Origin of the sequence: Ornithinibacter aureus, assembly GCF_009858245.1 — a bacterium.
GTDB lineage: Bacteria > Actinomycetota > Actinomycetes > Actinomycetales > Dermatophilaceae > Fodinibacter > Fodinibacter aureus.
This window is the reverse complement of the sequence record NZ_VMSB01000001.1, coordinates 1,600,406-1,658,076: the sequence shown is the minus strand read 5'-3', so window position 1 is coordinate 1,658,076 and position 57,671 is coordinate 1,600,406. Positions and strand designations below refer to the sequence as shown.

Here is a 57,671-nt window from a genome sequence, read left to right as displayed (position 1 = left end):
ACGACCTCGGCCCGGCATCCGAGCGTCCCTACCTCGACCACGAGGTGCTCGAGCGGGCGCTGCGGGAGTCAGGTGCCGACGCGGCCTGGGTGGGCTGGGGCTTCGTCGCCGAGGACCCGGCCTTCGCCGAGGTCTGCGCCGCCGCCGGCGTGACGTTCATCGGCCCGAGCCCCGAGGCGATGCGCCGCCTCGGCGACAAGATCGGCTCCAAGCTCATCGCGGAGGAGGTCGGGGTCCCGGTCGCTCCGTGGAGCCGGGGCGGGGTCGACACCCTCGAGGACGCCATCGCCGCGGCCGGCCGGATCGGCTACCCGCTCATGCTCAAGGCGACCGCGGGCGGTGGGGGACGCGGCATCCGCATGGTGGCGACCGACGCCGACCTCGCCGACGCCTACGAGCGCACCCGCGACGAGGCGCAGCGCGCCTTCGGCTCGGGTGTGGTGTTCCTGGAGAAGCTCGTCACCGGCGCACGCCACGTCGAGGTGCAGGTCATCGCCGACGGCCAGGGCACGGCCTGGGCGATCGGGGTGCGCGACTGCTCGGTGCAGCGCCGCAACCAGAAGGTCATCGAGGAGTCCGCCTCGCCCGTGCTTGACGCCGAGCAGGCGCGCGAACTCAAGGATGCCGCGGAGCGGCTCGCGATCGCCGTGGACTACGCGGGCGCTGGCACCGTGGAGTTCCTCTACCACCCGGGTGAGCGCTTCTTCGCGTTCCTCGAGGTCAACACCCGCCTGCAGGTCGAGCACCCGATCACCGAGGTCGTGACGAGCACCGACCTCGTGCGGCTCCAGATCCACGTGGCGTCGGGCGGCCGCCTCGAGGGTGAGCGCCCGAGCGAGGTCGGGCACGCCGTCGAGGCCCGGCTCAACGCCGAGGACCCCGACCGCGACTTCGCCCCCGCGCCGGGGCGCATCGCCCACCTCGAACTGCCCGCCGGCCCCGGCATCCGGGTCGACACCGGTGTGGCCGAGGGCGATTCGATCCCCGCGGACTTCGACTCGATGATCGCGAAGATCATCGCCCACGGTCGTGACCGTGACGAGGCGCTGGCCCGGCTGCGTCGGGCGATGCGCGAGACGACCGTCGTCATCGAGGGTGGGGCGACGAACAAGTCGTTCATCCTCGACCTGCTCGACCAGCCCGAGGTCATCGACGGTTCGGCCGACACCGGGTGGATCGACCGGGTCCGCTCGCAGGGTCGGCTGGTCGCGAGCGAGCACTCGGGCGTGGCCCTCGTGGTCGCCGGCATCGAGGCCTACGAGGAGGCCGAGTCGGTCGAGCGCACCCGGCTGCTCGCCACCTCGCGCGGCGGGCGCCCCCAGGTGCAGCACGACGTCGGGCGAGCCGTCGACCTGAAGCTGCGTGGCACCGCCTACAAGGTCACCGTGTTCCGCACCGGCCCTTCCCGGTTCCGGGTCGCCGTGGCCGACCCGACGGGGAACACGGTCATCGTGGACGCCGATCTCGAGCGAGGCGGCCCGTACGCGAGCCGCATCGTCGTGGGTGGCCGTTCCCACCGACTCGTCACCGCCGCCCACGGCGCGGTGCAGCTCGTCGAGGTCGACGGTGTCACCCACCGGGTCAGCCGTGACGAAGGTGGCGTGATGCGTTCTCCCGCACCGGCCCTCGTCGTCGCCACCCCGGTCGCCGTCGGCGACGAGGTGGCTGCGGGTGCCCCCGTGCTCGTCCTCGAGTCGATGAAGATGGAGACCGTGCTGCCGGCGCCGTTCGCGGGCCGGGTCAAGGAACTGCTCGTCGCCGCGGGCAGTCAGGTCGAGACCGGCGCCGCCCTGGTGCGGCTCGAGCCGACGGGTGACCCCGCCGACGCGGGTGCAGCCGCCGAGGTCGACGCCCCCGACCTCGACCTGCCCGACCAGGTCACCGACCGCGAGCCCACCGAGCGGGCTGCCCGGGGCCGTGCCGACCTCGCGGCCATGCTCCTGGGCTACGACCTCGACCCCAGCCAGGAGCAGCGCACCCTCGCCGGCTACCTCGAGGCCCGCGACGAGATCGAGGCGTCGGGTGAGTCGCCGATCAACGACGAGGTCGCCCTGCTCGGGGTCTTCGCCGACTTCGCCGAGCTGAGCCGCAACCGACCCGTCGGGGAGGAGGCGCACCTGGAGAACCGGGTGCACAGCCCGCGCGAGCACTTCCACACCTACCTGCAGACACTGGATCCCGAGCGTGGCGCCTTGCCTGCTGACTTCGTCGGCCGACTCGAGCGGGTGCTCAGCCACTACGGGGTCGACTCCGCCTCGCGGGACGACGCCGCTGACCCCGCGGCCGCCGACGCCCTCGAGGGTGCGGTGTTCCGGGTGTTCCTGGCCCAGCAGCGCTCGGCACCCGAGGTCGCGATGGCCACCGCGATCCTCCAGCGCTGGCTGGGTGAGCCGGCGCCCGAGCCGCCCGCCGACGTCGCCGCCCGTGAGCTGCTCGACCGACTCGTGAGCGCCACCCAGCTGCGCTTCCCGATCGTCGGTGACCTCGCCCGCAGCGTCCGCTTCCGCTGGTTCGACCAGCCGCTCGTGGATGCCGACCGGGCCTCCGTGCTCGGCTCGGTCGGCGACGAGCTCGCCGAGATCGACGCCCTGCCCGACGGGCCCGAGCGCACCGCCCGCATCGACACCCTCGCCGCGATCCCCGAGCGGATCGTGCGGTTCCTCGCCGAGCGGCTGCGCACCGGCATCCAGTCTCGTGAGCCGATGCTCGCCGTCCTCGTCAAGCGGCACTACCGCGAGTACGACCTCGTCGACCTGCGCGAGGAGACCATCGACGGTCGCGGCGTCGCCAGCGCGAACTACGTTCTCGACAACCGCGTCTCGCACCTCATCACGACGACCGGCACCGTCGACGAGCTCACCGACGGCAGTCCCCTGTCGACCCTGCTGAGTGGCCTGGTCGCCCAGCGCCCGGTCGGCCACCAGGGCGTCGTCGACCTCTACGTGCACTGGGGCGACCTGCCCGCCGACAAGGAGGCCGCCTCGGCAGCCCTGGCGGAGAAGATCGCCCGGATGCCGTTCGCGGCCCAGGTGCGGCGCGTCGCCGTGGGCGTGGTCCCCGACGACGAGCGCGAGGTCGGTTACTTCACGTTCCGGCCCCAGAGTGACGGCACCTTGGTCGAGGACCGGCCGGTGCGTGACGTGCACCCCATGGTGGGTCGTCGACTCAACCTGTGGCGGCTGCGCGACTTCGACCTCACCCGCCTGGACGCCCCCGAGGACGTCCTGCTCCTACACGCGGTCGCGACGGGCAACCCGCAGGACCAGCGGCTCGTGGCCCTGGCCCAGGTGCGCCAGCTCGTGGTCGTGCGCGACGCCGACGGCAAGGTCACCGGCCTGCCGCACATCGAGCGGGCGCTCGCGAACTGCCTCGAGGCGATCCGCCGGGCCCGGGCCACCCTGGGCGCCGGGGCGCGGCTGGACACCAACCACGTGTGGCTGCACGTCTGGCCCCCCGTCGAGGCCGACCTCGACCAGCTGACGGCGCTCCAGGGCAAGGTCGCGCCGATGACCGCAGGTGCGGGCATCGAGGAGGTGCGCGTCGAGGGCGCCATCCCCGCCGACGACGGCACCACCGTGCCGATCTGTGCCCGCTTCGCGTACCAGCCCGGGTCAGGGGTGACCTTCACCGTCGACCAGCCCCCGACCACGCGCGTCGCACCGCTGGACGAGTACGCCGAGAAGGTCGTGCGGGCCCGGCGCCGCGGGCTGGTCTACCCCTACGAGCTCGTCTCGATGGTGGCCGGCTCCGGTGGGTCGGTGCAGGAGCTCGACCTCGACGAGAGCGGTCGGCTCGTGCCGGTCGAGCGGCCCTACGGCGAGAACACCGCGGGAATCATCTGCGGCCTCGTGACCACCCCGACGCCCCTGCACCCCGAGGGCGTGAGCCGGGTGCTGCTCTGCGGCGACCCGCTGCGGGCTCTCGGTGCCGTCGCGGAGCCCGAGTGCGCCCGGGTTATCGCGGCGCTGGACCTCGCGCAGGAACGCGGCCTGCCGGTCGAGTGGTTCGCCCTCTCGGCCGGGGCACGCATCTCGATGGACTCGGGCACCGAGAACATGGACTGGGTCGCCAAGGCCCTCAAGCGGATCATCGAGTTCACCCAGGCCGGGCACGAGATCAACGTCGTGGTCGCCGGGATCAACGTGGGCGCCCAGCCGTACTGGAACGCCGAGGCCACGATGCTCATGCACACCAAGGGCATCCTCGTCATGACTCCCGACTCGGCGATGGTCCTCACCGGAAAGCAGTCGCTCGACTTCTCCGGTGGTGTCTCGGCCGAGGACAACTTCGGCATCGGCGGCTACGACCGTGTCATGGGGCCCAACGGCCAGGCTCAGTACTGGGCCAAGGACCTCGTCGACGCCTACGGCATCCTGCTCGCGCACTACGAGAACACCTGGGTCGCACCCGGTGAGCGGGGACCAAGGCGTGCGCCGACGAGCGACCCGCACGACCGCGACGTCACGACCCACCCGCACACGCTCGCCGGCAGTGACTTCACGACGGTGGGCGACATCTTCTCGTCGGCGACCAACCCCGACCGCAAGAAGCCGTTCGACATCCGCACGCTGATGAGGGCCGTCGCCGACCAGGACCACGGGACGCTCGAGCGCTGGGCCGGGATGGCCGATGCCGAGACCGCGGTGGTGCTCGACGCGCGCATCGGCGGCATTCCGGTGCTGCTGCTCGGGATCGAGTCCAAGGCGGTGGCCCGGCGTGGGGTTCCGCCGACTGACGGGCCGGACGTCTACACGGCCGGCACGCTCTTCCCGCGCTCGTCGAAGAAGGCGGCCCGGGCGATCAACGCGGCGAGCGGCAACCGGCCCCTCGTCGTGCTGGCCAACCTGTCGGGCTTCGACGGCTCACCCGACTCGATGCGCGCCCTGCAGCTCGAGTACGGCGCCGAGATCGGCCGGGCGGTCGTGAACTTCGACGGCCCGATCGTCTTCGTCGTGGTGTCGCGCTACCACGGTGGTGCGTTCGTCGTCTTCTCCAAGGCGCTCAACCCGCGGATGACGGTGCTCGCGGTCGAGGGCTCGTTCGCGTCGGTGATCGGTGGGGCGCCGGCCGCAGCGGTGGTCTTCGCGCGCGACGTCGACAAGCGCACGGCATCCGACCCTCGGGTGGCTGACCTCGAGGCCCGGGTCGGCGCCGCCAGCGGGGCCGAACGGGCTGCGCTCGCGACCGAGCTGATCGCGGTGCGCACCGCGGTTCGCGCCGAGAAGCTCGGGCAGGTGGCGTCGGAGTTCGACCGGGTGCACGACATCCACCGGGCCGTGCAGGTCGGGTCGGTCGACGCGGTCATCTCGGCGTCGGAGATCCGCCCGAGGATCATCGCCGCCATCGAGGCCACCACCATCGCCTGACCTGCCACCGCCTGACCCCTGCACCTCCGGGCGGCCGGCGAACTTTTTCGCCCGATGCCACAAGGTTCACCTTCGCCCCACTTCCTAACCCCTGCGAAGGTGAACCTTCTGGTGCTGAGCTGTCGGGCAGCGGCCCGTGGCAGGCTGGGCGGGTGACCACCGTGGGGCTGCTGCTCGCCGCTGGGGCCGGCCGCCGGATGGGTGGCCCCAAGGCACTGCTGCGCCTGACCCCAGCGGGCCCGACCCTCATCGAGATCGCCGTCGAGCGGCTGTGGCAGGCCGGCTGCGACCGGGTCGTCGCCGTTGTGGGTGCCGGGGCATCACAGGCCTCGGATGCCGTGGCGCGCCTTCGCGTCGACGTCGTCACCGCGCCCGACTGGGACGAGGGCATGGGCGCATCGCTGCGGGCGGGGCTCGAGCACCTGCTTCAGGGCGGCGCCCGGCGGCCTGCCGTCGCGATGCCTCATGCAGCCCCGGCCGAGGCACTTGCAGCCCTCGCCGAGGCAGCTCCGACTCCGGCCGGTGCAGCGCCAGCCACTGCTGTTGCACCGGACCTTGCCCTGGTGACCCTCGTCGACCTGCCGGACGTCACCGCGCAGGTCATGGCCCGGGTCCTCGCCGCTGCGCAACCGCAGGGAGCAGCGGCACTGGTGCGGGCGGCATACGGCGGCGTGCCAGGCCACCCGGTGGCGATCGGGCGTGATCACTGGGATGCCGTGCGCGCCACCGCTCGTGGTGACCGGGGCGCCCGAGAGCACCTGCGCACCACCGCGCACGACCTCGTCGAGTGCGGCGACCTCGCCACCGGGGGCGACGTCGACACCGTCGCCGATCTGACAGGTCACCCGAACCACGGCAGCGAACCCAGCACTTCGGATCGCACGCAGCAATAGGTGCGCACGTCCTGAACTTCCGCGCACGTCCTGAGCTTCTGCGTGCAACCTGAACTTCTGCGTGCCGAGCGAACTGTCGCGAGCCGACCTCACCGGACCCCGACCGCGGGCGCGACATGATGGCACCGTGAGCGCACCAGAGCACCGCTGGCCCGGCAGCGTCTACGACCACGGCAGCGACCCCGATCCACGGTTCTCGCTGGCGAACGAGCGCACCTTCCTGGCCTGGATCCGCACGGCGCTCGCGCTCGTCGCCGGGGCCGCGGCGGTCGACGCACTCCCCCTCCCCATGCCGGATGCCGTGCAGCGCACCCTCGCTGCCGGCCTGGCCCTCGCCGCCCTGCTCACCTCCGTCGCCGCCTGGCGTGGGTGGGCAGGCACCGAGCGGGCCATGCGGCAGGGCAAACCACTGCCGTCGAACCCCGCGATGGCCGTCGTGCTCGTGGCCGTGGCGGTCACCGCCGTGATCCTCGGCGTCACGAGCGTGACCGGTGCCTGAGACCGATCGGACCACGTGGTCGGATCTGTCCCGGTGGTGGGCTCAGGGTGGTGTGGCCGCCCGTGGGTGACCCGGCCGCCCCGCTGGAGCGCACCACCCTGGCGTGGCGCCGCACCGGGCTGGCGCTGCTCATCGGAGCCCTGACGATCGGCCGCCTGACCCTTGACGCCCTGGGCCCGGCCGTCGTGGTTCCCACCGCGCTGGCAGCTGCCCTCGCCGGCTGGGTGATCATCGCGGCCCTGCGCACCCGTCGACTGGCCCGAGCCCACCCGGGCGAGCCGAGCTTCTCGGTGCTCACCGACGGCCGCCTGCCCGCTGTCGTCGCGGCCCTCGTCGGAGCACTGGCCCTCGGCGAGGTGCTCGCCGCCGTGGCCCACCTGCTCTGATGAGTTGCTCGCACTCCTCCCGCGAATGTGGGTGAAGATCGTCGTCCAGCCGACGATCTTCACCCACATTCGCAGCGGGGGAATGCTTCCGATCGGGCAGCGCGTCAGGGATGCTGACGCCATGGACCCCCGCACGACGTTCGACTCGGCAGCCGACCTCGACGGCGCGCTCGCGGCAACCGGCTACCTCAGCGACGAGGCCCTGGCCACGGTCACCTGGCTGGCGCTGCGCCTGGGCCGGCCGCTGCTCATGGAGGGCGAGCCCGGCACCGGCAAGACCGCCCTGGCCGAGGCCCTGGCCGACGCCATGGACCTGCCCCTCATCCGCCTCCAGTGCTACGAGGGCATCGACGCCACGCAGGCCCTCTACGACTGGGACTTCCCCCGCCAGATCCTCCACGTGCGCGCGCTCGAAGCTGTCGAGGACGGCCCCAGAGACGTCCGTGACGTCGAGGAAGGGCTGTTCGACGAGCGCTTCCTGCTCGCCCGCCCGGTCCTGCGAGCCCTGCGCGAGTCCCCGGCGGTGCTGCTCATCGACGAGATCGACCGGGCCGACGACGAGTTCGAGGCCTTCCTCCTCGAGGTGCTCTCGACGTGGCAGGTGACCATCCCCGAGCTCGGCACGGTCACGGCATCCGTACCGCCGGTCGTCATCCTCACTTCCAACCGCACCCGCGAGCTGCACGACGCCCTCAAGCGCCGCTGCCTGTACCACTGGCTCGAGCACCCCGGTATCGAGCGTGAGCTCGCGATCGTGCGCAGCCGCGCCCCAGAGGTGCCCGAGGCGCTCGCCGACCAGGTCGTGCGACTCGTCCACGGCATCCGCACCGACCGCGAGCTGCTGAAGCCCCCCGGCGTCGCCGAGACCCTCGACTGGGCGCGCGCGCTGAACGAGCTCGGCACGCGCGAACTCGACACGGCGACGGCGGCCGCCACCCTGGGCGTCGCGGTGAAGTACCGCGAGGACGCCGAACGCGTCCGTCGAGCCCTCGACATCATGCTCACCACATGACGTCGGATGCCGTCCGCGCCAGCTCGGATGCCGTCCGCCCGAGTTCGGATGCCGCCCGCCCCAGCGAGGGGGCCACCGCACCTTCCGAGGTGCCCAGCGCTGTCCCCAGATCGACCAATAGGTCACTGGAGGTACGCCCGCCCGAGGAGATCCTGCTCGGCTTCGCCCGGGCCTTGCGCGCGGCCGGCGTCGCAGTGACGGCCGACCGGGAACGCACCTTCCTCGAGGCGGTTGCCGCGCTCGGCCTCGAGCACCAGGTCGGCGTCTACCACGCCGGGCGGGCGACCCTGTGCGGGTCACCGGCCGACCTCGAGCGCTACGACCTCGTCTTCCACGCGTGGTTCAGCGGGCAACGTGCGGGCATGAAGAACCGGCCGCCGCTGCAGCAGGTGACCAGCCAGGCGGGGCTGAACGACTCCTCCGGCGCAGCCAACTCCGCCCAGGACGACCCCGACACCGCTGCCGCGCAGGCCAGTTCGACCGAGATCCTGCGCCACCGCGACGTCGCCACGCTCGACCGCCGGGACCGCGAAGAGCTCGTGCGGATGTTCGCCGCCCTGCGCCCCCGAGCCCCCCGGCGCCGCGCCCACCGCCACACGCAGGCCCGCCGCGGCCAGGTCGACGCCCGCCGCACGCTGCGCTCCACCCTGCGCCGGATGGGCGAGCCCGGCGAGATCAGCTGGCGCCGCCGTGCCGACCGGCCCCGGCGCGTCGTGCTGCTCATCGACGTCTCGGGCTCGATGAGCGCCTACGCCGACGCCCTCATCCGCCTCGCGCACACCTACTGCGCGGCTGGTGTGCCCACGGAGGTCTTCACCCTCGGCACCCGGCTCACCCACGTCACCCGCCCGCTGCACGAGCGGGACCCCGATCGAGCGATCGTCGCGGCCGGTCGGGCCGTCCCCGACTGGTCGGGCGGAACCCGCCTGGCCGAGGGGGTCAAGGTCTTCCTCGACCGGTGGGGGCGGCGCGGCATGGCGCGCGGCGCAGTCGTCGTCGTCTTCAGCGACGGCTGGGAGCGCGACCAGCCCGAGGCCCTCGGCGAGCAGGTGCGTCGGCTGCGGGCGGTGGCGCACCGGGTCGTCTGGGTCAACCCGCACCGGGGGCGGGCCGGGTATGAGCCGGTGCAGGGCGGCATCATTGCGGTCCTGCCCCACGTCGACGACTTCGTCGCGGGGCACTCGATGGCGGCGTTCCAGGAGCTGACGGAGGTGGTGGCGCGTGCGTGACGTGCTGAACGAGCTGATGGCGTGGTGGCACGCCGGGGATGCCGTGGGCGTCGGTACCGTCGTCGCGACCTTCCGCTCCGCGCCCCGCCCGGCGGGTGCGTCGATGCTCGTCGGGCCCGGTGGCGAGGCCGTGGGGTCGGTGTCCGGCGGGTGCGTCGAGGGTGCCGTCTACGAGCTCGGCCAGGAGGTCATGGCCTCGGGCGCGCCGGTGCTCCAGCGGTACGGGGTCTCCGACGACGACGCCTTCGCGGTCGGGCTGACCTGCGGCGGCATCCTCGACGTGTTCGTGGAGACGGTGTCGCAGGAGACCTTTCCCGAGCTCGGCTCCGTCGCCGCCGACGTCGAGGCCGGCCGCCCGGTGGCCGTCGCGACCGTCATCGACCACCCGGACCCTGCCTTCGTGGGCCGCCGCCTCGTCGTGCGCCCGGAGGGTGCCGCTGGCGAGGTGGCGGGTGAGGGGCACGAAGGTGAGGCTGGTTCGGATGCCGGTGGCACGGCATCCGCGGTCGTCGCCGGGTCGCTGGGCAGCGAGCGGGCCGACGCCGCCGTCACCGACGACGTGCGAGGGCTGCTCGCGGCGGGGCGCACGGAGACGCTGACGTACGGGCCCGACGGCGAGCGTCGGGGCGAGGGCATGCGGGTGTTCGTCGCGTCGTACGCACCGCGGCCGCGGATGCTCGTGTTCGGGGCCATCGACTTCGCCGCGGCCGTGGCGCACGTGGGGTCGTTCCTCGGGTACCGGGTGACGGTCTGCGACGCGCGGCCGGTGTTCGCCACGGCGTCGAGGTTCCCGGCCGCCGACGAGGTGGTCGTCGACTGGCCGCACCGCTACCTCGCCGCCGAGGTCGAGGCGGGGCGGATCGACCAGCGCACGGTGATCTGCGTGCTCACCCACGACCCCAAGTTCGACGTGCCGGTGCTCGAGGTGGCGCTGCGGCTGCCCGAGGTCGCGTACGTCGGGGCAATGGGGTCGCGACGTACCCACGAGGACCGGCTCGACCGGCTCCGCGAGGCGGGGCTCACGGAGGGTGAGCTGGCGCGGCTGAGCTCGCCCATCGGGCTCGACCTCGGGGCGCGCACCCCGGAGGAGACGGCCGTGTCGATCGCCGCCGAGATCGTGGCGCTCCAGTGGGGCGGGGGCGGCCAACGGCTTCAGGACATCGGGGGCTCGATCCACCACCACCTTTGACGGTCTGCAGCATCAATTCGTGCGGATATCGTCGAAGCCCTTGTGGTGGGGGCCACTTCAGGTGAGGATCACGAACACGTCACGATCGCCTGCCGAAGGAGAGTCAACGATGACTCGGATCACCGTCACCGTCGATGGAGTCCAGTGCTCCGACGATGTCGAACCGCGCACCCTGCTCGTCCACTACCTGCGAGAAGTGGTGGGAAAGGTCGGAACCGTCGTCGGGTGCGACACGAGCAACTGCGGCGCGTGCACCGTGCACCTCGACGGCCGCAGCGTGAAGTCGTGCAACGTCCTGGCCGTGCAGGCCGACGGGCACGAGGTGACGACCATCGAGGGCATCGCGCCCCACGGTGAGCTGCACCCCATGCAGCAGGCGTTCCACGAGAACCACGCGCTCCAGTGCGGGTACTGCACCCCGGGCATGATCATGCAGGCCATCGACGTGCTCACCGAGACGCCGAACCCGACCGAGGAGCAGATCCGCGTCGGCCTCGAGGGCAACCTGTGTCGCTGCACCGGCTACCACAACATCGTCAAGGCGGTGGCGGCCTGCGCGAGCAGCATGAACGAGCCGGCCGGCGCAGCCGTCGGAGCCGCCGCAGCCTCCGGAGCCAGCCAGGGGAGTGAGGCCTGATGACCGCTGTCGACGACCGCCCGGCATCCGAGGTCGGCACCGCCCGCAAGCGCAAGGAGGACGCGCGCCTCATCACCGGTCGCACGAAGTGGACCGACAACATCCAGCTGCCCGGGATGCTGCATCTCGCGATGGTGCGCAGCCCGTTCGCCCACGCGACGATCGACGGCATCGACACCAGCGCCGCCAAGGCCAGCCCGGGCGTCGTCGGGGTGTTCACCGGCGCCGACCTCGCCGACAGCCAGGGCGTGAACATCAACGCCTGGCCGATCGCCCCCGACCAAGTCACCCCGACCCACCTGCCGGTGGCCGTCGAGCGTGTCGCCTGCGCCGGTGAGATCGTCGCCGTCGTCGCAGCCCGCTCGGCCGCGGCCGCGCGCGACGCCGTCGAACTGGTCGACGTCGAGTGGGGGGAGCTGCCGGCGGTGCTCGACCTCAAGGAGGCCGCCGCCGACACCGTGCTCGCCCACCCCGACCTCGGCACGAACACGTCGGCCTTCTGGAAGCTGGACTCCGCCGAGCAGGGCACCGGCGGCGACGTCGACGATGCGATCGCCAAGGCACGCGTCGACGGCATCGTCATCGAGCGCGAGTACCGCCAGCAGCGCCTCGTGCCGGCCTTCATGGAGCCCCGCTCCACCGTCGTCGACCCCACCGGCGACCAGATGATCGTGTGGTCGGCGACCCAGGTGCCGCACATCCTGCGCTTCGCGATCGCCGCGACGACCGGCATCCCCGAGTCCAAGGTGCGCGTCATCGCACCCGACGTCGGCGGTGGCTTCGGCGGCAAGCTGCAGACCACGCCCGAGGAGTTCGCGACGATCGCCGTCGCCCGCAAGCTCGGCAAGCCGTGCAAGTTCACCGAGACCCGCTCCGAGACGATGGTCTCGGCGCACCACGGCCGCGACCAGTGGCAGAAGTTGACCCTGTCGGCCGAGAAGGACGGCACCGTCACCGGGCTCAAGGTCGAGCTGCTCGCCGACCTCGGCGCCTACGTCGCCATCGTCGGCGGTGGCGTGCCCGTGCTCGGCGCGTGGATGTTCAACGGCATCTACAAGTTCCCCGCCTACCAGTTCAACTGCCAGACGGTGCTGACGAACAAGACCTGGGTCGATGCCTACCGCGGCGCCGGGCGGCCCGAGGCCACCTACGCCATCGAGCGGCTCATGGACGAGCTCGCCGTCGAGGTCGGGGTCGACCCGATCGCCATCCGCGAGAAGAACTGGATCACCCACGACGAGTTCCCGTTCACCACTGTCGCGGGCATGACCTACGACTCGGGCAACTACGAGGCCGCCACCGCCAAGGCGCTCGAGCTCTTCGGCTACGACGAGCTGCGCGCCGAGCAGAAGGCGCGCCGCGAGTCCGGGGACCCCGTGCAGCTCGGCATCGGCGTCTCGACGTTCACCGAGATGTGCGGTCTGGCGCCCTCCCGGGTGCTCGGCTCGCTCAGCTACGGCGCCGGCGGCTGGGAGAGCGCCAGCATCCGGATGCTCGCCACCGGCACCGTCGAGGTCGTCTCCGGGGCCACCCCGCACGGTCAGGGCCACGAGACGGCGTGGAGCCAGATCGTCGCCGACCGGCTCGGCATCCCCTTCGAGAACGTCGAGGTGCTGCACGGCGACACCCAGATCGCGCCCAAGGGCCTGGACACCTACGGGTCGCGCTCGCTCGTCGTCGGTGGCGAGGCCATCGTGCGGGCCGCGGACAAGGTCATCGACAAGGCCCAGCCCATCGCGGCCCACCTGCTCGAGGCCAGCGTCGACGACCTCGAGTTCGCAGGTGGCCGGTTCACGGTGCGGGGAACCGACAAGGGCATCGGCATCACCGACGTGGCGCTTGCTACCTTCGCGGCGCACAACCTGCCCGACGGGGTCGAGCCCAGCCTCGACGCCGACGCCACCTACGACCCGATCGACTTCTCGTTCCCGCACGGTACCCACCTGTGCGCCATGGAGGTCGACACCGAGACCGGCGCCACGACGATGCGCACGTACGTGTGCGTCGACGACATCGGCACCATCGTCAACCCGCTGATCGTCGAGGGCCAGATGCACGGCGGCCTCGTCCAGGGCATCGCGCAGGCGCTGTTCGAGGGCGCCGAGTACGACGACCAGGGCACGTTGGTGTCCGGCTCGTTCGTCGACTACACGCTCCCGACCGCGGCCGACACGATCAACTACGTCAGCGAGCACACCACCTCACCGTCGACGACGAACACCCTCGGTACCAAGGGGGTCGGCGAGGCCGGCACCATCGCCTCGACGCCCGCGGTCGTCAACGCCGTCGTGGATGCCGTGCGCCACCTCGGCGTCTTCGACATCGACATGCCGTGTACCCCCCAACGGGTGTGGAAGGCCATCCAGTCGGCCGGGTCCTCTGGTGGCGGGGCGGCCGACGAGGCCCAGCCGCACTTCGCCGACGGTGCACCCAACCACGATCCAGCAGCAGGCGCGACGGACGGAGCAGGCCAGTGATCCCCGCAGCATTCGACTACGCCGCACCAACGACGATCGACGAGGCCCTGGCCGCCCTGGCCGAGGCCGGCGACGAGGCCAAGGTCCTCGGCGGTGGGCAGTCGCTCCTGCCGATCCTGCGCATGCGGCTCAACGCGCCCGAGCAGATCGTCGACCTCGGACGCATCGACGAGCTGCGCGGCATCCACGAGGACGGCGACCACGTCGTCATCGGCGCGATGACGACGTATGCCGACGTCATCGCGAGCCCGCTCCTGCGCACCCACGCGGCGCTGCTCGTGCAGGCCGTCGAGGAGGTCGCCGACCCGCAGATCCGGCGCCGGGGCACCATCGGCGGAGCCCTGGTACACGCAGACCCCGCGGGAGACGTCGGGGCGCCGGTCCTGGCACTCGACGCCGAGCTCGTCATCCGCGGCCAGGACGGCGAGCGCACCGTGCCGGTCAGCGAGTTCTTCCTCGACCTGTTCGAGACCGCCGTCGGTGAGGGTGAGCTGCTCACCAGCATCCGCATCCCCAAGCACACCGGCTGGGCCTCGCACTACGAGAAGTTCGTGCGCGTGTCCCACCAGTGGTCGATCGTCGGCGTCGCGGTGGCCCTGCGCGTCGAGGGTGGCTCGATCGCGCAGGCCCGGGTCGGCCTGACCAACATGGGCTCGACCCCGTTGCGGGCGCCCTCGGTCGAGGCCGCCCTCGTGGGCCGGTCGGCCGCAGACCTCGGTGACGCCTGCGACTCCGTCGCCGACGGAACGAGCCCGCCGAGCGACTTGAACGGTGATGCCGACTACCGGCGGCACCTCGCGCGGGTGCTCACCCGTCGCGCCGTGCTGACTGCGCTCGGAGGCTGACGCCCGCATGGAACTGACGCACGACTTCACCGTCCCCGCCCCGATCGACACGACCTGGGCGACCTTCATGGACCTGCACAAGGTCGGCAGCTGCTTCCCCGGCGCGGTCGTCACCGACGCCAGCGACGACGGTTTCGCCGGCACGGTGAAGGTCAAGCTCGGCCCGATCGCGCTCCAGTACGCCGGTGCCGGAACGTTCCTCGAGCGTGACGACGAGGGGTACCGGGCCGTCATCGAGGCCAAGGGCAAGGACAAGCGAGGCAACGGCACGGCCGGAGCCACCGTGACGATCCAGCTCGCGCCCTCGGGTGAGGGCACCCGGGTCGACGTCACGACCGACCTGTCGGTCACCGGCAAGCCGGCCCAGTTCGGGCGCGGGGTGATGCAGGACGTCTCCGACAAGCTGCTCGGCCAGTTCGTGGCATGTATCGAGCAGCAGTTCGCCGTGGCGGACGAGCCCGAGCCGCCGCCCGTGCCTCAGCCGGAGGGCGGGACGCCGGATGCCGGGCCGTCGGCTCCCAGCGCGGCCGCCGGTGAGGCGGGCAGCGCGGGTGGTGGCACGGCATCCAGAAGTGGCGCGGTCGGCCAGAGCGTTGGCACGGCATCCCCGGGTACGACAGGCGGGTTGGCCCCGGCTGCGTCCCGACCGGCCGGCGGCTCCACCCCGCGGTTGGCGCCTGTGCCGCAGGCGGACGACTCGATCGACCTCGGTGCGACCGTGCTGCCGGTGCTGCTGAAGACCTACGCCCCGCACGCCGTGGCGGGACTGATCGGGGTGCTCATCGGCTGGCTCATCGCCCGCCGCCGCACCTGACCTTTCCTGTCAGCGCCTGATCCGCCCGCACGCTTCCCTCCGGCGAATGTGGGTGAAGATCGTCGCCTGGGCGACGATCTTCACCCACATTCGGAGGGGGTAGGGGGCACCTTCACACGATCTCCACACGTCGCCCGCGCGGGCTCCAGCCGCACCTGCCTACTCTCGGGAGCATGACCCAGGGCCCCACCACTCCGCCGAGCGGATCATCAGCCGCAGCGAACGCCTCGGCCATCGCAGCAACGACGGCGAGCGCCAACGCCAGCACGACGGCATCCCACGTGCTCGTCGTCGAGGACGAGCCGGTGATCAACCAGGCCGTCACCGACCGGCTGGGCGCCGAGGGCTTCCACGTCACGCAGGCCTTCGACGGCCCCGGCGCCGTCGACGCCTTCACCACCAGCAGCCCCGACCTCGTCGTCCTCGACGTCATGCTGCCCGGGTTCGACGGGCTCGAGGTGTGTCGCCGCATCCAGGCCATCCGCCCCGTCCCGGTGCTCATGCTCACCGCCCGCACCGACGAGACCGACCTGCTCGTCGGCCTCGGGGTCGGCGCCGACGACTACGTGACCAAGCCGTTCTCGATGCGCGAGGTCGTCGCCCGGGTGCGCACCCTGTTGCGACGCGTCGAGCGGGCCGCCGAGCTCGCAGCCAGCCGCCCGGCCCACCTCGACGTGCAGGGCCTGCGCATCGACGTCGCCACTCGGCGCGTCACCGCCGGAGACGCCGAGGTCCACCTGACCCCGCTGGAGTTCGACCTGCTGTGCGCCCTGGCCGCCGAACCCGGGGTGGTCCGTTCCCGGGACGCCCTGATGCGCGAGGTCTGGGGCTGGGCCGACGCCTCGGGCACCCGCACCCTCGACAGCCACGTCAAGGCCCTGCGCGCCAAGATCGGCGCCGACCGCGTGCGCACCGTGCACGGCGTCGGGTACGCCCTCGAGGCCACACCGTGAACACCGCCCGCCCGCTCGACGGCATCACCTCGCTCAAGGTCAAGCTCGGCCTGCTCGTCGCCGTCAGCATCGTCGTGGCCGTCGTCGTCGAGCGGGTGGCGGATGCCGGTCAGGTGCCGTGGTGGATCAGCGTCCCCGTCACCGTGGTCGCCGCCCTCGCGGTCACCCAGTGGCTCGCGCGCGGCATGACCTCACCGCTGCGCGAGATGACGTCCGCCGCGGGGCGCATGGCGGGAGGCGACTACGGACAGCGTGTCACGGCATCCTCCTCCGACGAGGTCGGGGAGCTGGCGCGGGCCTTCAACGCCATGGCCGCGGATCTGGCCTCCGCAGACACCCAGCGCCGCCAGCTCGTGGCCACGGTGTCGCACGAGCTGCGCACCCCCCTCACCGCCCAGCGGGCCCTGCTCGAGAACCTCGTCGACGGGGTCGTCACCCCGGATGACCGGGCCCTGCGCGGCGCGCTGCAGCAGTCCGAGCGCCTCAGCACCCTCGTCGCGGACCTGCTCGACCTCTCGCGCATCGACGCCGGGGTCACCTCGCTGAACCTCACGCAGGGCAGGGTCGCCGACCTTCTCTCGGATGCCGTGGCCGAGGCGCGCGTCGGCGCTCGCAGCGCTCGGGTGCGGTACGAGGTCGCGCCAGCGGACCTCACGGTGAAGGCCGACCGGCCGCGACTGGCCCAGCTCGTCGCGAACCTGCTCGACAACGCCGTGCGCCACAGCCCGGCCGACGGTGAGGTCGTCGTCACCGCGCGACTGGTCGACGACTCCACGTGGTGCCTCGACGTGCGCGACGAGGGACCCGGCATCCCGCCCGACCGGCTCGAGCGGGTCTTCGACCGCTTCGGCTCCGGCGACGACTCCGGCGGCGGCACCGGCCTCGGCCTGGCGATCGCCCGATGGGTGTGCGACCTGCACGGCGGCGCCATCAGCGCGATCGCGCCCCAGCCCGGGCAGACCGGCGCGCTGCTGCGAGCCCAGCTGCCCGTCACACCACCCACCGACCGACCCACCCACCTGACCCAGGAGCGCACCATGAGCACGCTGACCCCAGATCGACCAACAGGCCAACCGGGCGACGCCACCCCGCCCGCGCAGACCACTCCCGGACAGGTCGTCCACGTCCCGGCCAACCCCTACGCCCCGAAGGGCCCGGGCGGCCCCGGCCCGCTCGGCAACCTCTGGCCCGAGCGACCGCTGCCCCCGCAGACCGTGCCGGTCCTCGCCGCCATCGCCATCGGCGCCTGGGCGGCGCTGACCTGGCCGGAGCGCAACGTCGGCCTGGCGGTGGCCCTGACCATGCTCGCCACCGGCGGCCTCATGTGGTGGGTGGCCCGCTTCCGTGCCCACCCGTGGACGCTGCTGTGCGCCGTGGTCGCTGGTGTGCTGGCCTCGGTCACCCTGCTGCGTGATGCCGGAGGGGTCATCGCCCTCAGCGTCTTCGTCGCCGTCATCGTCGCAGCGTCCGGGGTCAGCCGGGCCCGCACCCTGCTCGCGGTGCCGCTCAGCGTGATCGCGTGGCCGGCATCGGCGCTGCGTGGTCTGCCCCTGCTCGCCCGCACCATCTCGGCGACCGGCAGGGCCTCCACCCTGTGGCCGGTGCTGCGCACCCTCGGGTTCTCCCTCATCGCGCTGGCCCTGTTCGGTGGGCTCTTCGCCTCGGGGGATGCCGTGTTCGGTGCCTGGGCGCAGGCTCTGGTGCCGGACCTGCGCTGGGACACGATCATCGCCCGCACCTTCATCCTCGCCCTCGTGGCCGGGGTGGCGCTGACCGGCACCTATCTCGCCCTCAACCCCCCGAACATCGCGGATGCCGCGCTGCCGGCGACACCTCGCGCCCGCCACGCGTGGGAGTGGGCCGTGCCGGTCGGCGTCGTCGTCGCCCTGTTCGCCGGCTTCCTGATCGCCCAGGCCACCGCGATGTTCGGCGGGGTCGAGCACCTGCGGGCGACCACGGGCCTGACCTATGCGGAGTACGTCCACCAGGGTTTCGGGCAGCTCACGGTGGCGACGTTCCTCACGGTCGTCGTCGTCGCCCTGGCGATGCGGGTCGCACCGCTCGCGAGCTCACGCGACCGGTTGCTGCTGCGGGTCCTGCTCGGCGCGCTCTGCCTGCTCACCCTGGCCGTCGTCGCCAGCGCCCTGTACCGGATGTCGCTCTACCAGGAGGCCTACGGCTACACGGTGCTGCGGGTCTTCGTCGACGGCTTCGAGCTGTGGCTCGGGCTGGTCATCGTGATGCTGCTGGTCGCCGGAGTGCGGCTGCGCGGCGCGTGGGTGCCGCGGGCCGTGCTCGGGTCGGCGGCCGCGTTCGTGCTCGTCTTCGTCGGCCTGAACCCCGACGCCTTCGTGGCTTCGCACAACATCGACCGCTTCGAGGCCGGGCGTGAGCTCGACACCGCCTACCTGGCGAGGTTGAGCGCCGACGCCACCCCGGTCATCGTGGAGCGCCTGCCCGCCGACGTCGCGTCCTGCATCCTGGACAGCCCCGGTGGCTACACCGTGGGTGGCAGGGAAGACGACGACGACCTGCTCGCCTGGAACCTCGGTCGGGCACGAGCCGCGGATGCGGTGGCCACCCTGGGCGCACCGACCCAGGTTCCCGACCCCACGGCATCCTGGCACCGTGGCGAGCTCTGCGCGGCACTGCTGCCGCCGGCGGCCGTCCCTGCCGGCTGACCCGCGGCATACTCGCCGTCATGGATCCCCGCACCGTGCTCGTGCTCAACGGCCCGAACCTCAACCTGCTCGGTGAGCGCGAGCCCGAGGTCTACGGCTCCGCCACCCTCGCCGACGTCGAGGCGCTGTGCCACGAGGCGGCGACGGCATCCGGCCTCGTGCTCGACTTCCGCCAGAGCAACCACGAGGGCGTGCTCATCGACTGGGTGCAGCAGGGGCGGGTCGGCATCGCGGGGATCGTCATCAACGCCGCGGGGTACACGCACACCTCGGTCGCCCTGCGCGACGCCCTGTCGGCGTGCCGGGTGCCCAAGGTCGAGGTGCACATCAGCGACATCCACGCCCGCGAGGCCTTCCGCCACCACAGCTACCTCGCCGACGTGTGCGACCACCACGTCATCGGGCGCGGTGTGCAGGGCTATGCCGAGGCGATCACCTGGCTCGCGGCCCGTCGTGGAGCGTGACCTTCCTGCCCTGTGGCGCAGCCCCCAGTGGCGGGCCGAACTCGAGGCGTGGCTGCTGCCGGCGCTCGCGGACGCCGGGCGCACCGTCACGGGCCCGCTGGTCCAGGAGCGGGTGAGGTTCTGGTCGACCGTGCTCTCGGTGGAGACGGATGCCGGCCGGGTCTGGGTCAAGGAGAACGCTCCGTCGCAGGCGTTCGAGGCAGCGCTCGTCGACGCCATCGACGGCATCGTGCCGCGGTTGTGTGCTCCCGTCGTCGCCGTCGAGGCCGATCGGGGATGGTTGGCCACCGCCGACCTCGGCGCGCCGTTGTGGCACGAGGGGGCGACGCCGTCGGTGGATGACTGGGTTGCCGTCGTGGAGCGGTACGGGCAGGCGCAGCGTGATCTGTCGAACCACGCGGATGCCGTGCTGGCGGCCGGGGTGCCCGTCTTCCCCCACGACCCCGCCGACGTCACCACCTGGGTCACCGACCTGGTGACGGACCTCCGGGCGTTGCCGCGCGAGGACCCGCGGCGTCCCACCGACGAGGAAGCAGCCTTGGTCGATGACGGGCTCGGCCGTATCCACGAGGCTGCCGCAGTCCTGGTTGACAGCGGGATGCCGTCCACCCTCCAGCACAACGACCTCCACCTCGGCAACGCGTTCCGCGGCCCCGGTCTCGATGCCACGTTCATCGATCTGGGCGATGCGGTCTGGGCCCACCCCCTCACCGCCCTGCGCATCCCGCTGTGGACGCTTCGCCACCTCTACGACGACGACGTCCCGGACGGCGCGGCTGCGTCTCGGGTGCTGACCGCGGGGATCGCACCCTGGACCGACGTCTGGGACGTCCACACCCTCACGCAGCTCCTTCCGGCTGCAGAGCGCATCTCGTGCCTGCACCGGGCCGAGTCGTGGTCCCGGCTCCAGCGCGACGTCCCGGTGCACGTCGTCGAGCAGGCCTGGGTGCGCTCGGTCATCGAGTGGGTCGTCGACGCCGCCGCGCAGGACCCGTACGCCTCCAGCCTGCCTCGGTGACTTCCGAGTAGGTACTAGGACGTCCTAGTATCTCGGGAGGCAACCCGAAGGGACCCCCATGGCAACGCAGCCCACCAGCCCGAAGCCCGAGCTCCACGTGCCGGTGAACCCGGTGCGCATCGTGACTGCCTCCGCCCTGTTCGACGGCCACGACGCCTCGATCAACATCATGCGGCGGATCATGCAGAGCCAGGGCGCCGAGGTCATCCACCTCGGGCACAACCGCAGCGTCCAGGAGGTCGTCGACGCGGCGGTCGAGGAGGACGTGCAGGGCGTCGCGGTCAGCTCCTACCAGGGCGGGCACGTCGAGTACTTCGAGTACCTCGTCCAGCTGCTCGCCGAGGCCGGCGCCGGCCACGTGCAGGTCGTCGGCGGTGGCGGCGGGGTCATCGTCCCCGAGGAGATCGAGCGCCTGCGCGCCGCCGGGGTGACGATCTTCAGCCCGCAGGACGGCCAGCGCCTCGGTCTGCCCGGCATGGTCAACCAGGTCATCGCCGCGTGTGACGTCGACCTGGATGCCGTGTCGCCCCCGTCCGTGCCCGCCGTCCTCACCGGGGAGCGGGCTGCCGTGGCCCGGGCCATCACCGCCGCGGAGACCGGCCACCTCACCGGTGAGATGCGCGCCGACCTCGAGCGGGCGGCATCCGGCCGCCGGACCCCGGTGCTCGGCATCACCGGCACGGGCGGCTCGGGCAAGTCGAGCCTGACCGACGAGCTCGTGCGCCGCCTGCGCGTGGACCAGCAGGACAAGCTGCGCATCGCGTGCGTCGCCATCGACCCGACGCGACGCCGCGGTGGGGGAGCGCTGCTCGGGGACCGCATCCGGATGAACTCCCTCGACGGCGACCGGGTCTACTTCCGCTCGCTCGCAACCCGTGGTGGCCGCGAGGTGCCCGGGGCGCTCGGCGACGTGCTGACGATCCTCAAGGCTGCCGGCTTCGACCTCGTCATCGTGGAGACCCCCGGCATCGGGCAGGGGGATGCCGCGATCACCTCCTTCGCGGACGTCAACCTCTACGTCATGACGCCCGAGTTCGGTGCCGCCAGCCAGCTCGAGAAGATCGACATGCTCGACTTCGCCGACGTGGTGGCCATCAACAAGTTCGAGCGTCGCGGGGCGATGGACGCGCTGCGCGACGTCGGCCGCCAGATGGTGCGCAACCGGGAGTCGTTCGGCAAGAAGCCTGAGGACATGCCGGTGTTCGGCACCTCGGCCGCGACGTTCAACGACGACGGGGTCACCGCGCTCTACCAGGAGCTGCGCGACCAGCTCACGGCGCACGGACTCGAGGTCGCCGAGGGTGCCCTGCCGCAGGTGTCGGTGCGGCACTCCTCGGTGCTGCGCCAGGTCGTGCCGCCGCAGCGGGTGCGCTGCCTCGCGGAGATCGCCGAGACGGTGCGCCAGTTCCACGAGGACACCCACCGCTTCGCCGAGGCCGCCCGCCGCGTGCAGCGCCTCACCGAGGTCGGTGGCGAGCTCGCCCGGGCCGGGGCCGACCGCTCCGGCGTCGACGCGCTGCTCTCCAGCGCCCAGGACGACCTGCCCCTGCCGGTGGCGCGCCAGCTCGCGGGGTGGAGCTCGGTCGTCGAGGCCTACTCGGGTGACGAGCAGGTGGTGACGATCCGCGACCGGGAGATTCGCACCGCACTGGTCAAGGAGTCGCTGTCCGGCAACCACATCCGCCGGGTCTCGCTGCCGCGCTACTCCGACGACGGCGACCTCGTGAGCTTCCTGCGCCGCGAGAACCTTCCCGGGTACTTCCCGTTCACCGCCGGGGTCTTCCCGTTCAAGCGCGACAACGAGGACCCGGCCCGCATGTTCGCCGGTGAGGGCGACCCGTTCCGCACCAACGCGCGGTTCAGGCTCCTCTCGCAGGGGCAGCCCGCCACCCGCCTGTCCACCGCGTTCGACTCGGTCACCCTCTACGGCCGCGACCCCGACCGGCGCCCCGACATCTACGGCAAGGTCGGCACCTCCGGTGTCTCGGTCGCCACCCTGGACGACATGCGCGAGCTGTATGCCGGGTTCGACCTCACGTCGCCCACCACGAGCGTCTCGATGACGATCAACGGGCCGGCCCCGACGATCCTCGCGTTCTTCCTCAACACCGTCATGGACCGCGCTGTCGAGGCGTGGGCGAGCGAGAACGGACGGGAGCCGACCGAGGAGGAGGCGCACGGCATCCGCGCTCGTGCCGTGGCCACGGTGCGCGGCACGGTCCAGGCCGACATCCTCAAGGAGGACCAGGGCCAGAACACGTGCCTGTTCTCCACGGAGTTCTCGCTGCGGATGATGGCCGACATCCAGGAGTGGTTCATCGCCCACGAGGTGCGCAACTTCTACTCGGTGTCGATCAGCGGGTACCACATCGCCGAGGCCGGGGCGAACCCCATCAGCCAGCTCGCGTTCACCCTCGCGAACGGGTTCACCTACGTCGAGGCCTACCTGGCGCGCGGCATGGCGATCGACGACTTCGCACCGAACCTGTCGTTCTTCTTCTCCAACGGGATGGACCCCGAGTACACCGTCATCGGCCGGGTCGCCCGCCGCATCTGGGCGATCGCGATGAAGGAGAAGTACGGCGCCAACGAGCGCAGCCAGAAACTGAAGTACCACGTGCAGACCTCGGGCCGGTCGCTGCACGCGCAGGAGATGGACTTCAACGACATCCGCACCACGCTCCAGGCGCTGACGGCCATCTACGACAACGCGAACAGCCTGCACACCAACGCCTTCGACGAGGCGGTGACGACCCCGAGTGAGGAGTCGGTGCGCCGGGCGCTCGCGATCCAGATGATCATCAACCGCGAGTGGGGCCTGGCCGTCAACGAGAACCCGTTGCAGGGCTCGTTCGTCGTCGACGAGCTGACCGACCTCGTGGAGGCTGCGGTGCTGGCAGAGTTCGACCGCATCTCCGAGCGCGGCGGTGTGCTCGGCGCGATGGAGACCGGCTACCAGCGCGGCCGCATCCAGGACGAGTCGATGCTCTACGAGCACCGCAAGCACGACGGTTCGCTGCCGATCATCGGCGTCAACACCTTCAGGGCTCCGGATGCCGGTGAGTCACCTCGCGAGGTCGTGCTCGCGCGCGCCTCGGAGGGGGAGAAGGAGGGCCAGCTGGCCCGGGTGACGTCGTTCCGTGAGTCGCACCGGGTTGAGGCGGAGGATGCGTTGGCGCGGCTGAAGGCCTCGGCCGTGTCCGGCGAGAACGTGTTCGCCGTGCTCATGGATGCCGCCCGCGTGTGTTCGCTGCAGCAGGTCACCGAGGCGTTCTTCGAGGTGGGTGGCCAGTACCGGCGCAACGTGTGACCGGCGCGCGTGGGCCCGTCGCTGAGCCAGCGGAGCCCGGGTAGGTACCTCGCCCAGAGTCCTTGCCCATCGCAAGGGATTCCCGTCATCGGGCAATGGCCCTGGACAGGACCCCTCTTCCCGACGCACAGGTTCGGAGCCGCCGGCAGTGACGGACGACCGTGCGGGACTCCGGGCCCCGGCCGCGAGGAAAACCGTTCGTGCGGTGTCGGTGCCGCGTCGTAGGTTGCAGACGATGTCCACCGCCACCATGACCGCCCGCGAACCCGTCGCCCAGCCCGCCCCACCCACCCGTGCGGCGAGCCGCCAGGTCACGCTCGCACGACTGCGGGGGTGGGCCACGGGGGTGGCGCTCACGGCATCCGCCATCGGTGCCCTCGGACGCACTCTCGGCACGGTCGTGGCCGGGCTGCTCGCGGCCAACCCGTCGACCAGGCTCGTCGGCCTGCTGGCCTTGTGTGTCGTCGGGGCGGCAGTCCTCGACACCGCGGGCCGCACCCTGTGGGCCTCGGTCGTCGACCGCGCCGAGGGCCGCATGCGGGAAGACCTGGTGGATGCCGCGTTGCACCAACCGCTGTCGGCGCTCGGTGAGCAGGCGGTGGGGGAGGTGCTCGACCGGGTCGATGACGACACCCACGCCGTGGGCTCGATGCTGCGCCGCCAGGTGTGGGACGCCCTGCGCACCGTGTTCTCCGCCGTGCCGATGTGGATCGTCGCCGGGCTAACCTGGTGGCCGGCCTGGATCCTCTTTCCCGTCGCGGGGGCGGCCGCGTTCGCGATCATCCGCCGGTTGCTCCCGGCCATCGCGGAGCGAACCGTCATCGAGGAGGCGGCCTGGACCGACCACGCCGCAGCCCTCGAGGAGGGGGTCTCCGCCCGAGACGACCTGCGCACCAGCCTCGGTCAGGCCCACGTCGTCCAGCGCCTCAGCGCCCTGTCGGCAACCGTGCACAGACGGTTCGACGAGCTGCTGGCGCTTCAGGCCCGCGCCACCCGGCGCACCGGCATCCTGCTCTACTCGCTGCTGGCGGCCACGAGCATCGCCGGGGTGGCGCTGGTCATCAGCGACGACCTGTCGGTGGCCCGCCTGGTCACCCTGTTCCTCGTCACGAGCACCTTCGTCGGGCAGATCGACCAGATGGCCCGCCACCTGCCCGAGCTGCAGACGGGCATCGGGGCCATCACGCGCCTGCGGCAGCTGCTCGAGTCGCCACCCGAGCCCGAGGGTGGGCGGCCCGTCCCTGCCGGAAGCGTCGGGGTTGAGTTCCGTGACCTGCGCTTCTCCTATGCCGAGGGGGACTTCGCCCTGGACGGCGTCAGCCTCGACATCCCTGCGGGCCGGACCTGCGCCCTCGTCGGACGATCCGGGTCGGGCAAGTCCACGTTGGCCGCCCTGCTGTCGCGCGCCACCGACCCGCCACGGGGGGCGGTCTTCCTCGGTGGCATCGACGTGTGCGACCTGGACCTCCACGCGCTGCGTTCTGCCGTCGGCGTGGTCACCCAGCGCACCGACATCCTCGCCGGGACCCTCGCGGAGAACATCGCCCTCTTCGCCGACGTGCCCACCTCGACGGTGCGAGCAGCCGTCACCGAACTCGGCCTCGACGACTGGGTCGACGGACTGCCCGACGGCCTCGAGACCACCCTCGGGCCCGGGGGAACCCCGCTCTCGGCGGGCGAGGAGCAGCTCGTGGCCTTCGCCCGCCTCCTCGTGCGTGACGTGGCCGTCGTCGTGCTCGACGAGGCGACCGCCCGGATGGATCCGGTGACCGAGAGCCTCGTCGTGATGGCGTCAGACCGCCTGCTCACCGGGCGCACCGGCATCCTCGTGGCGCACCGCCTCACGACCACCGCACGCGCCGACCTCGTTGCCGTGCTCGACCGTGGCCGGGTCGTCCAGCAGGGCCCGCGCGCCGTGCTGGCCGCCACCTACGGCCCGTTCCGACAGCTCCTCGACGCAGGGGCCGAGCCGGCACCTGAGGCGACGCTGGCCCCGGGCGCTGCGCCACGGCACCCTGCCGACGACCTCGCCGCGGAAGCCACCGTCGGTGGCGCACGCCGCACCGGCCCGCCACCAGAGACGCCCGACCCGGGCCACGGACCGTCGTTGGCGCGCGGCGTGGTCACCGCCCTGCTGGTGCGTCCCCGATGGGGAATCTGGCCCGCGATGCTGTTCTTCATCTCCGCGCTCGGTGGGGCCTTCGGTGCCGCCACCGGCCTCGTCTGGGGCCTGGTCGTCGAGCACCTGGCCGACGGCGCGGGCTGGGACACCCGCACCGTCGTGCTCCTCGCCCTGGCCACGGTGTTCATCGTCGCGTCACCGCTGCTGTTGACCGCGGCCATCCGGCGCTACCCGCGCTGGTGGGTCGAGGTGCTGCTGCGGGTGCGCATGTCGATCCTGATCGGGCAGACGCGTCAGCACCGGCTCGAGAGCACCCCTGCCGGTGAGGTCGTCGCGCGCGCGATGGACGCCGACCGCTATGCCCTCTACGCCGACCGCTGGGTCGACTTCCTCAACGGGCTCGCCGTCGTCGCCGTCACCGCCATCCTCGGTGGCAGTGCCCTGGCCGGAGGTGTGCTGCTGGGGGTGCTCGTCGGTTCGGCCCTCGCCTCGGCCGTCGGGCGGCCCATCGCGGGGCGCTCGGCCACCGAGTCCTCGGCGGCGCGAGCCACGTTCGGCCGGTCGCTGGTGTCGGTGCTCGAATCCGCGCGGACCATCAAGCTGGCCTCGGCCACCCCCGCTGCCCGCAGCCACCTGCGGCGGGTCGACAGCGGCCGGGTCGACGCGGCCGTCTTCGAGCACCGGGTGCAGGCCATCCTCGACGGCGTGCCCGTGATCATGGTGCAGATCGGGGTGGTCGCTGCTTGGGCGGCGTTCGCCTCCGGCCGCTGGAGCCTTGCCACGGCGATCCTCGTGTCGGGTGCCGTCAACGGGTTCGACTGGTTCGGCCGGGTCGCCGGGGCCGTCGTCACGGAGGCGCCGGGCACCCGCTCCTGGCAGAAGGCGACGAGCGCCCTCGCCGGGGGCGTCGACCTCGTCGCACTCCCCCCGGGCATCGACCTCGTCGAGGGCACCGCACCCGCGGCGCCCACCCCGCAGCACGTCCCGCTGCGCGAGCTCGAGCTGCGTGACGTCGGCGCCATCCACGACGACGGCACCCGCGGCGTCGAGGGGGTCGACCTCACGGTGCACGCCGGCGAACTCGTGCTGCTGCTCGGGCAGGTCGGGTCGGGCAAGTCGAGCCTGCTGCGGGCTCTCGCCGGCCTGATCCACCACACCGGCTCGATCACGTGGAACGGGGTCGAGGTCGACGACGCCCAGGTCTTCCTGCGACCGGGCCAGGTGTCGTACGTCTCGCAGGTGCCGAGGGTGTTGTCAGGCTCGTTCGCCGACAACGTCGTGCTCGGTCACGGCCGCGCCCTCGATCGGGCCATCGCCGACGCCCGGCTGCGCGAGGACGTCGAGGATGCCGGGGGGCACGACGCGCTCGTCGGTCACCGCGGCGTGCGGTTGTCCGGGGGTCAGGTCCAGCGACTGGCACTGGCCCGGGCGCTGGCCACCGAGGCCGAGGTGTTGCTGGCCGATGACGTGTCGAGCGCCCTGGACGCCACCACCGAGATCGACCTGTGGTCTGCCCTGCGCGCCCGTGGCACCACGGTCATCGGCGCCACGTCGAAGCGGGCCGCGCTCGGCCGGGCCGACCGGGTCGTCGTGCTCGTCGACGGCCGGGTGGCCGAGGTCGGGCCGTGGTCGGCGCTGGAACAGCGCTGGGCGCACCTCGCGGGGTGAGGCGGACGGCATCCGTCCACCACGGTGGGGCCGTCCCGGAACCGGGCGCCGCGGATACCCTTGCGCCGTGCCGCACACCCGACCCCTGACCGACGCCGAGGCCACGGCATACCTCAAGCGGATCCTCACCTCGCGCGTCTACGACGTCGTCGACGAGACCCCGCTCGATGCCGCACCCGGCCTCAGCGCCCGCCTCGGCAGCACGGTGCTGCTCAAGCGCGAGGACCTCCAGTCGGTGTTCTCGTTCAAGATCCGTGGCGCCTACAACACGATGGCGAAGCTCAGCCCGCAGGCCCGCGCCCAGGGCGTCATCGCAGCCTCGGCCGGCAACCACGCCCAGGGCGTCGCCCGCGCCGCCGCGGTACTCGGCTGCCACGCCGTCATCGTCATGCCCACGACGACCCCGCAGCTCAAGGTCGATGCCGTGCGGGCGGCCGGCGTCGAGGTCGTGCTCCACGGGGACTCCTACTCCGACGCGGGCGCCCACGCGGCCACCCTCGCTCAGGAGCGCGGGCTGACGATGGTGCACCCCTTCGACGACCCCGATGTCATCGCCGGCCAGGGCACCATCGGCATGGAGATCCTGCGCCAGGTCACCGGCCCGCTGGATGCCGTGTTCGTCGCCGTCGGCGGGGGCGGGCTGATCTCCGGCATCGCGGCCTACGTCAAGGCTCTGCGCCCCGACGTCAAGGTCATCGGGGTGCAGACCGACGACTCCGACGCCATGGCCCGCTCCCTCGAGGCCGGGCACCGGGTCGAGCTCGAGCACGTCGGGCTGTTCTCTGACGGCACCGCGGTCCGGCTCGTGGGCGAGGAGACCTTCCGCGTCGCGAGCGCCCTGGTCGACGAGATGATCCGGGTCGACACGGATGCCGTGTGCGCCGCGATCAAGGACGTCTTCACCGACACGCGCGCCATCCTCGAGCCCGCCGGCGCCCTGGCCGTCGCCGGGCTCAAGGAGTATGCCGCGCGCCCGGGAGCCCAGGGCGGCACGTATGTCGCCGTGGCCTGCGGCGCCAACATGGACTTCGACCGACTGAGGTTCGTCGCGGAGCGCGCCGAGATCGGCGAGCAGCGCGAGGCCGTGTTCGCCGTGACCATCCCGGAGCAGCGGGGCAGCTTCCGCAGGCTGCTCGACGTCATCGGCCCGGGCCGTGAGGTCACCGAGTTCAACTACCGCATCGACGACAGCGACACCGCCCACGTCTTCGTGGGGTTGCAGGTCCACGGTCGCGAGGAGGCCCGCCAGCTCGCGCAGGGGTTCGAGGACGCCGGTCTGCCCGCCCTCGACCTCACCGACGACGAGCTCGCCAAGCTGCACCTGCGCCACCTCGTGGGTGGCCGCACGACCCTTGCCCACGACGAGGTGCTGCACCGGTACGAGTTCCCCGAGCGGCCCGGTGCGCTCGTGCAGTTCCTCGAGGCGATGGCGCCGGCGTGGAACATCTCGCTGTTCCACTACCGGGGGCACGGCTCAGACGTCGGTCGCGTGCTCGTCGGCATGCAGGTGCCCCCGAGTGACCGCGAGGCGTTCGACACCTTCCGCGACACCCTGGGCTACCGGTCGTGGGACGAGACCGACAACCCGGCCTACCGACTGTTCCTGCGCTGAGGCTGCACCTGCCCTGAGGCAGGCTCGGTCATCCCGACTACACCGAGGCGTTCTCGGGCTCCGAGCTCAGCGCCGCCGCGTGGCCGGCCGCGAGCTGCAGCACCCTATGCGCGACGACATCGACGGGCAGGCTCGACAGGGGCGTGTCGGGGGGCCAGGGCACGTCACCGCGTGCGCTCTCCACGTGCTCGGCCAGGCTCCCCGACAGCTGGATCGCCGACGTCGCGAGCAGGCGGTCGGCGGCGAGGAGCACCGCTGGGCCGTGCTCCCAGCGCGTCGCGACACCGGCGCACCCGACGCCGGCCGCAGCCTCCGCGAAGACCGGGCTCCACGCACCCTCCCGGTGCAGCCCTCGGGTGAACCAGCCGAACGCCTCCTCTGGTCGTCCCGCGCCCAGGGCCGCCCACCCCAGGTTGACCACGGTCGTCGTTGTGGGCTGGATGCCGAAGCGCGACTGCGCTCCATCCGCAGCGCGCGTCAGCAGGTCGAGCGCGACGTCCGGGCGCCCGGCATCCAGCATGGCGAGGGCGAGCTTGGGGACGACCGTCACGAGATGCACCGCCGAGGGGTGCGGCCCGATCCGGGCGCGAGCCTCCTCGACGTGCGCGGTGGCTGCCTCGTGGTTCCCGGCGACGCCGTCCATCACCGCCATGACGGCCAGCGACTCGGGAAGATGATGCGGGGCCTCGGTCCGAGACGCGTCCAGGGCCAGCTCGGCCATGGCCACGGCGCGGGTGTGCTCCCCAGCCGTGTACGCAGCGATGGACTCGGTGATGCACAACATGATCGACCAGTCGGGGTCAGCGCGCAGCGACTGCATCATGCCGGGGACGTCGGTGTCCTCCCACTGGCGCACGTGCGAGATCGCGGTACGCGCCACGGCGAGACGGGCGCTCTGGGCGTCGGTGAGCCCCGGCATCCGCGAGAGCTGGTCCATCCAGGGCGAAGCGGTCGCGACCGCCTCGGTGAACTGCCAGCGGCGGAACAGCGCCAGGCCGAGGTCGACGGCCGACCCGGTGTCACCGGCGGACAGGGCACCGTCGAGCGCGGCGAGGTGGTCCTCCTGGGTCAGGCCGACGTCCTCGATGAGGGTGTCGCTCAAGTGCGCCCCACGCCAGCGTGCCGCGTACCACTCCCGGTGCCGTCGCTGAGCGCTCCCGTGTTCGCCGAGGTCGCCGAGCACCTCCCGGGCGGCATCGCGCACCGTGGTCAGCAGGCCCAGGCCCTGACCTCTGGCCGTGTGCGCAGCGTGCACGAGGTTGCCCCGGACGAGGGCACGCAGCTGCACGTCGGCCTCGGGGGAGGCGATCACCGCGAGTGCCGCTCCCCGCGTGAACGTCCCGACGAACACCGACAGCCTCGCCAGCGCCCGGCGCTCACCGGGTGACAGCCGGTCGATGCTCCAGCCGATGGCCTCACGCAGCGACTGGTGGCGCCGCTCGCGGTCCACCTCGTCGGCCACGAGGTCCAACGGTGCGGCCACGAGGTCGAGCAACCGGTCGAGGTCGCCGTCGGGGGAGCGCCCGGCGGCCAGCTCCAGGGCGAGGGGGAGGCCATCGAGCCGCCGCGCGACCTCGGCCAAGGTCTGCAGGTCCTGCTCCGGACACGCCACGAGGTCGGCGGCACGCTCGGTCCCGCGGTCGGCAAGCCGGGAGGCCAGCAGCTGCACGGCCGCCGCCGAGCAGACCTCCTCGCGTGAGGCGCCGGGCGCGGGGACGGTCAACGAGTCGAGCACGACGAGGCGCTCCCCGAGGATCCCGATCGGCGTGCGCGAGGTGATCACGAGCCGGATGCCGGGGCACCGGTCGAGCAGCGCCCTTGCGATCTCGGCCGCTCCCGACAGGGCCCACTCGGCCTCGTCGACGAGGATGACGGCCTGCTCGTGCTCGAGCGACTCCGCGAGCTGGCGGACCGGGTCCTTGCCGTCCATCGGCAACCCGCTCATCGACCCGACGACGAGCGCGAGCGCCCCGGCGGACAGCTCGGCGTGGGGCTCGAGCACGACGTGGTAGATGTCCGGTTCACTCAGTCGCAGCGCCGCCCCGATCTCGGCGAGCAGGCGCGACTTGCCGACCCCGGCCGGTCCGGTCACCGTGATGAGCCGGTGGCCCGCGGAGAGCGCACCGAGAGCCGACTCGAGGTCCGCGCGGCGGCCGACCGTCGGGGTGCGGGGCGCCGGCAGGATGCGCGCGGGGTGCAGCACGACGTCACGGGGCACGGCTGGTCCCCCGAGGGGCTCGTGGGCCGGGACCTGGTCCGGGGCCTGTGCGAGCACTCGGCCGTGCAGCTCGGTCAGGGCGCGACCGGGGTCGATGCCCAGCTCCTCGCGCAGGTCTCGGCGGATCCTCGTGTAGATCGACAAGGCCTCGGCCTGTCGGCCCAGCCGCTGGGCCGAGCGCATGCCCAGGGCCGCGGCTCCCTCGTCGAGGGGGTCACCGGCCATGAGCTCGAGGGCGAGGTCGTGAGCCTCGTCCGGGTCGCCGCCCGGGTCGTCGAGCAGCGAGGCCGCGAGGTCGTCGAGCAGGGCCCGACGCAGGTCGCCGAGCCGCGCCCGTTCGACGAGGACGAGGTCGTCGCGCACTCCCTCGAGGGCGACCGGCCCGGTCCACTGGCCCAGGGCTGCCCGGTCGGCCTCTCGGCGCCCCGACCAGTCGTTCTGCGCGGCACAGGCCTTGGCCTGTGAGCGATGCAGCAGGACCTCGTCGACATCGGTTCGCACCGCGTCGGGCACCAGGTAGCCCGCGTGTTCGCGAGCAATCAGCTCGGCCCCGAACTGACGCCGGAGGCGTGCGACGACAGTGTGCACGGCGGCGACGTCGAGGCTGGCTGCCTGCTCGGACCAGACGAGCTCGAGAAGGACATCAGCCGGGACGGGGCGCCCTCGCCGGAGCAGGAGGGCCGCGAGGAGGGCGCGGGGTCGGCCGCCGGAGGGCAGTTGCGAACCGTCGGCGGTCTCGACACGGAGTGGCCCCAGGAGGCTGGCGCGCATTCGTCCATCGAACCACGAAGAGCACGGTTCGGCTCAGCGAGTTTTTCCGGCAGCGCGATGTCGAACCGGTCGTCCTCGCGGTGCGCCGCGTGACGGCTGAGCCACCGGTGCACGGGGCGGTTGTCCGCGGTGACGTAGGCGACCAACCGCTCGATCCCTGCCTCGACGGCGCTCGCCCGCGCGGCGGCGAGCAGCGCCCGACCGACGCCGCGTCCGTGGGCCGCGTCCACGACCTCGAGGGCGATCTCGGCCGTCGTCTCGTCCTCGCGCACCCAGCGCACGATGCCGACCGGGGGGGCCGTCCTGCTCCGCGACGAGGGCAACGTGTCGCCCCGGTGCGACGTCGGTGAGGTGGCGCAGCATCCGCGGAGTCAGGTGGGGGAGCCCGGTGTGGTAGCGGGCGACGCGCGAGTGCAGCGACATGCCGGACATGATCGTGGTGCGGGTGTCGTGGTCCCCGGCGGCCAGGGTTCGGATGTGCAGGTGGATGCCGGGCAGCCCGGCAGTGTTCGCCGTCATGGCCCCACCGTGCGGTGGGCCCCTGACGTCGCCCTGTCACCGACGTGTCAGGCATCTGCGCCGGCAGCGAACCGGCGCGCGAAACCGCCCGGCGTCATCCCTGTCACGCGCCGGAAGTCACGGGTGAAGTGCGCCTGGTCGGCGTACCCGAGGTCGTGGGCGATGGCGGCGAGGTCTCCTGGGCCGGCGCGCAGCCGCTCGCTGGCCTCGTGGAGCCGACGACGCTGGATGAGCCACTTCGGCGTCAGGCCCAGCCGTCGTCGGGTGAGCCGCTGGAGTGCGCGCTCGCTGAGCCCGAACCGGTCGCACACCTGCGAGACCTGCCGGACCGAGGGGTCGTGCTCGATGTGGTCGACGAGGTCGTTGACGAGCCGTCCTTCGTCGTCGAGCGGGAGGTGGGCGCGGATCACGGCCTCGAGGCTGTCGGCCGCCTCGCGACGGCATCCGGGGTCCTGCGGGTCGGTCATGGCGGCGCGGACGTCCGAGACGACCTGACTGCCGAGGACGTCCGAGAGCTCGAGATGCCTGTCGGTCACGGTCGACACGTCCCGGCCCAGGAGCAGCCGTCCCGCGCCGGGCTGCAGCATGACCCCAGCGGCCCAGCCCGTGCCGACCAGCGTGGTTCGCGAGAGCCCTGACTGGACGCCGTAGAAGCGTGCGTAGTCGTGGGCGACGACCACCAGGCACACGGGGTACTGCAGGACCGCCTGCTCCGAGGACTCGCCCTCGGGGAGGTGCCACACCGGCACCCAGTGCCGACGCACGAGATCGACGACGTCGGGGGAGGGCGCGAACCGGTCGATCGCGTAGGTGGTGTCGGTCGGGTCGACGAGGTGCGCGCGTTCGACGTCGTCGAGCGGTGTGTCGGGTTTGGTCAAGTGCCGGCCCGCCCGCGCTCGTACCGTCGCAGCATGAACCCAACGTATGCCACCTTGACCGACCGCTTCACCGACGTCGTGGATGCCGTGCCGAACTGGTTGGCCGCCTCACCGTGCGAGGGCTGGAGCGTCGGCGACGTCGTGGACCACGTCGTGAGCACGCAGCGTGACTTCCTGCGGGCGCACACCGACCTTGCTCCCGAGCCGACGACTGCGGACCCGGCACAGCGGTGGGCGGCACACCGGGCCCTCGTGGCGCAGGTGCTGCCCGGCCTCGCCGACGTCGCCTACGAGACCCCCTTCGGGCCGAGCACCGTCGGGCAGACGATGACCACGTTCTACGGCTTCGACCTCATAGTCCACCGGTGGGACATCGCGACCGGTGCCGGGCTGGTGGCCCCTCTCGGTGACGAGGAGATCGACATCCTCGAAGCGGTCGTGCCGACGTTCGGCGAGCACCTGTACGCGGAGGGAATCTGCAAGGGCCCCCTGGACGTCGGGCCGGACGCCGACCGGACGGCCAGGATCCTCGCGGTGCTCGGCCGGGCGGCCTGACTCAGCCGAGGCGCGCGCGAAGCCAGGCGATGTCGACAGCCTGACCCTCGACGCCACCGGGCGTCTCGCAGACCACCGGCGCGGCCGCGGCCCGCACGACGTCGGCGAGCTCGGCGCCGTCGATGAGCCCTGACCCGAAGTTTGTGTGCCGGTCGGCGCCCGAGTCGAAGGTGTCGCGTGAGTCGTTGGCGTGGACGAGGTCGATCCGGCCGGTGATCGCCAGCACCCGCTCGACGACCTCGCCGAGGTCGTTGCCGCCGGCGTGGGCGTGGCAGGTGTCGAGGCAGAAGCCCACCCGATCGCCCCCGGACGCCGCGCCGATCGCGTCCCAGAGGCGCGCGATCGCCTCGAGCCGGCGGGCCATGGCGTTGTCACCGCCCGCGGTGTTCTCGATGAGCAGCGGCACCGGCAGGTCGAGCCCGTCGATGCACTTGCGCCAGTTGTCGAAACCGACCGCGGCGTCCTCGTCCTTGCCGAGGTGCCCGCCGTGCACGACGACACCCTTGGCGCCGATCTCGGCAGCGGCGTGCAGGTGCTGCTGCAGCAGCTTGCGCCCCGGGATGCGGATCCGGTTGTTCGTCGACGCGACGTTGATCGGGTACGGCGCGTGCACGTAGAGGTCGACACCCGCGGCCTCGGCCGCGGCCCGCAGTGCGGCGGCGCCGCCGGCGTACTCCACGACCGGGCCCTTGTAGCTCTGCGGGTCGCCCAGGAACATCTGGGACAGGGTCGCGCCCCGGGCCAGGGCCTCCGCCACGGGGTCGAGCTGGTCGACGTGTCCACCGATGCGTAGTGCCATGGCTCCACCGTAGGTGGCGGCACCGACTGGCAGGATGGCGACCATGCAGACCGCGAACACCACCGCCATCGTCACCGGGGGCGCCTCGGGGCTCGGGGCCGCCACCGCGGCCGCGCTCGCCGCCGCCGGCTCCCGCGTCGTCGCCCTCGACCTCGCCGCCGCGTGCGAGGCGGGGCCATCCGTCGAGGGGGTGCACTACCAGCCGACCGACGTCACGTCCGAGGAGGAGGTCCGCGCCGCCGTCGCCGTCGCATCCGACGACCCGTCGCGGCCCCTGCGCATCGTCGTCAACTGCGCCGGCATCGGTCCCTCCACTCGCATCCTCGGCCGCAAGGGTGTGCACGACCTCGCCCTGTTCCGCAAGGTCGTCGAGATCAACCTCGTCGGGTCGTTCACCGTCATGGCGCTCGCCGCCGAGGCGATCGCCCAGACCGAGCCCGACGCCGACGGGCAGCGCGGTGTCGTCATCAACACCGCGAGCATCGCCGCGTTTGACGGTCAGGTCGGCCAGGCCGCCTACAGCTCGTCCAAGGGCGGCATCGTCGGGCTCACGCTGCCGGCCGCTCGCGACCTCGCCCAGTACGGCATCCGGGTCGTCACCATCGCCCCCGGCATCGTCGAGACCCCGATGCTCGCCACGGTTTCCGACGAGTTCCGCGCCGGGTTGGCCGCCGGGGTGCCGTTTCCGCAGCGACTCGCCCGCCCGGAGGAGTACGCGAAGCTCGCCCTCGCGATCGTCGACCACGACTACCTCAACGGCGAGACGATCCGCATGGACGGCGCGCTGCGGATGGCGCCGCGCTGACCCGCCCCGACACGGTGCCCCCCGGCGACGGCCGGATGCCGGGTCACGAGGGTCGGATGCCGGGTCGTCGCCTGCGCTTGACGCGAACCCTGCGTGACGACCTGCGGCAGGACATCGCCCTGCCCGATCGCATCGAGCGCATCGTCTCCCTCGTCCCGTCGCTGACGGAGGCGCTCGCCGTCACCGTGCCCGACCGGCTCGTCGGTGCCACCGACTGGTGCACCCACCCCGCTGACCTCGACGCCCGCGGGGTCGGGCGGGTGCGCGGCACGAAGAACCCGGATCTCGCCGCCATCGCCGCCCTGCAGCCCGACCTCGTCGTCGCCAACAAGGAGGAGAACCGCGAACTGGACGTGCGCCGGTTGCGTGAGCGCGGCATGCCCGTCTGGGTCACCGACATCGAGACCGTTCCCGCCTCGATCGCCTCGATCCGGCGCCTGCTGCGTGATGTCATCGGGCTGGGGAGGGACCCCGCCTGGCTGGCGGAGGCGGACCGGGCCTGGAGCGGGCCGGTGCCCGCGCCGACGGCCCGCGTCGTCGTGCCGATCTGGCGTGATCCGTGGATGGTCATCGGGCGTCCGACGTTCACGGCAGACCTGTTGGCGCGCACCGGGCTCGAGGTCGTGACGGCCGGGGCGACCGGCCGCTATCCGGGGCTCGAACCGGTGGCCTTCGACTATCCTTCGGTGGCGGACCTCGTGCTGTTGCCGGACGAGCCGTACGTGTTCACGACCGCTGACGGGCCCGAGGTTCTCGAGCGACTGCCGACGCGTTTGGTGTCGGGCAGGCGCATCACCTGGTACGGCCCGTCCCTCGTCGAGGCGAGGATTTCACTGGACCGATCCTGAGCGTGTACTGTCTCCGTGGCGCCCGGCGGTCTCCGCTGGTAGCGCACGCCCCCTTAGCTCAGTCGGCAGAGCGTTTCCATGGTAAGGAAAAGGTCGTCGGTTCGATTCCGACAGGGGGCTCCGGTCCGGCCGGGGCCTGCCCTCGTGGTTGGCTACGGATCGAACCCCTGGCGGGGTAGCTCAGCTGGTTAGAGCGCACGACTCATAATCGTGAGGTCGCGGGATCGAGCCCCGCTCCCGCTACCAAGGCCGCGATTTCGGGGAATGCCCGTAGCCGCGTATCCTGTTGTGCTGGTGTCGCGCGTGCAATCGTGCCTCCGCGCGACGCCCGACGATCGAATCACTTTTCCCGAGAGCAGGTTGCCCCCATGGCCAAGGCCACCGACGTCCGCCCCAAGATCACCCTGGCGTGCACGGAGTGCAAGGAGCGCAACTACATCACCAAGAAGAACCGCCGGAACGACCCCGAGCGTCTCGACCTGGCGAAGTTCTGCCCGCGCTGCAAGCACCACACGCCCCACCGCGAGACCCGCTGACACCAGCGGTTCCGCCACGAGAGGCCGCCTGCACCACCTGGTGCGGGCGGCCTCTCGGCGTTCTCCCCGAGATTTCCGGCAGCGAGAGTGCGCGCGGTTGCGTCGGCTCGCGCCCCGCTGCGGCGCCGGGCCTAGAGTGGTCGCCATGGCCGTGAACCCAGATTTCGCCGGGCGCACCTACCCGCACAGTGGTCCGTATGCCGTCGACGCGGCACTCATCGCGGCATTCGCTGCAGCCGTCGGGTCCACCGACCCGGTGCACACCGATGCCGCCGCGGCGCAGGCCGCCGGGTACGCCGACGTCATCGCGCCACCGACGATGGCCGTGCGCTTCTCCCAGCAGAGTGAGCGCGCCTACGTCACCGACCCCGAGGCGGCGATCGACTTCAGCCGTGTCGTGCACGGCGAGCAGCGCTTCGTCCACCACCGACCCATCACGGCCGGCGACGAGCTCGTCGGCGTGACCACCGTGGACTCCGTGCGCTCTGCCGGCGGCCACTCGATGGTCACCACCCGCACCGAGCTCGCGACCACCTCCGGGGATGCCGTCGCGACCTCCACGTCCACGATCGTCGTTCGCGGCGGGGAGGAGTGAGCATGCCTGTTCGCCCGCTGTCGGAGGTCGCCGTCGGCGACGTCATCGGCCCGGTGACCGTGCCCGTGGCCCGCGAGACCCTCGTCGCCTACGCCAACGCGTCCCTGGACCAGAACCCCATCCACCAGGACGAGGAGTTCGCCCGCTCGGTCGGGCTGCCCGACGTCATCGCCCACGGCATGTGGACGATGGGGGCCTCCGGCACGGTCGTCGCCGACTGGGCCGGGGACGCCGGCCGGGTCGTCGAGTTCGGCACCCGGTTCACCCGCCCCGTCGAGGTGCCCGTCGAGGGCAACGAGATCGTGGTGCAGGGCCTGGTCAAGGCCGTCGACCCCGACACCGGGCGGGTCACCGTCGACGTCACGACGACCTGTGGTGGTGACAAGGTGCTGGGCCGCTGCATCGCGGTCGTCCGGCTCGACTGATGCGGCTGCTGCACGACGAACCGATCGCCGCCCACACGACGATGCGGGTCGGCGGGCCCGCTGCCCGCATGGTCGTCGTCGAGACACCTGACGAGCTCGTCGACGCCGTGCGTGAGGTGGACGACGCTGACGAACCGCTGATCGTGCTCGGTGGCGGCTCCAACCTCGTCGTCGCGGATGCCGGGTTCGCAGGCACCGTGATCAAGGTCGAGACCAGGGGCCTGGTCGTCGACTCGCTCGACCAGTGCGGCGGAGCCAACGTCACCGTCGCGGCGGGGGAGCCGTGGGACGACGTCGTGGCCCGGGCCGTCGACGAAGGGTGGTCCGGGATCGAGGCGCTGTCCGGCATCCCCGGGTCGTCCGGTGCCACGCCGGTGCAGAACGTCGGGGCCTACGGGCAGGAGGTCGCCCAGACCATCGCCCGGGTCCGCGTGTGGGACCGGCTCGAGGGACGGGTGCGGACGATGACGTCGCTGGACTGCCGGTTCAGCTACCGGCACTCGCTGTTCAAGGGCACCGACAGGTACGTCGTCATCGACGTGATGTTCCAGCTCATCCCGGGGACGCTGTCACAGCCCGTTCGCTACGCCGATCTCGCGACCCAGCTCGGCGTGGCCGTGGGGGAGAGGGTGCCGCTCGCCGAGGCGCGCGAGGCGGTGCTGGCGCAGCGGCGGCGTCGCGGCATGGTGCTGGATGCCGGTGACCACGACACGTGGAGCTGCGGCTCGTTCTTCACCAACCCGCTGCTCAGCCCGCAGCAGTTCGAGGCGCTGGAGGAGCGCGTGCACGAGCACCTCGGTGCCGACGTCTCGCCGCCGCGCTACCCGGATGCCGGCGGACAGGTGAAGACCAGCGCCGCCTGGCTCATCGAGCGGGCGGGGTTCACCAAGGGTTTCGGGATGCCCGGGCCCGCGGCGCTGTCGACCAAGCACACGCTCGCGGTGACGAACCGAGGCGGGGCGACGGCATCGGAGATCGCTGATCTGGGACGAACGGTGCGCGACGGCGTCCACGACGTCTTCGGGGTCACCCTCGTCAACGAGCCGGTGTTCGTCGGCCACAGCCTGTGACGGTGGGCCGCTGACCCCGGCGCGGCGGTGGCCGACTGATGCGCAGCGGGGCCGATCGTGGGCGCTGAGGTGCGCGAGCGCATCCGGAGGTCTGTCGCCTTCGCCGCGGCGCCCACGGTGCGTCGACCGCTGAGAGTGGGGGGCAGCAGCGAGGCGGCCTCGTCGTTGCGCCCCTCGTTCGTCGCTGGGAGTGGGTAGCGGTGGGGGACGTCCGGATGCTTCACGTGGTGAGCCACCTTCGCCATCGGCCCATCACGCGAAGCAACCCCGGGATGCATCGCGTGGCGAGCCACAAGGGCCTCGAATGACCCGCGCTCAAACCGTCCAAGGGCTCAAGTCCTCGAACCACGGGGGAAAGGATCGAAGGGTGCGCCACCCAACGGTGCCCCACCCTACGAACCATCCTCTGGATGGTCCGGAGGGTGGGGCAAGGGGACTGGGCGGGTGGGATGAGTGGCTGGCCGCGGGGTTGCGCGAGCTGTGGATCACGCTGCGTCGTGTTCGTCGCTGGGTGCAGCGAGAGCATCGTCCTCGGGGGTGTCGTCCCCGTCGTCGTCCCCCACGTCGTCGTCACCAAGGTCGCCGAGGAACAGCGTGAGGTCGGGACGTGGCACGGGCGCGTACCACTTCGGCTCCTCGGTCGGACCGTTGAAGAACTCGTGCATCCACCACCACAGCGGAGGGTTGGTCACCGGGTAGACCTTCCGATGGGCTGGGAACCGGCGGCTGCCACCGCGAACCGCAGCCACCAGGTCGGTCGGCGCCCAGGCCTCGGGTGGGACCCGCCGGGGTGCTACGTGAATCTCGGGCTCGTCATCCGCGGCGGCTGCGCATCCGGATGCCGCGTCGTCGGGGGACGGATCGGGCTCACCCATCGAGAAGGTGACGCACAGCCTGAAGCCCGTTCCGACGAGGGCATCGGAGATCGTGTCGAGGCGCATCTGCCCAGCGCCCGCCTCGAGTCTGGCGAGCATGGCACGGCTCAGCCCTCGACGCCTGGCGTACGCACGCTGACTCATGCCGAGCTTCCGGCGATGCTCGCGCAGCGCCAACCCCACCTCCTCCGCGACGGTGAGGAAGGTTCGGGCGCGGCGCAGGTTGGGCACCCACTCGTTCGGTAGACCTCGTGCATCATCCATGGCGCCAGCGTGCCCAAGCAGGCTCGCGTACTGGAGATCGACGTCGACGTCTGGGGACAAGTGCCCGCGCCGGGCGGCCCTGTGGACAACCAGGGCCGTCAGGCCGGGGTTGTCTGCGCCGCGAGGGTTGCCGCTGCCCGGGCTCGGGGTGGCTCACGACGTGAAGCATCCGGACGTCCCCTGACACCCCCCTACCGGCTCACAGGAACGCCGTCCGTGCCGCCCGCGCGGCCCGCCGCCCGCGGCGCCCGCGGCGCCGCCGCCTCAGCCGCGCAGCCAGGCCTCGACGTCCGACACGGCCGCGGCGACCACGTCCGACGGTGCCCGGCTGGCCCGCAGCGACCCCAGCGCCAACTCGGCCAGGCCGGCGTCATCCATGCCGTGCACCTCTCGTGCGGTCGCGTACTGCTGGGCAAGGCGCGACCCGAAGATCACCGGGTCGTCGGCTCCGAGCGCAACGGTCGCCCCGGCAGCCAACAGCTGTCGCAACGGAACCTCCTGCGCGTCCTCGTACACCCCGAGGGCGACGTTCGACCCGGGGCACACCTCGAGCGCCACCCCGGCGGCGACGACCCGATCGAGCACCGCGGGGTCCTCCACGCTGCGGACCCCGTGGCCGAGCCGGTCCGGGCGCAGCGAGTCCAAGGTCTCCGCGACGGCCTGCGCCCCCAGCAGCTCACCGGCGTGGGGGAGCAGGGCCAGCCCCGCCCGGTCCGCGATCGCGAAGGCCGGCCCGAACTCGGCCGTCACCCCGCGGCGCTCGTCGTTGGAGAGGCCGAACCCGACCACGGCTCCCGGCCCCGACCCCGCGTACCGCGCCGCCACGCGGGCCAGCGTGCGCGCCTCCAAGGGGTGCCGCATCCGGCTCGCCGCCACGATCACACCGACCTGCGCGGCCCCCGGCTGCGCGGACACCACCCGGGCCTCGTCGAGCACGATCTCGATTGCCGGGGTGATGCCGCCGACGAACGGCGCGTACGACGTCGGGTCGATCTGCAGCTCGAGCCAGCGCGACCCCTCAGCGCCGTCGTCGAGCGCCGCCTCGCGCACGATCCGGCGCATGTCGGCCTCCCCTCGCACGCACGCGCGGGCCGAGTCGTACAGCCGCTGGAAGCGGAACCAGCCGCGGTCGTCCGCAGCCTCGAGGTGCGGCGGCCAGTCGTGGGTCAGGGCCGCAGGCAGTCGGATGCCGTGCTGCTCGGCGAGGTCGCGGACGGTCTCCACCCGCATCGAGCCGGTGAAGTGCAGGTGCAGATGGGCCTTGGGCAGGTCCGTCACGGACCGCTGGGGCGCAGCGGTCGCCTCGCTCACTCGGTGCCGTTGTCCTCGGGCAGTCGATCGATCACGTGCATCGCGGCCTCCTCGGCCGAGGCGGCCGCTCCGTCGATGCCGACGTCCTCGCCGATCAGGTGGCTCTCGCCGTCCTCGCCCACTCCACGGTCGGGCGCCACGAGGCGACCGGCGCGCAGGTCGCCGACCTCGCCGTCACCGATCCAGTCGTCCTCGGCGTCGATGCTGTCGGGGTCGTCACCGCCGACGCGGTCCCGCTCGTCCAGGCCCGACTCGTTGTCGGGGGCGCCGTAGGCCGACGCGGGGTCAGGCACCTCCTGGGCGATCCGCTGCTCGATGGTCTCGTCGTGGGACTGTTCGAACGCCGTGACGCCGTGGGCGCGTGATCCGCGGTCGGTGTCCGGCGGGGAGTACCCGCGGTCGAGGACGTCGACGTCGTCATCGTCCAAGGTGTCCCCGGGCTGCAGCTGGTCCTCGTCATCGAGGCTGTAGGCGCCGAGGTCGGTGGTCAGGCTCTCCTGGGGTTCGGACATGCCCTCAGCCTACGGCGGTGAGCTGCTCTGCGGCGGCGAGGGCGACGCACGTCGCAACCCCCGCCATGGCCGTCTCGACCTCGGCCAGCTGGGGGAAGGACGGTGCCAGGCGGATGTTGCGGTCGCGGGGGTCCTGACCGTGCGGGAACGAGGCCCCCGCGGGCGTCAGGGCGATGCCGGCGGCCTTGGCCAGGGCGACGACGCGGGCCGCGCAGCCGTCCGGGACGTCGAGCGAGACGAAGTACCCGCCGGCCGGACGGGTCCACTCCGCGATGCCGAGGCCGTCCAGCTCGGCGGTCAACGCGGCATCCACCGCGGCGAACTTCGGGGCGAGGATCTCGCGGTGGCGGGCCATGTGGTCACGCACGCCCTGCGCCGACCCGAAGAACTGGATGTGGCGCAGGTGGTTGACCTTGTCGGGGCCGATCGAGGCGAACTGCTGGTGCCCCAGGTAGGCGGCGATGTTCTCGCGGGACGCGGCGAGGAACGCGACTCCGGCGCCGGCGTAGGTGATCTTGCTCGTCGACGCGAACATGATCGGTCGGTGCGGGTGCCCGGCGGCCGAGGCCAGCGACAGGATGTCGGCCGACTTCGCCTCGTCGGCGGTGAGGTGGTGCAGCGCGTAGGCGTTGTCCCAGAAGATCCGGAAGTCGGAGGCCGCAGCGGGCATCGACGCCAAGCGGCTCGCAACCTCCTGCGTGACCACGGACCCTGCCGGGTTCGCGTACGTCGGCACGACCCACATGCCCTTGACCGACGGGTCGTCGCGCACGATGGCCTCGACGGCGGCGACGTCCGGGCCGTCGGCCAGCATCGGCACGCTCACCATCTCGATGCCGTAGGAGGCGAGCATGGTGAAGTGCCGGTCGTACCCGGGCACCGGACACACGAAGGTGACCTTCTCCTCGTCCTTCCACGGCCGCGGCGAGTCGAGGCCGCCGTGCAGCAGGTGCTGGACGAGCACGTCGTGCATCATCGTCAGGCTGGAGCTGCCACCGGCGACGAGCTGGTCGGGGTCGACCCACAGCAGCTCGGCGAACATCTCGCGCAGTTCCCGCAGGCCGGTCAGGCCCCCGTAGTTGCGCACGTCGACACCGTCGGCGTCCGTGATGCCGTCGGGCAGCGACAGCAGCCTGTCGGACAGGTCGAGCTGGGCGCTGCTCGGCTTGCCACGGGTGAGGTCGAGCGTCAGACCGCGCTCGCACAGTGCAGCGTAGGCCTCGCGCTGCTCCTCGAGGTAGGCCTGCAGTTCCTCAGGAGAACGCTCGGCGAGGGGGGTGGTGGCTGCGGTGTCGGTGCTCACCCCCATATCGTGGCAGAGCAGCGACCGGACCCGCCCATGTGCACCGCAGTCGCCGGCGAGTTCGCGCCCGGGTGGGAGCTTCACGTATGCTTGCCCTCCGGTGTGACCACCATCCTTCGGCGTGCCCGAGGGTCACGGTCGCACCGGGCGAGTGCCCCACCCGACCGGGACACTCGTAGGGCAGTGGCTCAATTGGTAGAGCACCGGTCTCCAAAACCGGCGGTTGGGGGTTCGAGTCCCTCCTGCCCTGCGTCGCACGTGTGGTTCGTCCACGACTGCATCCGAACGATGGGTGCCTTCGCGGTCGTGCCGCGCGCAAGGCACCGACATGCCAACGAACGTGAAGAGGCACCGTGACTGACGTGGGTCAGACCAGGACTCCCTCCAAGCCCGCCAAGGGCAAGGAGTCGGGCGGCAACCCCATTTCCCGGTGGTTCAAGGCGCTGACCCTGTTCGTCAGCCAGATCCTCGACGAGCTGCGCAAGGTCGTTCGCCCGACGCGTTCCGAGCTGTGGAACTACACGCTCGTCGTCATCGTGTTCGTCACCGTGATGATGGCCTTCGTGGCCGGGCTCGACCTGGGCTTCAGCAAGCTCGTCGGGCTGGTGTTCGGCTCCTGACGCCGCGCCGCGAGGCGCCATCACCGCCGCACCACCCGGCATTCACCGAACAAGGAAGAGGTTTCCCGTGTCCGACCAGTGGACCGACAACCCCGACGCAGCGTCCGACGACGCGCCCGAGGTGCTGCCCGACACCGTGACCGAGGGGTCGCGTGAGGCGGACTCGGTGGCCGAGGGGCTGGACGCCGCCGTGGGTGTCGACAGCGCCGACGACCCGGACGCCTCCGCCGACGACGCGGACGCGTCCGACGTCGACGAGGATGACGCCGAGGCCTCGGCCTCGGCGACCGACGAGGACGGCGACCGCCTCGACGTCGTCGACCCGGTCCAGGCGTTCAAGGACGACCTGCGCAGCAAGGTGGGCGACTGGTACGTCGTGCACTCCTACGCCGGCTACGAGAACCGCGTGAAGGCCAACCTCGAGACGCGCATCACCTCCTTGAACATGGAGGACTACATCTTCGAGATCCAGGTCCCGATGGAAGAGGTCACCGAGATCAAGGGTGGCCAGCGCAAGCTCGTCCGCCGGGTCCGGATGCCGGGTTACGTCGTCGTCCGCATGGACCTCACCGACGAGTCGTGGGGCGCCGTGCGCCACACCCCCGGGGTCACCGGGTTCGTCGGCAACGCGCACCAGCCGGTGCCGCTGACCTTCGACGAGGTCTACTCGATGATCAAGCCGGCCGACCTCGAGGCCGCAGCGGCCGCCGCGGCGGCGGGCGGCACGGCATCCGCGTCGAGCGCGAGCCGTGAGACCACGGTCGTCGACTTCGAGGTCGGCGAGTCCGTCACCGTCATGGACGGCCCCTTCGAGACGCTGCCCGCCACGATCTCCGAGATCAACGCCGACACCCAGAAGCTCAAGGTGCTCGTGTCGATCTTCGGTCGCGAGACCCCGGTCGAGCTGTCGTTCAGCCAGGTCACCAAGCTGTAAGCCTCCGGGGGGCTCCGCCCCCCGGAATCCCCCCAAAAACTGCCTTACCGCAGCACCCTGCCCCGGGGTTCGGGGCTGCAAAGGGGTCATCGCCCACGGCGTCGGCCCGTCACCACCACCACAAGGACAGAACATGCCCCCCAAGAAGAAGAAGATCTCCGGGTACATCAACCTGCAGATCCAGGCCGGCGCGGCCACCCCGGCACCGCCGGTCGGCCCCGCGCTCGGTCAGCACGGCGTCAACATCATGGAGTTCGTCAAGGCGTACAACGCGGCGACCGAGCACCAGCGCGGCAGCATTATCCCCGTCGTCATCACGGTCTACGAAGACCGCACCTTCGACTTCATCACCAAGACGCCCCCGGCGTCGGAGCTGATCAAGAAGGCCGCGGGTGTCCAGAAGGGCGCCGGCGAGCCGCACAAGGTCAAGGTCGGCAAGCTCACCAAGGACCAGGTCCGCGAGATCGCCGAGGTCAAGATGCCCGACCTCAACGCCAACGACATCGACGCCGCGATGAAGATCATCGCCGGCACCGCCCGCCAGATGGGCATCACCACCGAGCTCTGAGCCCGGACCGGCGCCCGCCCGTGCGGGTGCCACGGCATCCGAACCCGGATGCCGGTGGGGCGCCACCTCGGCGCCCCACCGGTGGCAGGGCCAGCGCTGGCCCGTTGACCACACCTCCACCGCAGCACACCAGGAGCAGCACATGAAGCGCAGCAAGTCCTACCGCGCCGCCGCCGAGAAGATCGACGCCGACGTCACCTACGCCCCGCTCGACGCCGTTCGCCTCGCGAAGAAGACCGCGTCGGCCAAGTACGACGAGACCGTCGAGGTCGCCATGCGCCTCGGTGTCGACCCCCGCAAGGCCGACCAGATGGTCCGCGGCACGGTCAACCTCCCGCACGGCACGGGCAAGACCGCCCGCGTCCTCGTCTTCGCCAACGGCGACAAGGCCGAGGCCGCCAAGGCTGCCGGCGCCGACTTCGTCGGTTCCGACGACCTGCTCGAGAAGGTCGCCGGCGGCTGGCTCGACTTCGACGCCGTCGTCGCCACCCCTGACCTCATGGGCAAGGTCGGTCGTCTCGGCAAGGTCCTGGGCCCCCGCGGCCTCATGCCCAACCCGAAGACCGGCACGGTCACGATGGACACGGCCAAGGCCGTCACCGACATCAAGGGCGGCAAGATCGAGTTCCGCGTCGACAAGCACGCGAACCTCCACTTCATCATCGGCAAGGTCTCCTTCGACGAGAAGGCGCTCGTCGAGAACTACGCGACCGCCCTCGAGGAGATCCTGCGTCTGAAGCCCTCGGCCTCCAAGGGCCGCTACATCGCCAAGGCCACGCTGGCCACGACGATGGGCCCCGGCATCCCGCTCGACGCGACCCGCACCCGCAACCTCCTCGAGGAGACCGCGGACGCCTGATCGTCCCAGCGCGACACCACGAGAGCCCGCCTCCCCGATGGGGGAGGCGGGCTCTCGCGTCATCCGTGAGGACGATCGGGCGACGACCCCGACCCGGCGCCACGTCGCGACACGCCGGGCCCCACCCGCTGAGGGCGAGCCAACCCGGGTTGGGCGTCAGTACGCTCGGATCCACACAGGCGGCCAGACGGCACCGGCGCCGACCGAGCGGACAGGAACCGTCCATGGAGACCACGCCTCCGCCCCCGAACCCGCAACTGCCACCATCCCCGACGCCACGGAAGAACCGGAGACATCACCATGACCAAGGAGTCCCTCACCGCATCCTGGAAGCTGCTGGTCCTGCGCGGTCTGATCGGCGTCGTCTTCGGCATCGTGGCGATGGCCTGGCCGCAGCAGACCATCGTCGTCGTGGTCGTGCTCTGGGGAGTGTGGGCCCTCGTCGACGGCATCGGCCTGGCCGCCAACGCCTTCACCGAGGGCCTGGGCCGCGGGCAGCGGATGCTGCTGCTCGGCATGGCGGCCGTCGCTCTCGTCGTCGCCTTCCTGGCCTTCACCCGACCGGGCATGGCGGCCGCCGCCCTGACCTGGGTGCTCGGCATCTGGCTGCTCGTGCGCGGCGTCTTCGAGCTGGTGGGTGCCCTCGGGACGGTGCAGGTCGCGCCGCGCTGGCTGCTGGTGCTCGGTGCGCTGCTCGACATCGCGCTCGGCTGGATCTTCATCGCCAACCCGGGGCGGGCCGTCGTCGGCATCGTCTGGCTGCTCGGAGTCATCGCCGTCGCCTGGGGTGTCGTCTTCCTCGTGCTCGGGCTGATCGTGCGCCGCAAGGCCGCAGAACTGCCGGATGCCGTGTCCGCCTGACCGCCAGGTTCTCGGTTCACCCTCGATCAGCCGGCCCACACCAAGGGCCGGCTGATCGACGCGATTTGGGTCTCACCGCCTCGACCCGTACCCTTGGGCTTGACCAAAGACCGCCGGTTGTCGCGTGCACCCGCACGTGACCGAAGGTTCCGCGTGAGAGCGGGCAACCAGCGCAGGCCGCGACATCAGATGTCGGATGCCGTGAAGCTGGCTTCACGTCCACCCTCCTGAGCCCCGTGCCCTGCGCCGGGGCTCATTCTCGTGTCGGGCCCCTCGACCGGAGGTCCACACGACGGAAGGAGGCGCCCATGTCTCGTGCCGACAAGGCAGCGGCCATCGCCGAGCTCTCTGACAAGTTCAAGAACTCGAACGCCGCCGTCCTCACGGAGTACCGCGGGCTCACGGTGAAGCAGATCACCGACCTGCGCAACTCCCTGCGGGGCAACGCGACCTACGCCGTGGTCAAGAACACGCTGACCGAGCTCGCCGCCAAGGACGCCGGGGTGACCGCGTTCGACGGTCAGCTCGTCGGACCGACCGCCATCGCCTTCGTTGAGGGCGACCCGGTCGAGGCTGCCAAGGGTCTGCGTGACTTCGCCAAGGCAAACCCGCTCCTGGTGATCAAGGGCGGTGTGCTGGACGGCAAGGCCCTCAGCGCCGCCGAGATCACCAAGCTCGCGGACCTCGAGTCCCGCGAGGTTCTCCTCGCCAAGCTGGCAGGCGCCATGAACGCCTCGCTCAGCAAGGCGGTCTACCTCTTCGCCGCTCCGCTCTCGCAGGCCGCTCGCACGGTCGACGCGCTGCGGGCGAAGGTCGAGACGGAGGGCCCGGACTCCGGTGCCGCCGCCCCGGCCGCGGCCGACGAGTCCCCCGCTGACGCCGCACCCGCGGCCGAGGCCACCGACGTCGCCGAGGGTGGCGACGCGGAGTGATCCGACACCCGGGCAACCGGGTTCGGTGACTCCACCACCAAAACGCCACTCACGGCATACCGCAGTTCAGAAAGGACGCCATCATGGCCAAGCTCAGCACCGACGAGCTCCTTGACGCCTTCAAGGAGATGACCCTCATCGAGCTCTCCGAGTTCGTGAAGCAGTTCGAGGAGACCTTCGGGGTCACCGCCGCCGCCCCGGTCGCCGCGGCCGCCGCGGGCGCCCCCGCCGGTGGCGGCGACGCCGCCGCCGCCGAGGAGCAGGACGAGTTCGACGTCGTCCTCGAGTCCGCCGGCGACAAGAAGATCGCCGTCATCAAGGAGGTCCGCGCGCTGACCTCCCTCGGTCTCAAGGAGGCCAAGGACCTCGTCGACGGCGCCCCCAAGGCCGTCCTCGAGAAGGTCGACAAGGCCGCGGCCGACAAGGCCAAGGAGCAGCTCGAGGGCGCCGGCGCCACCGTCACCCTCAAGTGACCAGGTCCCCCTCGGGGGACTGAAGCACCGCCAACGGGCGGGTTCGGACCACATGGTCCGGGCCCGCCCGTCGTGCGTTGTCCGGGACCAGTTGTGCACGCGTCGCGGGTTTGCCTTGACGAGCGGGTGTCCGACCGTCATCCTGATGCGGTCCTCCGCTTCGTTGGGGGGCCGCAACCGGAGCCAGGGGGCTTGACTCGGTTGGACAGTTGTGCCTTCTTCGGGTATGTTGTCACTTTGCGCTGCCCCCTACCTGCCCCCACTCGTCGCTGAGTCGTCGCGCCGCCATGCCCCCGGTTACCCGGGAGGAAATGCGGCCGGTGTCCACGATGGTGCGGTCTCGGTGGGTGCAGCCAGCCCAGATGTTCTGAACAGGCCTGTGGAAGGAACCCTCCTTGGCTGCCTCGCGCACCACGTCCAAGCACATGAACACCGCAATGACGGTGACCGGCCGGCTCTCCTTCGGGAAGATCCGTGAGCCGATGGAGGTCCCCGACCTCCTTGCCCTCCAGACCGAGAGCTTCGACTGGCTCCTCGGCAACGAGCGCTGGCAGGCCCGGGTCGCCGCGGCCAAGGCGCAGGGGCGCACCGACGTCCCCGACCGCTCCGGCCTCGAGGAGATCTTCGAGGAGATCTCCCCCATCGAGGACTTCAGCGGCTCCATGTCGCTGAGCTTCCGCGACCACCGCTTCGAGGAGGTCAAGTACTCGATCGAGGACTGCAAGGAGCGCGACCAGACCTACTCCGCGCCCCTGTTCGTCACCGCGGAGTTCATGAACAACACCACCGGTGAGATCAAGAGCCAGACGGTCTTCATGGGCGACTTCCCGCTCATGACCGAGCGCGGCACCTTCATCATCAACGGCACCGAGCGCGTCGTCGTCTCGCAGCTCGTCCGCAGCCCGGGCGTCTACTTCGAGCGCACGCCCGACAAGACGTCCGACAAGGACATCTACACGACCAAGGTCATCCCGAGCCGTGGCGCCTGGCTCGAGTTCGAGATCGACAAGCGCGACATGGTGGGCGTTCGAGTCGACCGCAAGCGCAAGCAGTCGGTCACCGTCCTGCTGAAGGCCCTGGGCTGGACCAACGAGCGCATCCTCGAGGAGTTCGGCGACTACGAGTCGATGCGACTCACCCTCGAGAAGGACCACACCACGGGTCAGGACGACGCGCTCCTGGACATCTACCGCAAGCTGCGTCCGGGCGAGCCGCCGACCAAGGAGGCCGCGCAGACCCTGCTCGACAACCTGTACTTCAACGGCAAGCGCTACGACCTGGCCAAGGTCGGCCGGTACAAGATCAACAAGAAGCTGGGCCTGGAGAGCGAGCTGTCGCAGTCGACGCTCACCATCGAGGACATCGTCTCCACGATCAAGTACATCGTCGCGCTGCACGCCGGCGAGGAGACCATGCCCGGCCACCGCCGCGGCGAGGCCGTCGACATCCGCGTCGAGACCGACGACATCGACCACTTCGGCAACCGCCGCCTGCGCAACGTCGGCGAGCTCATCCAGAACCAGGTCCGCACCGGCCTGTCCCGGATGGAGCGCGTCGTGCGCGAGCGGATGACGACCCAGGACGTCGAGGCGATCACGCCCCAGACCCTGATCAACATCCGCCCGGTCGTGGCGTCGATCAAGGAGTTCTTCGGCACCAGCCAGCTCTCCCAGTTCATGGACCAGAACAACCCGCTCGCCGGCCTGACGCACAAGCGTCGCCTGTCGGCGCTCGGCCCGGGTGGTCTCTCGCGTGACCGCGCCGGCATGGAGGTCCGTGACGTCCACTCCTCGCACTACGGCCGCATGTGCCCGATCGAGACCCCGGAAGGCCCGAACATCGGCCTCATCGGCTCGCTCGCGTCCTACGGTCGCATCAACGCCTTCGGCTTCATCGAGACCCCGTACCGCAAGGTCACCAAGGGCCGCCTGACCGACGAGGTGCACTACCTGTCCGCCGACGAGGAGGACGAGCACGTCATCGCCCAGGCCAACGCCACCCTCAACGAGGACGGCACCGCCTTCGCCCACGAGCGCGTTCTCGTGCGGGTCAAGGGTGGCGAGGTCGAGTACGTCCCGGCCGTCGACGTCGACTACATCGACGTCTCCGCCCGCCAGATGGTGTCCGCGGCGACCGCGCTCATCCCGTTCCTCGAGCACGACGACGCCAACCGTGCGCTCATGGGCTCGAACATGCAGCGCCAGGCCGTCCCGCTCGTGCGGGCCGAGGCCCCGCTCGTCGGCACCGGCATGGAGTACCGCGCAGCGGTGGACTCCGGTGACGTCGTCGTGGCCGAGAAGGCCGGTGTCATCACCGAGGTGTCCGCCGACCTGGTCACCGTCGCCGGTGACGACGGCACGACCCGCACCTACCGGATCAACAAGTTCAACCGGTCCAACCAGGGCAACTCCTACAACCAGCGCGTCATCGTCTCCGAGGGTGACCGCGTCGAGGCCGGTGGCCTCATCGCCGACGGTCCCGCGACCGACGGTGGCGAGATGGCTCTCGGGCGCAACCTGCTCGTGGCGTTCATGCCGTGGGAGGGTCACAACTACGAGGACGCCATCATCCTCAGCCAGCGCCTCGTGCAGGACGACGTCCTGTCCTCGATCCACATCGAGGAGCACGAGGTCGACGCGCGCGACACCAAGCTCGGCCCCGAGGAGATCACCCGGGACATCCCGAACGTCTCTGAGGAGGTCCTGGCAGACCTCGACGAGCGCGGCATCATCCGCATCGGCGCCGAGGTCCGCGACGGCGACCTGCTCGTCGGCAAGGTCACGCCCAAGGGTGAGACCGAGCTGACCCCGGAGGAGCGCCTGCTCCGTGCGATCTTCGGTGAGAAGGCGCGCGAGGTGCGCGACACCTCCCTGAAGGTGCCCCACGGCGAGACCGGCACCGTCATCGGTGTCAAGGTCTTCGACAAGGACGAAGGCGACGAGCTGCCCCCGGGCGTGAACCAGCTGGTACGCGTCTACGTGGCCAACAAGCGCAAGATCACCGACGGTGACAAGCTGGCCGGCCGCCACGGCAACAAGGGCGTCATCTCCAAGATCCTCCCGGTCGAGGACATGCCCTTCCTCGAGGACGGCACGCCGGTCGACGTCGTGCTGAACCCGCTCGGTGTCCCCGGTCGCATGAACGTGGGCCAGATCCTCGAGCTGCACCTGGGCTGGGCAGCCAGCCGCGGGTGGACGATCGAGGGTGACCCGGAGTGGGCCCGCCTCATTCCGGACGACGCCCGCTCGGCCCCGGCCGGCACCCGCGTCGCCTCGCCTGTGTTCGACGGTGTCCGCGAGGACGAGATCATCGGTCTGCTGGACTCGACGACCAAGACCCGTGACGACGGGCGCCTCATCGACGGCAGCGGCAAGGCGCGGCTGTTCGACGGTCGCTCCGGCGAGCCCTTCCCCGAGCCCGTCTCGGTCGGCTACATGTACATCCTCAAGCTGCACCACCTCGTGGACGACAAGATCCACGCGCGCAGCACCGGCCCCTACTCGATGATCACCCAGCAGCCGCTCGGCGGTAAGGCCCAGTTCGGTGGCCAGCGCTTCGGTGAGATGGAGGTCTGGGCCCTCGAGGCGTACGGCGCCGCCTACGCCCTGCAGGAACTGCTCACCATCAAGTCCGACGACGTCAACGGTCGCGTGAAGGTCTACGAGGCCATCGTCAAGGGCGACAACATCCCGGAGCCCGGCATCCCCGAGTCCTTCAAGGTGCTCATCAAGGAGATGCAGAGCCTCTGCCTCAACGTGGAGGTGCTGTCCAGCGACGGCACGACCATCGAGATGCACGAGGCCGAAGAGGACGTCTTCCGCGCAGCGGAGGAACTCGGAATCGACCTGTCCCGGCGCGAGCCGAGCAGCGTCGAAGAGGTCTGACCCACGGGGGCCCCGCCCCTCGGCAACCCCGAGGTGGCCGGTGCACGGCGCCGGCCACCAGGGGACAGACGAGGCCGAGAGGCCCCGACCCAGCCCGTGACCGGGTGACACCAGAACTGAACGTTCGAACGAACGAGAGTAGGGAAGCACAACGTGCTTGACGTGAACGACTTCGACCTCCTGCGCATCGGCCTCGCCTCGGCCGAGGACATCCGCGCCTGGAGCCACGGTGAGGTCAAGAAGCCCGAGACCATCAACTACCGCACCCTCAAGCCGGAGAAGGACGGTCTCTTCTGCGAGAAGATCTTCGGCCCCACCCGCGACTGGGAGTGCGCTTGCGGCAAGTACAAGCGCGTGCGCTTCAAGGGCATCATCTGTGAGCGCTGTGGCGTCGAGGTGACCCGTGCCGCGGTGCGTCGCGAGCGGATGGGCCACATCGAGCTCGCCGCCCCCGTCACCCACATCTGGTACTTCAAGGGTGTCCCCAGCCGTCTGGGCTACCTGCTCGACCTGGCCCCGAAGGACCTCGAGAAGGTCATCTACTTCGCCGCCTACATGATCACCAGCGTCGACGTCGACCAGCGTCACGCCGACCTGCCCTCGCTCGAGGCGCAGATCGAGGTCGAGAAGAAGGAACTCGAGAACCGCCGCGACGCCGACATCGAGGCCCGCGCCAAGAAGCTCGAGACCGACATCGCGGCCCTGGAGGCCGAGGGTGCCAAGGCCGACGCCCGCCGCAAGGTGCGCGACTCCGCCGAGCGCGAGATGAACGCCATCCGTCGCCGGGCCGACCAGGGCCTCGAGCGCCTGGGCCAGGTCTGGGACCGCTTCAAGAACCTCAAGGTCCAGGACCTCGAGGGCGACGAGGTGCTCTACCGCGAGATGCGTGACCGCTTCGGTCTCTACTTCGAGGGCGGCATGGGCGCCGCGGCGATCCAGAAGCGCCTGCAGACCTTCGACCTCGACGCCGAGGCCGAGCTGCTGCGCGAGATCATCGCCACCGGCAAGGGCCAGCGCAAGACCCGCGCGCTCAAGCGCCTCAAGGTCGTCAGCGCCTTCCAGACCACGACGAACCAGCCCTCGGGCATGGTCCTGGATGCCGTCCCGGTCATCCCGCCGGACCTGCGCCCCATGGTGCAGCTCGACGGTGGCCGCTTCGCGACCTCCGACCTCAACGACCTGTACCGCCGGGTCATCAACCGCAACAACCGCCTCAAGCGACTGCTCGACCTCGGCGCGCCCGAGATCATCGTCAACAACGAGAAGCGGATGCTGCAGGAGGCCGTCGACAGCCTGTTCGACAACGGCCGTCGTGGCCGCCCGGTCACCGGTCCGGGCAACCGCCCGCTGAAGTCGCTGTCCGACATGCTCAAGGGCAAGCAGGGCCGCTTCCGCCAGAACCTGCTCGGCAAGCGCGTCGACTACTCCGGCCGTTCGGTCATCGTCGTCGGCCCGCAGCTGAAGCTGCACCAGTGCGGTCTGCCCAAGCAGATGGCGCTCGAGCTCTTCAAGCCCTTCGTCATGAAGCGCCTCGTCGACCTCGACCACGCCCAGAACATCAAGTCGGCCAAGCGCATGGTCGAGCGTCAGCGCTCGGTCGTGTGGGACGTCCTCGAAGAGGTCATCACCGAGCACCCGGTGCTGCTGAACCGCGCACCCACGCTGCACCGTCTCGGCATCCAGGCCTTCGAGCCCCAGCTGGTCGAGGGCAAGGCCATCCAGATCCACCCGCTCGTGTGCACCGCGTTCAACGCGGACTTCGACGGTGACCAGATGGCCGTTCACGTGCCGCTGTCGGCGGAGGCGCAGGCCGAGGCCCGCATCCTCATGCTGTCCTCGAACAACATCCTCAAGCCGGCCGACGGCCGCCCCGTGACCATGCCCACCCAGGACATGATCATCGGGCTGTACCACCTCACCACCGAGGTGGAGGACGGCAAGGGCGCCGGTCGCGTGTTCTCGACCGTGTCCGAGGCCCGCATGGCCTTCGACGCCGGCGAGATCGAGCTCGGCTCGCTCGTGAAGATCCGCCTCAAGCACGTCGTCCCGACGCCGCTGTCGGCCCTGCCGGAGGGTGTCGAGCTCGACGCCGAGGGCTACGCCGCCGAGCTGCTCGTCGAGACCACGCTGGGTCGGGCGCTGTTCAACGAGACGCTGCCGCTGGACTACCCGTTCGTCAACGACCAGGTCGACAAGAAGCGCCTGTCCACGATCGTCAACGACCTCGCCGAGCGCTACAGCAAGGTGCAGGTCGCGGCCAGCCTGGATGCGCTCAAGGAGTACGGCTTCCACTGGGCGACCCGCTCGGGCACCACCGTCGCCATCTCCGACGTCGTCACGCCCCCGCGCAAGCTCGAGATCCTCGAGGGCTACGAGGAGAAGGCCACCAAGGTCCAGACGCAGTACGAGCGCGGTCTGATCACCGACGACGAGCGCCGTCAGGAGCTCATCGAGATCTGGACGCAGGCGACCAAGGAGGTCGCTGACGAGATGGAAGCCAACATCCCGCGGACCAACACCATCTACCGCATGGTGTCCTCGGGTGCCCGTGGTAACTGGATGCAGCTGCGCCAGATCGCCGGTATGCGTGGCCTGGTGTCCAACCCGAAGGGTGACATCATCCCGCGACCGATCCGCGCGAACTTCCGCGAGGGCCTGTCGGTGCTCGAGTTCTTCATCTCCACGCACGGTTCGCGCAAGGGCCTCGCGGACACCGCGCTGCGCACCGCCGACTCGGGGTACCTGACCCGTCGCCTCGTCGACGTGTCGCAGGACGTCATCATCCGTGAGGACGACTGCGGCACCGAGCGGGGTCTGCCGATGCCGATCGCGGCCGTCGACGAGCGCACCGGCGCCCGCACGGTCCACGACGACGTCGAGACCTCGGTCTACGCCCGCACCCTGGCCGAGGACGTCGTCAAGGACGGCGAGACCCTGGCCACCGCGGGCATCGACCTCGGGGACGTCGTCATCGGCGCCCTGTTCGCCGCCGGCGTCGACTCGGTGAAGATCCGTTCGGTGCTCACGTGTGACTCCAAGGTCGGGACCTGCGCGCTGTGCTACGGCCGCTCGCTCGCGACCGGCAAGCTCGTCGACATCGGCGAGGCTGTCGGCATCATCGCGGCCCAGTCGATCGGTGAGCCCGGCACCCAGCTGACGATGCGTACCTTCCACACCGGTGGTGTGGCCGGTGACGACATCACGCAGGGTCTGCCGCGTGTCGTCGAGCTCTTCGAGGCGCGCACCCCCAAGGGTGTCGCCCCGATCGCGGAGGCGTCGGGCCGGATCACCATCGAGGAGACCGACAAGACGCGTCGCCTGCTGCTCACGCCGGACGACGGCTCCGAGGAGCACGCGTACCCGGTGACCAAGCGTGCCCGCCTGCTCGTTCAGGACGGTCAGCACGTCGAGGTCGGCACCCGTCTGACGGCCGGAAACATCGACCCGAAGAACGTGCTGCGCATCCTCGGGCCGCGCCAGACGCAGATGCACCTCGTCGACGAGGTGCAGAGCGTGTACCGCCAGCAGGGTGTGTCGATCCACGACAAGCACATCGAGGTCATCGTGCGGCAGATGCTGCGCCGGATCACGATCATCGAGTCGGGTGACGCGGACCTGCTTCCGGGCATGCTCGCCGAGCGTGGTCGCTTCGAGGACGAGAACCGCCGCGTCCTCGCCGAGGGCGGCAAGCCGGCATCCGGTCGTCCCGAGCTGATGGGTATCACGAAGGCGTCGCTCGCGACCGAGTCGTGGCTGTCGGCGGCCTCCTTCCAGGAGACCACCCGCGTGCTCACCGAGGCCGCCATGGAGGGCAAGTCCGACTCCCTGCTCGGCCTCAAGGAGAACGTCATCCTCGGCAAGCTCATCCCGGCCGGTACGGGTCTGCCCCGCTACCGCGACATCGCGGTGGAGCCGACCGAGGAGGCCAAGGCCGCGATGTACTCGATGCCGAGCTACGACGACTACTCGTACACCGCGTTCGGTGCGGGCAGCGGCGAGGCCGTCCGCCTGGACGACAGCGAGCTCGGGCTCGACCGCATCTGAGGTCAGCCACTCCGCACCGAGACGGGCGGGGATGCCGGTGGGTCACCACCGTGCGTCCCCGCCCGTTCGGCTTCCCCGGCCCCCGGCGCTCGGCTTTCCCGGCCCCCCGGCGCTCGGCTTTATCGGGTGACCCGATAAAACTCGACTTCACCCGACAAGCGTTGTCCAGGGAAGTACGGGTTTGCCGGGTGAGGTGTGCCGACGGTGGCTGATCTGTCACGAGCGATCCCTGAGAGGATGCCGGTATGGATCCAGCCCTGGTCATCCGGCGCGAGCTGCCCGGAGACGAACAGCCCACCCGCGCCCTGCACGAGGCGGCCTTCGGGGTGCCCGAGGGGGCGGATCGCTGTGCCGAGGTGGCGATCCTCGACCGCCTGCGTGCCGATGGTGACGTGCTGGACACCTTGACGTTCGTCGCCGAGGTGCACGGCGAGGTCGTCGGGCACGTCGTGTGCAGCCGGGCCCGGATGGGGGAGGGCCCCGCCGTGGCCCTCGGCCCGATCGGCGTCCTTCCCGACCGGCAGGGTGAGGGCATCGGCTCGGCGCTGGTCGCCGCCGTGATCGTGACCGCCGACCAGCGCCACGAACCCTCCATCGTCCTGCTGGGCGACCCCGGCTGGTACGCGCACTTCGGGTTCGAGGCGGCCGCGCCCCACGGCATCGCGACACCGGGTCCGTGGCCGGACGACCAGGTCCTGGTCAAGCGGCTCAACGCCTGGCGGGCCGACCTCGCGGGGCCGTTCTCGTACCCGCCCGCCTTCGGCGTCAGCGAGGGCTGAGCCCTGGGCCCACCACAGCGATTTGGACCCACCCCGGCATACCGGTAATCTTGGTCATCGTGTCTGGCTAGGTCCAGACCCTGGAGCGCAGCCGGCCACCGAGAGGTGTCGGGCAGGCGCCTCGCCCACCTCTTGCCGGGCACCCCACGTCCTGACCCTCACGGGTGAGCCATGGGGAGTGCAGGGAAGAGCACCCGGTGTGACACGCCCGACTGCGGGGGTCGAGCACCGGACACCCCAAGGAGCCTCGGCAGCACT

General features: G+C 71.3%; 42 protein-coding genes, 3 tRNA genes and 1 pseudogene (1 of these 46 cut by a window edge). 38 read left to right on the top strand and 8 right to left on the bottom strand.

Features of this window, described 5'->3' with window-relative positions:
* From C8E84_RS07825 to ilvA, 18 genes are all read left to right on the top strand, one after another.
* Positions 1-5,366, top strand: the 3' portion of a protein-coding gene (locus C8E84_RS07825) for an ATP-binding protein (protein ID WP_159901010.1). 172 nt of this gene lie to the left of the window's left edge; the window shows 5,366 of its 5,538 coding nt (coding positions 173-5,538); its start codon lies beyond the left edge, outside the window; the stop codon is at positions 5,364-5,366.
* A 152-nt stretch (positions 5,367-5,518) separates the two neighbouring features.
* Positions 5,519-6,259, top strand: a complete 741-nt coding sequence (locus tag C8E84_RS07820; protein WP_159901008.1) for a nucleotidyltransferase family protein — start codon at positions 5,519-5,521, stop codon at positions 6,257-6,259.
* A gap of 127 nt (positions 6,260-6,386) precedes the next feature.
* Positions 6,387-6,758 carry a YidH family protein gene (locus C8E84_RS07815; protein WP_159901006.1) on the top strand — a complete coding sequence of 124 codons (372 nt, stop codon included), beginning with the start codon at positions 6,387-6,389 and terminating at the stop codon, positions 6,756-6,758.
* A 62-nt stretch (positions 6,759-6,820) separates the two neighbouring features.
* A complete protein-coding gene (locus tag C8E84_RS07810) occupies positions 6,821-7,144 on the top strand; it encodes a DUF202 domain-containing protein (protein ID WP_159901004.1) in 324 nt (107 codons plus the stop codon).
* Positions 7,145-7,265: 121 nt separating this feature from the next.
* Complete coding sequence (locus tag C8E84_RS07805; protein ID WP_159901002.1) at positions 7,266-8,156, top strand: AAA family ATPase; 891 nt, start codon at positions 7,266-7,268, stop codon at positions 8,154-8,156.
* Positions 8,153-9,385: a vWA domain-containing protein gene (locus C8E84_RS07800; protein WP_159901000.1), complete on the top strand. Its 1,233-nt coding sequence runs from the start codon at positions 8,153-8,155 to the stop codon at positions 9,383-9,385. The genes C8E84_RS07805 and C8E84_RS07800 overlap by 4 nt, the downstream gene beginning before the upstream one ends.
* On the top strand, positions 9,378-10,574 hold the full coding sequence (locus C8E84_RS07795; protein WP_170296271.1) for an XdhC family protein: 1,197 nt from the start codon (positions 9,378-9,380) through the stop codon (positions 10,572-10,574). The genes C8E84_RS07800 and C8E84_RS07795 overlap by 8 nt, the downstream gene beginning before the upstream one ends.
* A gap of 109 nt (positions 10,575-10,683) precedes the next feature.
* Complete coding sequence (locus C8E84_RS07790) at positions 10,684-11,211, top strand: (2Fe-2S)-binding protein (protein ID WP_159900998.1); 528 nt, start codon at positions 10,684-10,686, stop codon at positions 11,209-11,211.
* Positions 11,211-13,688: a xanthine dehydrogenase family protein molybdopterin-binding subunit gene (locus tag C8E84_RS07785; RefSeq protein WP_159900996.1), complete on the top strand. Its 2,478-nt coding sequence runs from the start codon at positions 11,211-11,213 to the stop codon at positions 13,686-13,688. Before C8E84_RS07790 ends, C8E84_RS07785 begins: the two co-directional genes overlap by 1 nt.
* The gene (locus C8E84_RS07780) at positions 13,685-14,533 is read left to right on the top strand and encodes an FAD binding domain-containing protein (protein ID WP_159900994.1); all 849 of its coding nucleotides are present in this window, start codon (positions 13,685-13,687) and stop codon (positions 14,531-14,533) included. Before C8E84_RS07785 ends, C8E84_RS07780 begins: the two co-directional genes overlap by 4 nt.
* A 7-nt stretch (positions 14,534-14,540) precedes the next feature.
* On the top strand, positions 14,541-15,347 hold the full coding sequence (locus C8E84_RS07775; RefSeq protein WP_159900992.1) for an SRPBCC family protein: 807 nt from the start codon (positions 14,541-14,543) through the stop codon (positions 15,345-15,347).
* A 173-nt stretch (positions 15,348-15,520) separates the two neighbouring features.
* The gene (locus C8E84_RS07770; RefSeq protein WP_159900990.1) at positions 15,521-16,300 is read left to right on the top strand and encodes a response regulator transcription factor; all 780 of its coding nucleotides are present in this window, start codon (positions 15,521-15,523) and stop codon (positions 16,298-16,300) included.
* Positions 16,297-18,981, top strand: a complete 2,685-nt coding sequence (locus tag C8E84_RS07765; protein ID WP_159900988.1) for a DUF4153 domain-containing protein — start codon at positions 16,297-16,299, stop codon at positions 18,979-18,981. Before C8E84_RS07770 ends, C8E84_RS07765 begins: the two co-directional genes overlap by 4 nt.
* A 20-nt stretch (positions 18,982-19,001) precedes the next feature.
* Entirely contained in the window at positions 19,002-19,445 is a 444-nt protein-coding gene (gene aroQ / locus C8E84_RS07760) for a type II 3-dehydroquinate dehydratase (protein WP_159900986.1), read from the top strand.
* Complete coding sequence (locus C8E84_RS07755; protein WP_159900984.1) at positions 19,435-20,463, top strand: aminoglycoside phosphotransferase family protein; 1,029 nt, start codon at positions 19,435-19,437, stop codon at positions 20,461-20,463. The genes aroQ and C8E84_RS07755 overlap by 11 nt, the downstream gene beginning before the upstream one ends.
* A gap of 58 nt (positions 20,464-20,521) precedes the next feature.
* Positions 20,522-23,773 (top strand): fused isobutyryl-CoA mutase/GTPase IcmF, encoded by a 3,252-nt coding sequence (gene icmF / locus C8E84_RS07750; protein WP_159900982.1) that lies wholly within the window; start codon positions 20,522-20,524, stop codon positions 23,771-23,773.
* 235 nt (positions 23,774-24,008) lie between these two features.
* A complete protein-coding gene (locus C8E84_RS07745) occupies positions 24,009-27,563 on the top strand; it encodes an ATP-binding cassette domain-containing protein (protein ID WP_159900980.1) in 3,555 nt (1,184 codons plus the stop codon).
* A 67-nt stretch (positions 27,564-27,630) separates the two neighbouring features.
* On the top strand, positions 27,631-29,175 hold the full coding sequence (gene ilvA / locus C8E84_RS07740) for a threonine ammonia-lyase, biosynthetic (protein ID WP_211675442.1): 1,545 nt from the start codon (positions 27,631-27,633) through the stop codon (positions 29,173-29,175).
* Positions 29,176-29,212: 37 nt separating this feature from the next.
* Here the strand turns inward: ilvA and C8E84_RS07735 are convergent, their stop codons facing one another.
* The 3 genes and pseudogenes from C8E84_RS07735 to C8E84_RS07725 all read right to left on the bottom strand — a co-directional run bounded on the left by C8E84_RS07735 (position 29,213) and on the right by C8E84_RS07725 (position 33,561).
* Entirely contained in the window at positions 29,213-32,164 is a 2,952-nt protein-coding gene (locus C8E84_RS07735) for an ATP-binding protein (RefSeq protein WP_159900978.1), read from the bottom strand.
* Positions 32,165-32,274: 110 nt separating this feature from the next.
* A pseudogene (locus tag C8E84_RS18515) lies at positions 32,275-32,445 on the bottom strand (GNAT family N-acetyltransferase); the annotation flags it as partial.
* A 285-nt stretch (positions 32,446-32,730) separates the two neighbouring features.
* Positions 32,731-33,561, bottom strand: coding sequence for a helix-turn-helix domain-containing protein (locus C8E84_RS07725; RefSeq protein WP_159900974.1), 831 nt, complete (start codon positions 33,559-33,561; stop codon positions 32,731-32,733).
* A gap of 33 nt (positions 33,562-33,594) precedes the next feature.
* Between C8E84_RS07725 and C8E84_RS07720 the strand changes: the two genes are divergently transcribed.
* Positions 33,595-34,116 (top strand): maleylpyruvate isomerase family mycothiol-dependent enzyme, encoded by a 522-nt coding sequence (locus C8E84_RS07720; protein WP_159900972.1) that lies wholly within the window; start codon positions 33,595-33,597, stop codon positions 34,114-34,116.
* A 1-nt stretch (position 34,117) separates the two neighbouring features.
* Here the strand turns inward: C8E84_RS07720 and C8E84_RS07715 are convergent, their stop codons facing one another.
* The gene (locus C8E84_RS07715; RefSeq protein ID WP_159900970.1) at positions 34,118-34,915 is read right to left on the bottom strand and encodes a deoxyribonuclease IV; all 798 of its coding nucleotides are present in this window, start codon (positions 34,913-34,915) and stop codon (positions 34,118-34,120) included.
* Between the two features lie 43 nt (positions 34,916-34,958).
* Here C8E84_RS07715 and C8E84_RS07710 point away from each other — a divergent pair, with 43 nt between their 5' ends.
* From C8E84_RS07710 to C8E84_RS07675, 8 genes are all read left to right on the top strand, one after another.
* A complete protein-coding gene (locus tag C8E84_RS07710) occupies positions 34,959-35,720 on the top strand; it encodes an SDR family NAD(P)-dependent oxidoreductase (RefSeq protein ID WP_159900968.1) in 762 nt (253 codons plus the stop codon).
* A gap of 56 nt (positions 35,721-35,776) precedes the next feature.
* On the top strand, positions 35,777-36,568 hold the full coding sequence (locus C8E84_RS07705) for a helical backbone metal receptor (protein ID WP_246196843.1): 792 nt from the start codon (positions 35,777-35,779) through the stop codon (positions 36,566-36,568).
* A gap of 47 nt (positions 36,569-36,615) precedes the next feature.
* Positions 36,616-36,688 (top strand) — tRNA-Thr (locus C8E84_RS07700).
* A 49-nt stretch (positions 36,689-36,737) separates the two neighbouring features.
* Positions 36,738-36,814: transfer RNA gene (locus tag C8E84_RS07695), tRNA-Met, on the top strand.
* Between the two features lie 122 nt (positions 36,815-36,936).
* Complete coding sequence (rpmG, locus tag C8E84_RS07690; protein WP_159900966.1) at positions 36,937-37,104, top strand: 50S ribosomal protein L33; 168 nt, start codon at positions 36,937-36,939, stop codon at positions 37,102-37,104.
* A 145-nt stretch (positions 37,105-37,249) separates the two neighbouring features.
* Positions 37,250-37,699 (top strand): FAS1-like dehydratase domain-containing protein, encoded by a 450-nt coding sequence (locus C8E84_RS07685; RefSeq protein WP_159900964.1) that lies wholly within the window; start codon positions 37,250-37,252, stop codon positions 37,697-37,699.
* A gap of 2 nt (positions 37,700-37,701) precedes the next feature.
* Positions 37,702-38,124, top strand: a complete 423-nt coding sequence (locus tag C8E84_RS07680; RefSeq protein ID WP_159900962.1) for a MaoC family dehydratase — start codon at positions 37,702-37,704, stop codon at positions 38,122-38,124.
* Positions 38,124-39,194: a UDP-N-acetylmuramate dehydrogenase gene (locus tag C8E84_RS07675; protein ID WP_159900960.1), complete on the top strand. Its 1,071-nt coding sequence runs from the start codon at positions 38,124-38,126 to the stop codon at positions 39,192-39,194. Before C8E84_RS07680 ends, C8E84_RS07675 begins: the two co-directional genes overlap by 1 nt.
* A 485-nt stretch (positions 39,195-39,679) precedes the next feature.
* Here C8E84_RS07675 and C8E84_RS07670 read toward each other — a convergent pair whose 3' ends face one another.
* The 4 genes from C8E84_RS07670 to C8E84_RS07655 form a co-directional block, all read right to left on the bottom strand.
* Positions 39,680-40,333, bottom strand: a complete 654-nt coding sequence (locus C8E84_RS07670; RefSeq protein WP_159900958.1) for a helix-turn-helix domain-containing protein — start codon at positions 40,331-40,333, stop codon at positions 39,680-39,682.
* A gap of 264 nt (positions 40,334-40,597) precedes the next feature.
* The gene (locus tag C8E84_RS07665; RefSeq protein WP_281348923.1) at positions 40,598-41,644 is read right to left on the bottom strand and encodes an adenosine deaminase; all 1,047 of its coding nucleotides are present in this window, start codon (positions 41,642-41,644) and stop codon (positions 40,598-40,600) included.
* Positions 41,641-42,156 (bottom strand): DUF5709 domain-containing protein, encoded by a 516-nt coding sequence (locus tag C8E84_RS07660; protein WP_159900956.1) that lies wholly within the window; start codon positions 42,154-42,156, stop codon positions 41,641-41,643. The genes C8E84_RS07665 and C8E84_RS07660 overlap by 4 nt, the downstream gene beginning before the upstream one ends.
* A gap of 4 nt (positions 42,157-42,160) precedes the next feature.
* The gene (locus C8E84_RS07655; protein WP_246196842.1) at positions 42,161-43,459 is read right to left on the bottom strand and encodes an aspartate aminotransferase type Ic; all 1,299 of its coding nucleotides are present in this window, start codon (positions 43,457-43,459) and stop codon (positions 42,161-42,163) included.
* 177 nt (positions 43,460-43,636) lie between these two features.
* Here C8E84_RS07655 and C8E84_RS07650 point away from each other — a divergent pair.
* From C8E84_RS07650 to C8E84_RS07600, 11 genes are all read left to right on the top strand, one after another.
* Positions 43,637-43,709: transfer RNA gene (locus C8E84_RS07650), tRNA-Trp, on the top strand.
* A gap of 112 nt (positions 43,710-43,821) precedes the next feature.
* Complete coding sequence (gene secE / locus C8E84_RS07645; protein ID WP_159900954.1) at positions 43,822-44,079, top strand: preprotein translocase subunit SecE; 258 nt, start codon at positions 43,822-43,824, stop codon at positions 44,077-44,079.
* 67 nt (positions 44,080-44,146) lie between these two features.
* Entirely contained in the window at positions 44,147-45,013 is an 867-nt protein-coding gene (gene nusG, locus C8E84_RS07640; protein ID WP_343041517.1) for a transcription termination/antitermination protein NusG, read from the top strand.
* 133 nt (positions 45,014-45,146) lie between these two features.
* Complete coding sequence (gene rplK / locus C8E84_RS07635; protein ID WP_159900952.1) at positions 45,147-45,581, top strand: 50S ribosomal protein L11; 435 nt, start codon at positions 45,147-45,149, stop codon at positions 45,579-45,581.
* A gap of 142 nt (positions 45,582-45,723) precedes the next feature.
* On the top strand, positions 45,724-46,440 hold the full coding sequence (gene rplA / locus C8E84_RS07630) for a 50S ribosomal protein L1 (RefSeq protein ID WP_159900950.1): 717 nt from the start codon (positions 45,724-45,726) through the stop codon (positions 46,438-46,440).
* A gap of 300 nt (positions 46,441-46,740) precedes the next feature.
* Positions 46,741-47,301, top strand: a complete 561-nt coding sequence (locus C8E84_RS07625; protein WP_159900948.1) for an HdeD family acid-resistance protein — start codon at positions 46,741-46,743, stop codon at positions 47,299-47,301.
* 308 nt (positions 47,302-47,609) lie between these two features.
* Positions 47,610-48,233 carry a 50S ribosomal protein L10 gene (gene rplJ, locus C8E84_RS07620; protein ID WP_159900946.1) on the top strand — a complete coding sequence of 208 codons (624 nt, stop codon included), beginning with the start codon at positions 47,610-47,612 and terminating at the stop codon, positions 48,231-48,233.
* 83 nt (positions 48,234-48,316) lie between these two features.
* On the top strand, positions 48,317-48,706 hold the full coding sequence (rplL, locus tag C8E84_RS07615) for a 50S ribosomal protein L7/L12 (protein WP_159900944.1): 390 nt from the start codon (positions 48,317-48,319) through the stop codon (positions 48,704-48,706).
* A 395-nt stretch (positions 48,707-49,101) separates the two neighbouring features.
* A complete protein-coding gene (gene rpoB / locus C8E84_RS07610; RefSeq protein ID WP_159900942.1) occupies positions 49,102-52,590 on the top strand; it encodes a DNA-directed RNA polymerase subunit beta in 3,489 nt (1,162 codons plus the stop codon).
* A gap of 153 nt (positions 52,591-52,743) precedes the next feature.
* Positions 52,744-56,634, top strand: a complete 3,891-nt coding sequence (locus C8E84_RS07605) for a DNA-directed RNA polymerase subunit beta' (RefSeq protein WP_159900940.1) — start codon at positions 52,744-52,746, stop codon at positions 56,632-56,634.
* A 245-nt stretch (positions 56,635-56,879) separates the two neighbouring features.
* A complete protein-coding gene (locus C8E84_RS07600) occupies positions 56,880-57,413 on the top strand; it encodes a GNAT family N-acetyltransferase (RefSeq protein ID WP_211675440.1) in 534 nt (177 codons plus the stop codon).
* Positions 57,414-57,671: the final 258 nt, after the last annotated feature.

Coding starts and splice junctions, on each gene's coding strand:
- C8E84_RS07710 (WP_159900968.1), top strand. CDS start 34,959: ATGCAGACCGCGAACACCACCGCCATCGTCACCGGGGGCGCCTCGGGG.
- C8E84_RS07775 (WP_159900992.1), top strand. CDS start 14,541: ATGGAACTGACGCACGACTTCACCGTCCCCGCCCCGATCGACACGACC.
- C8E84_RS07670 (WP_159900958.1), bottom strand. CDS start 40,333: ATGGATGATGCACGAGGTCTACCGAACGAGTGGGTGCCCAACCTGCGC.
- C8E84_RS07745 (WP_159900980.1), top strand. CDS start 24,009: ATGTCCACCGCCACCATGACCGCCCGCGAACCCGTCGCCCAGCCCGCC.
- C8E84_RS07715 (WP_159900970.1), bottom strand. CDS start 34,915: ATGGCACTACGCATCGGTGGACACGTCGACCAGCTCGACCCCGTGGCG.
- rplK (WP_159900952.1), top strand. CDS start 45,147: ATGCCCCCCAAGAAGAAGAAGATCTCCGGGTACATCAACCTGCAGATC.
- C8E84_RS07675 (WP_159900960.1), top strand. CDS start 38,124: ATGCGGCTGCTGCACGACGAACCGATCGCCGCCCACACGACGATGCGG.
- C8E84_RS07790 (WP_159900998.1), top strand. CDS start 10,684: ATGACTCGGATCACCGTCACCGTCGATGGAGTCCAGTGCTCCGACGAT.
- rplA (WP_159900950.1), top strand. CDS start 45,724: ATGAAGCGCAGCAAGTCCTACCGCGCCGCCGCCGAGAAGATCGACGCC.
- rplL (WP_159900944.1), top strand. CDS start 48,317: ATGGCCAAGCTCAGCACCGACGAGCTCCTTGACGCCTTCAAGGAGATG.
- C8E84_RS07625 (WP_159900948.1), top strand. CDS start 46,741: ATGACCAAGGAGTCCCTCACCGCATCCTGGAAGCTGCTGGTCCTGCGC.
- C8E84_RS07770 (WP_159900990.1), top strand. CDS start 15,521: ATGACCCAGGGCCCCACCACTCCGCCGAGCGGATCATCAGCCGCAGCG.
- icmF (WP_159900982.1), top strand. CDS start 20,522: ATGGCAACGCAGCCCACCAGCCCGAAGCCCGAGCTCCACGTGCCGGTG.
- C8E84_RS07685 (WP_159900964.1), top strand. CDS start 37,250: ATGGCCGTGAACCCAGATTTCGCCGGGCGCACCTACCCGCACAGTGGT.
- C8E84_RS07805 (WP_159901002.1), top strand. CDS start 7,266: ATGGACCCCCGCACGACGTTCGACTCGGCAGCCGACCTCGACGGCGCG.
- C8E84_RS07785 (WP_159900996.1), top strand. CDS start 11,211: ATGACCGCTGTCGACGACCGCCCGGCATCCGAGGTCGGCACCGCCCGC.
- rpmG (WP_159900966.1), top strand. CDS start 36,937: ATGGCCAAGGCCACCGACGTCCGCCCCAAGATCACCCTGGCGTGCACG.
- C8E84_RS07800 (WP_159901000.1), top strand. CDS start 8,153: ATGACGTCGGATGCCGTCCGCGCCAGCTCGGATGCCGTCCGCCCGAGT.
- C8E84_RS07680 (WP_159900962.1), top strand. CDS start 37,702: ATGCCTGTTCGCCCGCTGTCGGAGGTCGCCGTCGGCGACGTCATCGGC.
- rplJ (WP_159900946.1), top strand. CDS start 47,610: ATGTCTCGTGCCGACAAGGCAGCGGCCATCGCCGAGCTCTCTGACAAG.
- C8E84_RS07660 (WP_159900956.1), bottom strand. CDS start 42,156: ATGTCCGAACCCCAGGAGAGCCTGACCACCGACCTCGGCGCCTACAGC.
- C8E84_RS07705 (WP_246196843.1), top strand. CDS start 35,777: ATGCCGGGTCGTCGCCTGCGCTTGACGCGAACCCTGCGTGACGACCTG.
- C8E84_RS07720 (WP_159900972.1), top strand. CDS start 33,595: ATGAACCCAACGTATGCCACCTTGACCGACCGCTTCACCGACGTCGTG.
- C8E84_RS07735 (WP_159900978.1), bottom strand. CDS start 32,164: ATGCGCGCCAGCCTCCTGGGGCCACTCCGTGTCGAGACCGCCGACGGT.
- C8E84_RS07600 (WP_211675440.1), top strand. CDS start 56,880: ATGGATCCAGCCCTGGTCATCCGGCGCGAGCTGCCCGGAGACGAACAG.
- aroQ (WP_159900986.1), top strand. CDS start 19,002: ATGGATCCCCGCACCGTGCTCGTGCTCAACGGCCCGAACCTCAACCTG.